The organism is Nostoc sp., assembly GCF_036919555.1.
Taxonomy (GTDB): domain Bacteria; phylum Cyanobacteriota; class Cyanobacteriia; order Cyanobacteriales; family Nostocaceae; genus Nostoc.
The window spans coordinates 1-57671 of record NZ_JBALCS010000033.1 but is presented as its reverse complement, the minus strand read 5'-3'; the positions used below and the strand labels follow the sequence as shown (position 1 = coordinate 57671).

Annotated in this window: 41 protein-coding genes and 1 pseudogene; 17 read left to right on the top strand and 25 right to left on the bottom strand. The window is 42.5% G+C overall.

Annotated features, from left to right (window positions below; genetic code table 11):
- Window positions 1-556: 556 nt before the first annotated feature.
- The 3 genes from V7K36_RS09515 to V7K36_RS09505 form a co-directional block, all read right to left on the bottom strand.
- Complete coding sequence (locus V7K36_RS09515) at window positions 557-1129, bottom strand: TetR/AcrR family transcriptional regulator (RefSeq protein WP_335115154.1); 573 nt, start codon at window positions 1127-1129, stop codon at window positions 557-559.
- A 215-nt stretch (window positions 1130-1344) separates the two neighbouring features.
- Window positions 1345-1926, bottom strand: coding sequence for a TniQ family protein (locus tag V7K36_RS09510; protein ID WP_335115152.1), 582 nt, complete (start codon window positions 1924-1926; stop codon window positions 1345-1347).
- A 26-nt stretch (window positions 1927-1952) separates the two neighbouring features.
- Window positions 1953-2948 carry an ATP-binding protein gene (locus V7K36_RS09505; RefSeq protein WP_335115150.1) on the bottom strand — a complete coding sequence of 332 codons (996 nt, stop codon included), beginning with the start codon at window positions 2946-2948 and terminating at the stop codon, window positions 1953-1955.
- Between the two features lie 32 nt (window positions 2949-2980).
- On the opposite strand from V7K36_RS09505, the pseudogene V7K36_RS09500 reads away from it, so the two are divergent.
- Window positions 2981-3829, top strand: a pseudogene (locus V7K36_RS09500) (TniQ family protein); the annotation flags it as partial.
- 250 nt (window positions 3830-4079) lie between these two features.
- A complete protein-coding gene (locus V7K36_RS09495) occupies window positions 4080-6065 on the top strand; it encodes a P-loop NTPase fold protein (protein ID WP_335115148.1) in 1986 nt (661 codons plus the stop codon).
- A gap of 121 nt (window positions 6066-6186) precedes the next feature.
- On the opposite strand, the gene V7K36_RS09490 is transcribed toward V7K36_RS09495, so the two are convergent.
- From V7K36_RS09490 to V7K36_RS09440, 11 genes are all read right to left on the bottom strand, one after another.
- Complete coding sequence (locus V7K36_RS09490) at window positions 6187-6939, bottom strand: type I restriction endonuclease subunit R, EcoR124 family (RefSeq protein WP_335115210.1); 753 nt, start codon at window positions 6937-6939, stop codon at window positions 6187-6189.
- A gap of 9 nt (window positions 6940-6948) precedes the next feature.
- Window positions 6949-9066 (bottom strand): type I restriction endonuclease subunit R, encoded by a 2118-nt coding sequence (locus V7K36_RS09485; protein ID WP_335115147.1) that lies wholly within the window; start codon window positions 9064-9066, stop codon window positions 6949-6951.
- On the bottom strand, window positions 9063-9449 hold the full coding sequence (locus V7K36_RS09480; RefSeq protein WP_334944500.1) for a type II toxin-antitoxin system VapC family toxin: 387 nt from the start codon (window positions 9447-9449) through the stop codon (window positions 9063-9065). Before V7K36_RS09480 ends, V7K36_RS09485 begins: the two co-directional genes overlap by 4 nt.
- The gene (locus V7K36_RS09475) at window positions 9446-9685 is read right to left on the bottom strand and encodes a DUF2281 domain-containing protein (protein WP_335115145.1); all 240 of its coding nucleotides are present in this window, start codon (window positions 9683-9685) and stop codon (window positions 9446-9448) included. Before V7K36_RS09475 ends, V7K36_RS09480 begins: the two co-directional genes overlap by 4 nt.
- Window positions 9686-9725: 40 nt before the next feature.
- Window positions 9726-10310 (bottom strand): Uma2 family endonuclease, encoded by a 585-nt coding sequence (locus V7K36_RS09470; protein WP_335115143.1) that lies wholly within the window; start codon window positions 10308-10310, stop codon window positions 9726-9728.
- Window positions 10311-10383: 73 nt separating this feature from the next.
- The gene (locus V7K36_RS09465; RefSeq protein ID WP_335115141.1) at window positions 10384-11586 is read right to left on the bottom strand and encodes a restriction endonuclease subunit S; all 1203 of its coding nucleotides are present in this window, start codon (window positions 11584-11586) and stop codon (window positions 10384-10386) included.
- Window positions 11583-12920, bottom strand: coding sequence for a type I restriction-modification system subunit M (locus tag V7K36_RS09460; protein WP_335115139.1), 1338 nt, complete (start codon window positions 12918-12920; stop codon window positions 11583-11585). Before V7K36_RS09460 ends, V7K36_RS09465 begins: the two co-directional genes overlap by 4 nt.
- Entirely contained in the window at window positions 12907-13197 is a 291-nt protein-coding gene (locus V7K36_RS09455) for a type I restriction-modification system subunit M N-terminal domain-containing protein (RefSeq protein ID WP_335115137.1), read from the bottom strand. The genes V7K36_RS09460 and V7K36_RS09455 overlap by 14 nt, the downstream gene beginning before the upstream one ends.
- A gap of 959 nt (window positions 13198-14156) precedes the next feature.
- Window positions 14157-15155 carry an RNA polymerase sigma factor, RpoD/SigA family gene (locus tag V7K36_RS09450; RefSeq protein WP_335115135.1) on the bottom strand — a complete coding sequence of 333 codons (999 nt, stop codon included), beginning with the start codon at window positions 15153-15155 and terminating at the stop codon, window positions 14157-14159.
- 1216 nt (window positions 15156-16371) lie between these two features.
- A complete protein-coding gene (locus tag V7K36_RS09445) occupies window positions 16372-16797 on the bottom strand; it encodes a DUF4363 domain-containing protein (protein ID WP_335115133.1) in 426 nt (141 codons plus the stop codon).
- Window positions 16798-17101: 304 nt separating this feature from the next.
- The gene (locus V7K36_RS09440; RefSeq protein WP_335115131.1) at window positions 17102-21841 is read right to left on the bottom strand and encodes a GAF domain-containing protein; all 4740 of its coding nucleotides are present in this window, start codon (window positions 21839-21841) and stop codon (window positions 17102-17104) included.
- A 264-nt stretch (window positions 21842-22105) separates the two neighbouring features.
- Between V7K36_RS09440 and V7K36_RS09435 the strand changes: the two genes are divergently transcribed.
- From V7K36_RS09435 to V7K36_RS09415, 5 genes are all read left to right on the top strand, one after another.
- Entirely contained in the window at window positions 22106-22429 is a 324-nt protein-coding gene (locus tag V7K36_RS09435; protein ID WP_334944485.1) for a YnfA family protein, read from the top strand.
- A gap of 401 nt (window positions 22430-22830) precedes the next feature.
- Window positions 22831-24228: an ammonium transporter gene (locus V7K36_RS09430; RefSeq protein WP_442948452.1), complete on the top strand. Its 1398-nt coding sequence runs from the start codon at window positions 22831-22833 to the stop codon at window positions 24226-24228.
- 120 nt (window positions 24229-24348) lie between these two features.
- A complete protein-coding gene (locus V7K36_RS09425) occupies window positions 24349-25182 on the top strand; it encodes an SGNH/GDSL hydrolase family protein (RefSeq protein ID WP_335115127.1) in 834 nt (277 codons plus the stop codon).
- A 557-nt stretch (window positions 25183-25739) separates the two neighbouring features.
- Window positions 25740-26948 (top strand): 4-hydroxy-3-methylbut-2-enyl diphosphate reductase, encoded by a 1209-nt coding sequence (locus V7K36_RS09420; RefSeq protein ID WP_335115125.1) that lies wholly within the window; start codon window positions 25740-25742, stop codon window positions 26946-26948.
- Between the two features lie 395 nt (window positions 26949-27343).
- Window positions 27344-28141 (top strand): class I SAM-dependent methyltransferase, encoded by a 798-nt coding sequence (locus tag V7K36_RS09415; protein WP_335115123.1) that lies wholly within the window; start codon window positions 27344-27346, stop codon window positions 28139-28141.
- A 256-nt stretch (window positions 28142-28397) separates the two neighbouring features.
- Here the strand turns inward: V7K36_RS09415 and V7K36_RS09410 are convergent, their stop codons facing one another.
- The 3 genes from V7K36_RS09410 to V7K36_RS09400 form a co-directional block, all read right to left on the bottom strand.
- Window positions 28398-28619: a hypothetical protein gene (locus tag V7K36_RS09410; protein WP_335115121.1), complete on the bottom strand. Its 222-nt coding sequence runs from the start codon at window positions 28617-28619 to the stop codon at window positions 28398-28400.
- A 519-nt stretch (window positions 28620-29138) separates the two neighbouring features.
- Window positions 29139-29810, bottom strand: coding sequence for a response regulator transcription factor (locus tag V7K36_RS09405; protein ID WP_334944555.1), 672 nt, complete (start codon window positions 29808-29810; stop codon window positions 29139-29141).
- 133 nt (window positions 29811-29943) lie between these two features.
- Window positions 29944-31041, bottom strand: a complete 1098-nt coding sequence (locus tag V7K36_RS09400; RefSeq protein ID WP_335115119.1) for a sensor histidine kinase — start codon at window positions 31039-31041, stop codon at window positions 29944-29946.
- Between the two features lie 193 nt (window positions 31042-31234).
- Between V7K36_RS09400 and kdpA the strand changes: the two genes are divergently transcribed.
- The 4 genes from kdpA to V7K36_RS09380 all read left to right on the top strand — a co-directional run bounded on the left by kdpA (window position 31235) and on the right by V7K36_RS09380 (window position 37631).
- On the top strand, window positions 31235-32920 hold the full coding sequence (gene kdpA, locus V7K36_RS09395; RefSeq protein WP_335115117.1) for a potassium-transporting ATPase subunit KdpA: 1686 nt from the start codon (window positions 31235-31237) through the stop codon (window positions 32918-32920).
- A 597-nt stretch (window positions 32921-33517) separates the two neighbouring features.
- Window positions 33518-35623 carry a potassium-transporting ATPase subunit KdpB gene (kdpB, locus tag V7K36_RS09390; protein ID WP_335115208.1) on the top strand — a complete coding sequence of 702 codons (2106 nt, stop codon included), beginning with the start codon at window positions 33518-33520 and terminating at the stop codon, window positions 35621-35623.
- Window positions 35624-35716: 93 nt separating this feature from the next.
- The gene (kdpC, locus tag V7K36_RS09385; protein WP_335115115.1) at window positions 35717-36319 is read left to right on the top strand and encodes a K(+)-transporting ATPase subunit C; all 603 of its coding nucleotides are present in this window, start codon (window positions 35717-35719) and stop codon (window positions 36317-36319) included.
- 157 nt (window positions 36320-36476) lie between these two features.
- On the top strand, window positions 36477-37631 hold the full coding sequence (locus V7K36_RS09380) for a universal stress protein (RefSeq protein ID WP_335115113.1): 1155 nt from the start codon (window positions 36477-36479) through the stop codon (window positions 37629-37631).
- Between the two features lie 4 nt (window positions 37632-37635).
- On the opposite strand, the gene V7K36_RS09375 is transcribed toward V7K36_RS09380, so the two are convergent.
- From V7K36_RS09375 to argC, 3 genes are all read right to left on the bottom strand, one after another.
- A complete protein-coding gene (locus V7K36_RS09375) occupies window positions 37636-39135 on the bottom strand; it encodes a carotenoid oxygenase family protein (protein ID WP_335115111.1) in 1500 nt (499 codons plus the stop codon).
- Window positions 39136-39228: 93 nt separating this feature from the next.
- Window positions 39229-40644, bottom strand: a complete 1416-nt coding sequence (locus V7K36_RS09370; RefSeq protein WP_335115109.1) for a folate/biopterin family MFS transporter — start codon at window positions 40642-40644, stop codon at window positions 39229-39231.
- An 84-nt stretch (window positions 40645-40728) separates the two neighbouring features.
- Window positions 40729-41721, bottom strand: a complete 993-nt coding sequence (argC, locus tag V7K36_RS09365; protein WP_335115106.1) for an N-acetyl-gamma-glutamyl-phosphate reductase — start codon at window positions 41719-41721, stop codon at window positions 40729-40731.
- An 869-nt stretch (window positions 41722-42590) separates the two neighbouring features.
- Between argC and V7K36_RS09360 the strand changes: the two genes are divergently transcribed.
- Window positions 42591-43754 (top strand): choice-of-anchor tandem repeat GloVer-containing protein, encoded by a 1164-nt coding sequence (locus V7K36_RS09360; protein WP_335115104.1) that lies wholly within the window; start codon window positions 42591-42593, stop codon window positions 43752-43754.
- Window positions 43755-43872: 118 nt separating this feature from the next.
- Here the strand turns inward: V7K36_RS09360 and glpK are convergent, their stop codons facing one another.
- Window positions 43873-45387 carry a glycerol kinase GlpK gene (glpK, locus tag V7K36_RS09355; RefSeq protein ID WP_335115102.1) on the bottom strand — a complete coding sequence of 505 codons (1515 nt, stop codon included), beginning with the start codon at window positions 45385-45387 and terminating at the stop codon, window positions 43873-43875.
- 544 nt (window positions 45388-45931) lie between these two features.
- Between glpK and V7K36_RS09350 the strand changes: the two genes are divergently transcribed.
- Window positions 45932-47263: a serpin family protein gene (locus tag V7K36_RS09350; protein ID WP_335115100.1), complete on the top strand. Its 1332-nt coding sequence runs from the start codon at window positions 45932-45934 to the stop codon at window positions 47261-47263.
- A gap of 65 nt (window positions 47264-47328) precedes the next feature.
- On the opposite strand, the gene V7K36_RS09345 is transcribed toward V7K36_RS09350, so the two are convergent.
- The gene (locus V7K36_RS09345) at window positions 47329-48495 is read right to left on the bottom strand and encodes an AI-2E family transporter (RefSeq protein WP_335115098.1); all 1167 of its coding nucleotides are present in this window, start codon (window positions 48493-48495) and stop codon (window positions 47329-47331) included.
- 310 nt (window positions 48496-48805) lie between these two features.
- Between V7K36_RS09345 and V7K36_RS09340 the strand changes: the two genes are divergently transcribed.
- Together V7K36_RS09340 and V7K36_RS09335 are read left to right on the top strand one after the other, a co-directional pair.
- A complete protein-coding gene (locus V7K36_RS09340; RefSeq protein ID WP_335115207.1) occupies window positions 48806-49168 on the top strand; it encodes a hypothetical protein in 363 nt (120 codons plus the stop codon).
- A 286-nt stretch (window positions 49169-49454) separates the two neighbouring features.
- The gene (locus tag V7K36_RS09335; RefSeq protein ID WP_335115096.1) at window positions 49455-50876 is read left to right on the top strand and encodes an LCP family protein; all 1422 of its coding nucleotides are present in this window, start codon (window positions 49455-49457) and stop codon (window positions 50874-50876) included.
- Window positions 50877-51047: 171 nt separating this feature from the next.
- Here V7K36_RS09335 and V7K36_RS09330 read toward each other — a convergent pair whose 3' ends face one another.
- Entirely contained in the window at window positions 51048-52124 is a 1077-nt protein-coding gene (locus V7K36_RS09330; protein WP_335115094.1) for an anthranilate phosphoribosyltransferase family protein, read from the bottom strand.
- A 494-nt stretch (window positions 52125-52618) separates the two neighbouring features.
- Between V7K36_RS09330 and V7K36_RS09325 the strand changes: the two genes are divergently transcribed.
- On the top strand, window positions 52619-53245 hold the full coding sequence (locus tag V7K36_RS09325; protein WP_335115092.1) for a DUF1003 domain-containing protein: 627 nt from the start codon (window positions 52619-52621) through the stop codon (window positions 53243-53245).
- Between the two features lie 112 nt (window positions 53246-53357).
- On the top strand, window positions 53358-54836 hold the full coding sequence (locus V7K36_RS09320) for an alpha-amylase (RefSeq protein WP_334833791.1): 1479 nt from the start codon (window positions 53358-53360) through the stop codon (window positions 54834-54836).
- A 331-nt stretch (window positions 54837-55167) separates the two neighbouring features.
- Here the strand turns inward: V7K36_RS09320 and V7K36_RS09315 are convergent, their stop codons facing one another.
- Window positions 55168-56115 carry a LysR family transcriptional regulator gene (locus V7K36_RS09315; RefSeq protein ID WP_335115090.1) on the bottom strand — a complete coding sequence of 316 codons (948 nt, stop codon included), beginning with the start codon at window positions 56113-56115 and terminating at the stop codon, window positions 55168-55170.
- Between the two features lie 1070 nt (window positions 56116-57185).
- Window positions 57186-57671, bottom strand: a 486-nt coding sequence (locus V7K36_RS34080) for a WGxxGxxG-CTERM domain-containing protein (RefSeq protein WP_442948451.1), incomplete at its 5' end; no start/stop codon positions are given.

Here is a 57671-nt window from a genome sequence, read left to right as displayed (position 1 = left end):
TGATGGTGGAATAGATGAGGAGGTATTTACTGTCTCCATAAAATAACTAGTTATACTAGTTACCAAACACCAATGGGGGTGTGGCGGAATGGTAGACGCTACGGACTTAAAAAACTGAGCCTTGAAGGAGAAATCCCTCAAGTGGAAGCTCTCAAACTCAGGGAAACCTAAATCTGACAACAGACATGGCAATCCTGAGCCAAGCCGAAAAAAGTCGTGAATACTGAGTAGTGAGTAAATTAAAACTCCTAACTCCTGTATAGACGCGATTAATCGTGTCTAACGATTCGGAAGGTGCAGAGACCCGACGGGAGCTACCCTAACGTCAAGTCGAGGGTAAAGGGAGAGTCCAATTCTCAAAACCTGAGTTGGTTATTGCCATCAGGTAGCAGTGAAAACTGCGGGAGAATGAAAATCCGTTGATCTTAAACGGTCGTGTGGGTTCAAGTCCCTCCACCCCCACTAAAAATTTAAAATGCCAAAAGACTCCTATTGTGACTTTACCCATAACTTTGCCGCAACGGCAAGCTTATGCTTCCAATAAAGGATGGCAAGGTTATGGTTCCAAACAAATTTCTTTTCGCGCTGCCCTTAAAGCAGCGCGAACTTGTTTGTCACGAAAACATCCTGGTTTAGCCAATAGCCTTGAAATAGATGCCTCACTAGGATAAATACCTTCAGTGTGAAGTTGCCTAACAGCTTGTTTTACCTCCGCGCAACAGTATTCGATTCGCTTGATGCGAGATTCTTTTATGTATTTAACGTACTCGGCTGAAATCGCTCGGCATAGCTCTGGGAAATGCCTGTAAAGAACTCGCTTAGGATACCCAAGGCGTTTCGCTACTGCTGTCATAGGTAGCGGTTGTTCATTCGCTTGAAGCACATTTTCAAGTAACTGTTGAGTGCGATCGCTATCGAACTTTACTTCAAGCTTTTTTGTACTGCTATCTCTCACTTGGTTTTGAGGCATAGCACGAAATTGACTATAATTCTCCTTAAGAGTCTCTTGATTCAAAAAATCCAGCACAGATACCTGGAGGGTAAAACAGATTTTCAAAATCACCTTCAGTTCTGGCAAGACTTTTCCCATCTGCCACATCCAAACCTTGTTTTTGGGAATTTCGAGCATACGGGCAAAAGCAGCTGTGTTTCCTTCAGTAAATTGGTTTACGTACCTACAGAACGCTTGAGCAACTATTTCTCTTTTCAAAGGTTTTGGTAGGTGAGGGGTATTAGCAAGTAATTCTCCAACAGTCTTGATAACCCATGTTTGCCAAATAATCTCTTCCTTGCTCGGTGGAATTTGATCAGAAGACGGGTAATTAGCAGTAACGCCAAGCCATTCTAAGCAATAAGGGCAATAACCTGGTCTCGAATAAGAAGCTCTCGTTTGCAATGAGGACATTGCTGGTATAAAGACTGATTGTGCCAATGACAAAGTGTAACTGCCTCAAAAAACCAAATTAAGGGTTCGTAAATTACTTTGTCTTTCGAGGAATACCACTCCTCATAACAGTAGGGACACCAAGCTCGTCTAGCACGAAGTAATCTCCTTTGGGGAAAGATATCAGTCCATGTTAATAAAGTGAGAAAGCGCAAATCACTACGTAGAGTCAATGACTCTAGGACTGTGACTAAATCAAGAGCCATCGTACCTATTCCATTGAGTGCCCCAATCAAGCTTCGCATTTTAAACAGATTTGTAGTTTTGTAAGTCTTGGGTATAAAGGACACGAGTTCTCTAGATATTAAAACTTTTGGGGTTACACAATGAGCTTCTGCTAGTCGAGATATATAACCAGTTAAGCTTTCCACTAATGGAGTGCCAATACCAATAGGATCTAAGCGATACAACCGACTGCCATATGGAATAGTAACCTTTCTTAAATCCCAAGATTCGTATGTTTCTAATACACTAGCTAACATCTTGTTGTACTCCGATGGGATCTCTTTTAGGTTTGCGTTTCCCAACTTTTCCTGGCGGACGAGTAGTTTTTGGGGTTTCTTCTGGTAGCGCGATTGGTTTTTTTTCCAAGCCCTAAAAGAGAGCGTAAGTTTTGCACATCTGTTTCTGTTTCAGATAATTGTCGTTCGCCCTCTTGAATTTCCTTGAACATTCTCTGACACTGAGCAACCGACCAAGCACGTTTTTGTAAGTCTTTTAGAGTGACGGTTGTTGCTTCTCGATCCAGAGCATCTTTAAGAGCGCGTGTTAGCCAATTTTTCAGTATGCCAACACATCCTAAAGTACGTTCATAAAAATATTCCCAATGAGTAACTAAATCTGGAGGCTCTGCAAGTGGCATCTGCTGTTGGAAAGTCAACAATACACTTTTAAAAGCCTGTACGTCTTCTGGGGTGTCAGCACAATAACGGCGAAAATGAATATCGACGCTACGGCGTGAGAGTTGACCGCTTAAATTACGGAATGTTAGTAATTCGTATGTTCCTAACAGACAATGCAAGATGCCTGTCATATTTGCCACAGATTTGAGGCAGTCTAATTGATCTTGTAGCTTGTATCCGCTTGCCATCTTGCCAAAATGTTGTGCTTCATCTACAAAAAACACGTCTGGATGACGATGGATGAGAGCATTTTCTAAAGCTCTGCGTAGAGCAGGTGCAACTACTTTCGACTCAACATTAATTTTTCCAAAATTATCGCGAGAGATACCACGCACACCGTAATCAAACTTGTGATCGATTAAGGGTTCCTCTAAGGCGATTAAGGCGCGTGTGTAGTAATCCTTCCAGTTGAAGTTTCTTGATTCTGGGGCTACAGCTTCAACACCAACAACAGGAACACGACCGCGATCACTTTCCAGTTTAGGTAATGCTAGTTCTGTTAATTTTTGCTCAACGCGGAGTCGCAAAGTTGTTTTACCGATACCGCTAGGACCATAAACAAAGATAAATGATGCCCCTGCGGGTTCAGCAATTGTTCGCATGAGAATTTCATAGACTTCTTTTAGCGCAGGCGCATTGTTTAACCTCTCAAAAGCTCATTATGGGAGAAATTGCGCCACTTATTCTCAAAAATGAGGATAAATCTGAGCTATTGGCAAAAAATCTGAGCCACCTATTGGGAAATAGCGACGCTAAACCAGCTATCAACGGAATGCGAGAAATGACAGAAAAGTTAGTCACTGTCTTAGAAGAGTTAACAATGTGTCAGGATTTACGCTTTTTGACCCTTTTAAGCTGGAAAGGAATGATTTATGACAAGGGGTTATTTCGGAACTACCGCGCTTGGTGTCCTTGTTGTTGGCAAGAGTGGAAGCAGGAGAACAAAACTATCTATGAACCATTATTATGGTCATTTAAGGATGTAGAATTTTGTTTGATTCACAAACAGCGATTAATAGAAGAATGTGCTCATTGTGGTTCGCGTTTACCTGTGATGGCTAGGTTTTCACCTGCGGGATTTTGTTCTCGTTGTTACGGATGGTTAGGACAGGAAATTAAATGCGAAGAGGAAATACAGAAATATCGAGTTAATATTCAAGGAATTAGCGAATTAATTGCACTTACTCCCCAATTAGGATATAGTCCCATCCCAATCGAGTTAACCCGAAAATTACAATTGATTTTGTTAGTGTTTGAACAAGCAATTGGAAAGGATGTGAAGTTATTGGGATATTTAGGAGGAATCATGGAATCGTTGAGGATAGCCTCAACAACAAATCAAAGTCAACCTTATCATTTGGTGAAGTTGATTATTCCTGTGTGCGAGAAGGCAAAGATTAGTGTATCCCAGTTGTTTGGATCAGATTTTAAGGAATTGGGCAAGATATTGTTTGGGAATTTTAGTCTGGAATTAAAGTTGTAGAAGTTTAGTATAAATAAAGATTGATATCCATTCCGGTTACATCGGTATTATTCCCTTTTTCACCTAACTTTTCAGGAGTATTTTGCCGCTAGGAAAATTTATTTGTGTTTGGCTTCAGGGAGTGCGTTCGCTTTCCATTACTGAAAATATGGGATAGAATCATCCGACTGATACTAGAAAAAAGTACGTATCTTAACAGCGTGCTTTTTATTGTCAGGCGATCGCTGCCAAGATTAACCACGAAAAAGCATTGACTTTAGTAATTTTGAGCAACATGAAACAGCATAACGCGCAACTCAACAGCCATATCATAGAGTATTTAGATTATTACTGTAATTTGCCTGATGCACCTGGATTCGCTGTTTTGCTTAAAGGTAAATGGGGATCTGGTAAAACATGGTTTATCAAAAGCTATTGCGAGAGCTTAAGGGAGAAAAAGCGGAAATGCTTGTATGTTAGCCTTAATGGTGTAACTAGCTTTTCCGAAATAGAAGAAGCCTTCTTGCAACAACAGATTCCTTTTCTAGCATCTAAGCCAGTAGCAATAGGTATAAATCTTATTACACAAGTTTTAAAGAATAGTTTAAAACTAGATATAAATGATGCTGCAACATTAAATCTTACAACTCCAAATATGAAGCTTACTGAGCTTTTTACAAACCTTGAGCAAAGTATTTTGATATTTGATGATTTAGAGCGATGCAGCATAAATATCGTCAATATACTGGGGTATATTAACAGTTTTGTAGAACACAAAGAATTAAAAGTAATTATCGTTACTGATGAAACGAAGCTAGAAAAAAATTCCGAGTATACAACCATCAAAGAAAAGCTAGTTGGTAAAACTTTTGCAATTTCCCTAGAATTTGATCAGGCACTCGAAAACTTTCTGAAAGGGATAAGTAATCGGGATGCGAGCGAGTTCTTGTCTAACAGTACCTCATTAATCCAAGACTTATACAATCAAGCCCAGTGCGAGAATTTAAGAATTTTAAAACAGGTTGTTTTGGATTTTGAAAGAATTTTTGACGTTTTGCCAGAAAAAGCAAAGAATAAACCAGAGCTTCTTCAGGAGGTTTTAAAGTTCCTTACACCTTTTTCAATTGAAATTAGGAGAGGGAAAATGCTTCCTACAGATATTGGCAGGTTGCTAGAAGCATCTGCAAACATGAGCCTGAAGAGTATAGGGGACAGTAGGGATGGGTTTGCGAATTCCAATGAAGGACAAAATGTTAGCGAAGGGAAAACACTTAAAGAAGTAATTAGTAAGTATCCTTCGTTAAGGTTGTACGATCCATTTCCTAGTGCGGTATGGTGGCAAACTTTTTTTGATAAAGGCAGCTTGGATTTACAAGAACTCAATCAATCACTTGCTAGTAGTATATATTTTCAAGACGAAAATACACCCAAATGGATGAAATTATGGCATTTTCATCATCTTAGTGATGACGAATTTATTATTTTGCTTAATGAAGTTGAAACACAATACTTAAACAGAGACGCGGAATTTTCCGATCTCGGAATTCTAAAGCACGTAACAGGGCTTCTACTCTATTTTTCTGACATCGGGCTATATTCAAAAACTAAAGAAGAAATTTTGACTAGTTCAAAGCTCTTTATTGATTGGCTGAAAAATAATAATCAATCAAAACTGGTATCTTATTCAGTTTATACGGCTGACAGTATGTTTGGGGCATACAAGGGGCTTAGTTTTCAAGGTGCAAAACTTCAAGAATTTCAAGATTTTTGTACATACCTTGAAAAAGCTCAAGAGTTAGCAAGGGTTGAGATTTTGCCTAATCTTGGGAGAGAGCTACTTGCTATCATGCAAAGCGATCAATGGAAATTCCACGACATAATTTCCTTAAATAACTCGCATGACTGGGGCGTGCCAGGACTGAGATATGCTGAAATACCTATATTGAAAGACATAAAAACAACTGAATTTGTAGAAGGCTTACTACAACTCAAATTTCAACATCAGATGACTATTGGTTATGCAATAAAAGAACGATATAAGTTCGATGGCAACAATGAAAAATTACTTGAGGAATTGGATTGGCTAAAATCTGTTCGGAATTTATTACTAGATAAGGTTGCTCGCAGAAAGGGCAAGCCGAGTGGACACTCTATACAAGTACTAATCGAGCTTGATCTGAATGAAGCGATTCAAAAGCTTGAAGCGACATCGCATCGATTACAGCAATCGCAAAACGACACAGCGATAAACAACTAATTGTCAAAAGCAGGTGGTTTGTGAGGGGCGATTGGCGATCGCTTTACTTAGGATTGAGAATAGGAGGGAGATCGCTTTATTTGTTGCTACGCACTGGGGGGCGATCGCTTTGAGAACTGTTTTATTCTTCCTCTCCAAGCTCACCAAGAGCGTCATCAAATTTGTTGATGATGTCGAGTAATTTTGATACAACTCGCGCAAAGATTTTTTTACGCTCTAATAATTTCGGTTTTTCGTTGCAAGCACTCAACACGGTTTCCCTTAACGGTTCTTTCCCAGAAAATTTATAATCAGTAATCATTTGATTAATAGCTTCGACCTTGAGATTTTCCTCTATACAGAGTTGCTGAATTGCTTCAACACGTTCTTGAGTCCAAAAGTCTTGAAAGACGGTTTCGACTTTTTCTTGGGGTTCAAGGGTGGGTAGCCGCTCTTCGATAAATTTCTCCAGCAGATCCCGTTTACTTCGTAATTGGGCTTCTTTGCCAATGAGTTGAAGGATAGAGGCTTTTTGGCTCTGGTACTCTTCTGACGTGACATCTGCTTGCTGATCGCGCTGGAGGTTAGCCAGCAGCTTTAGAATATAGGCGACATTGATTTCGTCTCGCTGGATCAGTTCCAGTTCAAAATCGACTTCCTCAACCAAAGATTCTTTCTCTTCATCGGGTTTGGATCGGGTTCTATCATAGATGTCCAGATATTTGCTTTTATAATCTTCAAAGGTTTGTTCATCCAGATTTAAGTCGGAAAAACTAAATTCAGTGAATGATTTACTAACATTCTGTAAACGGATAAGATTACGAAAGGCTTTAACGAACTCAACTTGCTCGTCTTCACTAATAAGCTTATTGACATCGTTAGGAATAGTGGCGATCGCTCTCAGTTATTGCACACCTTCATTAAAGTTTTCGGTGTAGTATTCGTAGGGTTCAATGAAAATTTCTTCATTAGCGTTGGTGTCGGAAAAGAGGGCAACGGCTTGATCGGTATTATCCTTAAGATTGCGAAAACAAACGATATTTCCCTGAGATTTAAGTTCGCCCAAAATGCGATTAGTGCGGGAGTATGCTTGAATTAATCCGTGATACTTCAGATTTTTGTCAACGTAAAGTGTATTGAGCTTTTTGACATCAAAGCCCGTAAGAAACATATTGACGACTAACAGAATATCAGCGCGTTCCTGATCCTGAAAGTTTTCTCGATCGCGGCCTTTCATCCGCTTGGCGATATCTTTATAGTAGGCATAGAAAGCCTGACTATCTTTGGCGGAATGTTGGGTTTGGTACATTTGGTTATAGTCCGCGATAAATTCATTCAGTTTGTCGCGGCTATGGCTACGGCTGCTCACATCTGTGCTGATATTAAAATCGGGTTCTCCAATTAAGCCGTTTGCGTCTTGGTCTTCTTCGTTATAGCCAGGGGTAAAAATTGTGATCACTCGTAGGTCATGTAATCCCTGTTTTTGTTTGTTTTTGAACGTGTCGTAATAGGTAATTATGGTGTCTACACTGCTGGCGCAGAGCATCGCCGAGAATTTTCTACCGTGAGTTTTACGGTTATGGTTGGCAATAATCCAATCGACAATTAGAGAAATTCGGTCGGGATTTTCAAAGAATTCTCGGTCTAATTTTGGCTCTGTGATGAGAGTGCCGTCTTTGCGTTTGATTTTGCCCCAATACTCGACGGAAAATTTAAGAACGTTTTCATCGGCGATCGCATTGGTAATCACATATTTATGCAGACATTCTTGGAATAGGTCTTTGGTAGTGCGTTTACCGTGTTGATTACTGGCAGCGTTATCGGCAAAGATGGGAGTTCCGGTAAAGCCGAACATTTGGGCTTTGGTGAAGAATTTGACGATATTTTTGTGGGTTTCGCCAAATTGGGAACGGTGGCATTCGTCAAAGATAAACACAATGCGTTTATCTTTCAAGCTCTCCATTGCGAATTCATGGCGTTGGGATTTGATCGCTCGGTTGAGTTTCTGAATAGTGGTGACAATGAGGCGATTATCCCCAGCCATTTGTTCTACCAGTTGTTTGGTGCTATCGGTGGTGTCTACGCAGTCGGGGCTGAAATAATTAAACTCTCTGCTGGTTTGGTAGTCGAGGTCAGCGCGATCGACGACAAACAGCACTTTATGCACTTTGGGGAGTTGGGTGAGGATCTGGGCAGCTTTGAAGCTGGTGAGGGTTTTGCCTGATCCAGTGGTATGCCAGATATAGCCGTTTTTATCGGTATCCTTCACTCGCTCGATAATGGCTTCGACTGCGTAGTATTGATAGGGGCGCAGCACCATTAGCACTTTGTCAGATTCGTGCAGGACAATGTATTTACAGATCATCTTGGAGACGTGGCATTTCTCCAGAAAGCTGTCGGCAAAGTCCTCCAGTTGGGTTATGAGGTTGTTTTCTTGGTCTGCCCAGTAGAAAGTTTGTTTAAATTCTTGTTTACGGTTGTTGGCGTAGTAGCGGGTATTAACTCCGTTGGAGATGACGAAAATTTGGACATATTGAAACAGTCCATTTTCTGCGCCGTAGGAATGGCGTTGGTAGCGGTTGATTTGGTTGAAAGCTTCTTTGAGTTCCAGTCCTCGGCGTTTTAGTTCAATTTGCACGAGGGGCAAGCCGTTAATCAGCAGGGTTACGTCGTAGCGGTTTTTGTAATTGCCTTGCTGGGTGACTTGGTTGGTGACTTGGTATTGGTTTTGACACCAATGTTCGGTGTTGAGGAATTCTAGGTAAAAGGTGGTGCCATCATCGCGCCTGAGTTCCATCTTATCGCGGAGGCGTTTTGCACGGTCAAAGACGTTACCTTTATCGAGGTGGTTGACGATGCTTTTAAACTCTGTGTCGCTGAGTTTGATGTGGTTATGTTTTTCGAGTTGGGTTTTGAGGTTGGCTTTGAAGTCTTCAGCATTGCGAAGGGTGACAGGTTCGTAGCCTAATCCCGTGAGGCGATCGATCAGCTTTTGTTCTAGTTCGGCTTCGCTTTGGGTCATGGGGAATGGGTGGGATTATAAATGTTTAAGCCTTGGATGAAGCGAAAATCTTTAAGGTTTAAGGTATAGAGGCTAATGTTATGGGTTAGGGCAGTGGCAGCAATCAGGGCATCGGGAATTGTGAGTTTATGGCTTAGGGAATATTGCGCCATGAGTTGAATAAATTTCTCTGAAATGGGCTGATCGATAGGGATATTTTGGAGTAGGTCTAGGTGTTGCTGAATACGATTAAGTTCGTTTTTATTAATTGCGCCATAATACAGTTCGGCTCTAGTGATTACGCTAATGGCTAATTGATGAATGCCAATTTGACGTAATTCTTGAATGATGGCGGTATTATTTTTATAGAATTCAATGAGGATATTGGTATCACACAAAATCATTGATTCTCTTCACCCCATGCGTCTTTGCGGATGGTGTCTAGGGTAATGCTTTTCCCTTCCCAAATTCCGGCTAGGGCGAAAAAGTCTTGATCCTGTTGTGGAGGTGTTTCGGGTTGTTGATCTTGTTGTTGGCGATCGGCTTGAAATTCTAGGAATTCTACAAATTCGATCACTTTTTTTTGTTGTTCGGGGGGGAGTTGTTGGATTTTTTGGATTACGGTTTCGAGGGTTAGCATATTGGGCGTTAGGTAATGGGTAGTAGGTAATGCTTTGATTCTATTCCCCATTCCCTGGTTCAAGGGTTAAACCGCGATAGACTTGTTCAATGGGAAAATTGAGGTTAATGCTTTTGAGTTCGATTTTGTCGCCTGCTTTGTAGTTGATAATCAACCAGTCGCCTGCGTCGTTTTTGTGATACAGGTCGATTTCGATGCTGGTGGAACTGACTAGTAGGTAATCGATTAAGGCTGGGTTTTGGCGGTACATTCGGAATTTGCCGCCTCTGTCGTAGGCTTCGGTAGTTTTTGAAAGAACTTCGACGATTAAGCAGGGGTAGGTAATATATTGGGTTGTGGTTTTGTCGCGATCGTCGCAAGTTACACTGGCATCTGGGTAAGTGTAGTTATTTGTACCAACAATGTTAATTCGCAAGTCAGAGTTACCTGTGATGCAATTGCTACCATCTAAGTGGGTATCAATTATAGTCGTAAAACGTACTGCGATCCGACTATGATTGACGCTACCGCCACCCATTGCATAGACTTGACCGTTGATATATTCATGTTTTTCTAACTGCTGTTCTTCCCAAGCAAAGTATTCTTCTGGGGTAAGCTGTGGGGTGTTATCTTTTGCCACAATCATTGTTCGTCACCTCCTAAGTTTGTAGTTGTTTGGGACAGGTGTGGATCTGGGTTGTTGGTTTGATTTTAACAATCTACACAAACAGTTTTTGGAGTAAGCCTTTTTTGAATTGTTCGGTTTGGTCGATTTGGCGGGAGAGGGCTTCGATTTTGCGCTCGATGGCGGCTAGGAAATCAACTATCTTTTGTTGTTCTTTTTTACAAGGAAATTCAAATGAGAAAGAGGAAACAAAATCCCAATCAGATCTAGGCATTTTAGAGCCAAAACTGACATTAGATATTTTATAAAATTCATGTGATTGAACTAAGTAGTATAAGTATTTGCTTGATATACGCTTTCCTCGCAATACCCAAATTTCTGTAGAGCAAACGCCTTCAAACTCAGTAAGCACAAATTTTCTTAGATAAGGTCTAAGCTTGCCAAATAAAACATCATCAGTTCTGAATTTACTTTTGATACTTTGTTGTTCCAGAGAGTCAAATATTTTGATTAATCTTCCTGTGTTTGGTTCAATACTTTCAAGCTCTATACAAGGATAATTATTGTCATCAGTGATTGGATTGTATTTGGAGCTAATTTTAGTAGCCATGTCTCCAAAATTTTTTGTTTCCCAATCAGGAAACTCCGAGCCGATCGCACCCTTAAAACGAATCTCTTGGGAGAAAAATTTTTGCATAACGCCGCGCTTGTAGGTTTGCAGCAGTTCCCGTTTGCGGCGGAGTTGGTTGAGGCGCGTATCCACCGCCCCCAAAAAACTAGCGATCTTCTCTTGTTCTTCCTTTTGAGGAAGAGTTATTTCTAATTCAGCAAAGCTCTCTTGTCCAAGTGTTTTGTTTCTACCTGCTCCTCCTGGTGATGCTAACTCAAGCAAGTACTTACCGCGTCTTCTTAAGAAGAAAAGCAGTACAAATTTTAGATCGACTCTATTTTCTTTTGGTAGGAACATCAAAAAACGATGAGAAGCAATATAACCCTCCTCATCGCTACTGGTTAGAGCAACAGCTTGCTCCCATGCAAAAACAATATTAACAGTGAAAACTTCTGGATGAACCCAATAAACTCTCTTATTTCCTAACGCCTCACCTGTTACAGGATCTTTGTGAAAAATACCTTTTCCATGTGACCTGATACCAATTTGCTTATACTTTTTTTCAAGTTGGACACTAACAGCATTAACATATCGAACTAAAAAATGGTCAGTTCTATCTGTTACCCAATCTTCATGGAACTCAGGAAAGCGAAGTTCAGGAACTCTTTTTTTTTCCTTCTTAATCATAGTGGTGCCTCAATTCCCAGCTCATCACAAAACCCACGAATCAGTCGATCGATTTCTTCCATATCCTGATCAACTTTCCGTAGCTCACGCACCACCGTATCTAGATCAATCTCCTCCTCCTCCTCAAACGTATCCACATAACGGGGAATATTCAAATTAAAATGGTTTTCCTCAATTTGCGCCAACGGTGCGCGATAACTATACTTGTCCTCCTCTAACCTTTGACGATAGGTGGCAATAATTTTGTCAACATCCTCATCCCGCAAATAATTCTGATTCGTCGCCTTCTCAAAATAGGTACTAGCATCAATAAATAAAATATCTTCAGGATTTTCCCGACACTTCTTAAACACTAGAATACAAGTCGGGATAATCGTCCCATAAAAAATATTCGCAGGCAACCCAATCACCGCATCTAACCAATTGCGTTCCTTGATCACATACTGGCGAATGCGCCCCTCTGCCCCGCCGCGAAACAATACCCCGTGGGGCAACACCACCGCCATAATGCCGTTTTCATCCAAGTGATGCAGCATGTGCTGCACAAAGGCAAAATCTGCCTTAGAAGCTGGAGCCAATGACCCATACTGGCTAAAGCGATCATCTGACTCAAATAGCTTATTGGCACTCCACTTGGCTGAAAATGGCGGATTTGCCACCACTGCCTCAAATCGCATACCCTCATGCTGCGGATGCTCCAGTGTATCCTCTTGCCTAAGATCAAAATTCCGATAATGCACCCCATGCAAAATCATGTTCATCCGCGCCAAGTTGTAAGTCGTGCGGTTCATCTCTTGTCCGTAAAAATCCCCGACTGATTCTACCTCCCGCGCTACCCGCAGCAGCAAAGATCCCGAACCACAAGTCGGGTCATAAACCGACTTCAGCCGCTCCTTTCCCGTCGTCACAATCTTCGCCAATACCTTAGAAACCTGCTGCGGCGTGTAAAACTCCCCCGCCTTTTTACCTGCACCACTGGCAAACTGCCCAATCAAATACTCATAGGCATCCCCCAGAACATCGCTCTCGGTGTCTCCCAAGCGAAAATCAATCTTATTGAGATGTACTAAAATCTTGGCAATTAAAGCATTTTTCGCCTTCGGAGTCCGCCCCAACTTCGTCGAATTCAGATCCAGATCCTCAAACAAATGATCAAAATCTTCCTCACTTTCCTTGCCCATAGTGGAGCGTTCAATGTTGTTTAAAACATCCGCCAAATCCCCCAAAATAAAAATTGAACTCTTTTCTAACTCCTCATCATTAATCTCATCCTTATCCGCCTGATTGCCTAATGCCCGTTTAGCTAGAGAACTAAACAACTCAGATGGCTTCAAAAAATAACCCAACTCGGCAATAGATTCCTCGTTTAATGGCCTCTAAATATTCTTGCCCCTCTTCCGACGACTCATCAAGCTCTAGAAAATCAATCTTATCCTCAGCTAAAATTTCATTAGCGTAAAGATACTGACGCTCAGACAGGTATTTATAGAAAATAAACCCCAAGCAATAATCCCGAAACTCATCAGCATTCATTTTGCCCCGAAGCGAGTCGGCAATATTCCAAAGCTGAGTTTCTAGTTTTTTCTTTTGTCCGTTTTGTCCGTTGGTCATTTATCTCTCGTACTGGGCGATCGCTAGCACCGCCAAGAAGTGGTGTCTGAGCAAAGTATAGACTAACACACAAGATGATTCGTTTATACAATGCGTAAGTCCTAAAATTATTAATGCTCTGGAAAAATCCTTCTATGCCACTGGCGGCAAGGCTGGCAAAGATGAGGATGGCTATAGCTATTTCGATCTGATACGCGATCGCGCCATCAATTATATTGTGCTAGATGAGCATGGCAAGTTTATAGTCATTAACCCGCAAGACAAAACGCCGCTAAAGATACTAATCGCTTACCAGGAATCAAAATCTCAACTTTGCGATCGCATTTTTATCCATAGCAAGGCAAAATCCGCAAGTTTGGACTTCTGTTGATAAGAATGAAAACTAAATGACTTTTGGTGCTTCAGCGTCAGTTTTTCTCAAGGAGACTCACTTTCACTACAGATAGGTAGCCGAAAATTTCTATCTCATACCAGCATGAACCGCTTCTGCTCCATTCTAAAAAAATCCGGCGCTTTCCTGCTTTCCATGCTTGATTGGACTCACGGCAAGCTTATCCTGCCATTTGGACTAGCGGCAAAGTTATGGTTCCAAACTGTCAATTTCATCCAAAATTAGCTGACGCAAGAATAAGGGTTATAGTGTTGTTGACGGCAAAGTTATGGTTCCAGTAGCGGCAAAGTTATGGGTAAAGTCACACCTATAGAAGGCGTGGGCGGGTTGTATCTAATCATAGATGAACTCGCCCATAGAATTGTTTACTGGCTCTGATGGTTAGTTCTAGTAATGTTAACCGTGGCTGTGGGGTGTGAAGCGATCGCTTCACACCCCACAGAACAACAGCGTCAGTTCACCATCACCCTAAAGGATCTGACTGTTCAATCTGTGTTTTTATAGGTTGCGTAGACGCTCTTAGCGGCTTGTCGCAAACATCGCTCATATCTGAATCTCTCTATCAAAATTAACTAGCTAGATAGCTGTGTATCTTATCCTTATGTCTTCGTAGAGTACCCAAAGCTTTTTGTTCTATCTGTCGCACTCGTTCTCGACTAATACCCATACGTTGACCAATCTCCACTAAAGAAAGTTCATTTCCATCTGTTAAACCAAAACGTAAAATTAATATTTCTCGTTGCTGGGGAGTTAATTTTGACAATAAGTTTTGAATATTTTGTTCGAGAAACTTTTGGTCAGCATATAATTCTGGAGAGAGTCCATCATCCTCCAACATATCTTGTAATTCTGTATCTTTTTCTGAGCCAACTCGCAATTCTAGAGAGACAGGTTGACGTGCTAAGAGTAAATAATCTCGAATTTGTTTGGGATCTAAAGATAGTTCTTCGGCGATATCAACTGCGGTAGGAGTACGACCTAATCTTTGAGTTAGTTCGCGTTGAATACGCTTGATTTTATTCAGTTTTTCTGTAACATGAATAGGCAAGCGGATAGTGCGTCCTTTTTCGGCGATCGCTCGTGTAATTGCTTGACGAATCCACCAATAGCCATAAGTTGAAAACTTGTACCCTTTAGTAGGGTCAAATTTCTCAACTCCTCGCTCTAAACCTAAACTTCCTTCTTGAATTAAGTCGAGAAAATCTAGGTTATGTCTTTGATATTTTTTAGCAATTGACACCACAAGTCGCAGGTTAGCCTGAATCATTTTCTGCTTGGCTTGATGTCCCTGATGTAGCTGTTGCAGCAGTGATTTTTCACCGATATTTATATTTTCAACCCATTCTTCTTGTGTCGGTTGACGTTTTAATTGAATAGCTAATTTTTCTTTCGCAGCAAGTAAAGCCATCATCTGTTGAACTTGCTTGGCGAAATTAATCTCTTGCTCATAAGTTAATAAAGGTATACGTCCAATCTCGCTAAGATAAGTACGCACTGTATCAGCAGTATATAAAGGTTTTTCATTTTTCTTATTTACTTCTACAGACTGATGAGATAGATTATTCATAGTTATTTGAACCTTCAGAAAAACTTGTTGATTTAGAGGTAAAGAAATTTTAATCCGAGAGAATTACGGTGAAATTCAGAAATTAAATTAGAACGAAATTCTTAATTTTGATAATTAAGGTGCTAAGGTTAATTGTGATTGGAATCGGTTTTTAACTTGACTTTAAAAGGTAAAAATCAAGAATTTGGCAAGATTTTTCTGGTTGTTGTCACATATAATTATTTTGCCAAAACTAATATTTATTTTTAAGTTAAAAGCTTGATGTGACAGGAGCTTGTCAAAGAATTGAAAAAGTTATGTCTGTCCAAATTCCAGTAGATTTCAAGGAAGGTGAAGTATACAACCTAAGTCTCAAAACCAGAGATAAAGCCTGTTTTGCTTCAGAATTCTCCTGTAAGTAGCCAGACATGATGTAGACTATGACGCATAAAAGTACTTTTTCCTTCCTTCTGTCTCTTTACAGTTTTATCCTAAGTCAAGTCGCGTTCTGGGAATCTAAGTAACGTGGATTAAATAAAATGCAAAACTTCATCCTATCTCATGATCCCTCTCCTTTATAAGGAGAGGGATTGAGGGTGAAGTAAGCCAGGGACATAAATTGTATGTTATTTAATTCTTATTCCTAAGCAAAAAAAATCACCCCCTGCGTGTGTTGCTATGGTGTACATACAACCGACATTCCGCACTTCAAGATGTAATACATCAATATTCAAGAATATTTCCTAATAATGCTCAATTATTAAGTATTAATACTGACAATTATTGGAGATTTGTGATTGCTATTTAACCACCATTAGCCAGATGTTGGAAATCCTCGTATATTACACGATGAAGTGCCGAATGTGGGATACAAGTTATTGAATTACCCAAAACAAAAATCTCACCCTCTCCTGACGGACATCCCTCTACGAACTCACGGAGAGGGACAGGTTTTGCGTAGCATAACTAGGGTGAGGTTTTCTTGAGCTATTCGAGAAACAGTAGACTACGCAAAACTCCGAGGTTAGCTGCAATACCAGTTAACAATGTTACAGCAAGCGGTAAAGCCAAAATAATGCCAGAGTCCGGTGGTACTTGCCAAATGAACGTATTTATCCAAATTCTTCAGTGGAAATTATAGCAGTTTGCAACTTGATGAGGTACAGAAGTATTCATCTCAAAGTCAGATTTAAAGCTTGTTTTTTTTACTGTCTTTTGACTCCTGCTGATATGTTAATTAACCTTTAGAAACAGTGGCGATATTTGTGTCAAGTGTTTGTAATCCCTTAAGAGCTTTCGCTTTATCTTTTGCTTTCAGCGCACCCTTCACCTGAGTCGCAGCATCTTCGATCACATTATAGGTTTTTGAAGATTTAGTTTTGACACCATCCTCAACCTTAGACCAAGAGTTTTCAAACTTATCAAATTCCTGTTGAGCTTTGCCAAAGTTTCCGGCTGACACCGCAGTTTTTGTATTTGAAACTACACTGACCAAAGTAGCAAAACCTCCCTGCGTAGCAACAGGAGTTTTGGATACTGTTGTTGCCGCAGTGGTTTCAGTGGTAGCAGGAGTCTGGGTAGCAGATTCTTGAGCGCTGTTGCATCCTACCAATGTCAGTAAGCCAATTACAGTAACGGGGATGATGTAGATTAAGCGTTTCATAATACCTCTGGAATAATAAATCGTCAAGTACTGACGGTATCAGCTACTAGATTAGCAAACCTGTGGTCTAAAACGATATTTGTAAAGTCTAATTTATCTTAAAATAAAGGGTTTAAATCTCGCGTAGAAAGCCTAAACCTCACCCCAGCCCTCTCCTTACTAAGGAGAGCGAGCAGGAATCTTGTTTTTCCTATGGTGTATTTGCAAAACTAAGATGCTCCCGAAGAAAATCTTTCTTTTCGGCTATTGTTTGCGTGAGTCCTGGAATTGTTAAGCTCTATGATTTTTGATTGGTAATAAGGTGTTATTTATTACTATTATTTCTGATTAAAAAGCCTTGAAGGCGGTTGACAAATTCTTCTAACTCTGAAATTAAGTTGGTAGTACCCCTACGTTCTTGATAGTAAGCCAATTGTTCTAGTTTGTTACATGCTAGGTACATAGCTGTAGCTCCAATGTTGATACTAGCACCTTTAAGTTGATGAGTTTCTCGCGCAATTTGTTCAAAGTCATCAGATGCGATCGCTGCTTTAATTATTTCTAAACGAGGTTTCATATCTTCAAAGCATACTTGCAATAGATTTAATTCAAATTCTCGATCATTTCCCGATATTTGATGTAAGTGTTCCCAATCAATTGCTAGGTCAGTGGAAACTGTCTGTTCATATACAACTGCCTCTTGTTGTGAAATGATCACGCCTGTCCAATGCTCTAGAGTCGCAGCCAATTTTTCTTTAAACACTGGCTTACTCAGATAGTCGTCCATTCCGGCATTGAGACACATTTCTTCGTCTTGTTTCATTGCATTAGCCGTCATCGCAATCACCACAGGACGACGACGCAGGGCAAAGCTGCTTTCTTGCCAACGATGAATTTCTTTTGTGGTTTCTAAACCGTCGAGAATTGGCATTTGGCAATCCATGAGAATCAAATCGTAAGGAATTTTTTTTAATAGCTGCAAAACTTCCTTTCCGTTAGCAACGACATCGGCTTTGTAGCCCAAATTCTGGAGTTGCTTCAAGGCTACTTTCTGATTCACCAAATTATCTTCAGCTAAGAGAATTCTTAACTTGAATTTAGTAGAGGGGTTAGGAGAAGAGGAAGTCAGAATCCCTGAAGTTTCTGTACTCTGAATTTCTTCAGTCGCCTTTAGCTTCCAGTCTTTAGCTCCTTGTTCTGATTCCGGCTGAGTTTCTAAAATAGTTATGATGGTATCGAGGAGTCGTGATGGCTTAATGGGTTTGACCAAATAAGCAGCAAATCCGATTTTGAGCGCCTGCTGCACTTCATCCCGTTGATTACTAAAGGTGAGCATAATCAAAGGTATCTTAGCAATTGCCGAATTAGCTTTAATTTGTTCGCCTATTGTCATGCCATTTATTTGAGGTATTTGCATATCAACCAAGGCGACATGATATGATTTCCCCTGCTCACCAGTTTCCTGAATAGCTTTGAGGGCAGCAGCAACACTGTCAGCGTAATCTACCTGCATTCCCCAATGAGTAGCTTGATGATTGATAATTTTGTAATTAGTAGTGTTATTATCCACCACTAACAAGCGGCGATCGCTCAAAAGTCCGCGATCTTCGCCCTTGCTGTTGGCGTAGCATGTCGCAGACAAGCCATCGTTTTTTGGCAAAACAGGCTCAACTTGCTTTGTAAAAAGTACCTCAAACCAAAATTTAGATCCTTTCCCCATCTGACTTTCTATCCCAATCATTCCTCCCATCAAAGTTACCAGTTGTTTACAGATGGCTAATCCCAAACCGGTACCACCATACTTGCGAGTTGTAGAAGCATCCACTTGGGTAAATGGCGTAAACAGTTTGCGTTGGTCTTCAGGGCTAATGCCAAGACCGGTATCTGTGATGTCAAAATGGATAGTGGCTGTAGTAGAGGAAAGCGATGGCTCCGCTAACGCCAAGGGCGAACGCAATTCGGCTTGCACTAAAACTTCACCAGCGCTGGTGAACTTGATCGCGTTGCTGATTAAGTTCATCAGAATTTGCCGCAGCCTACCAGCATCTCCTTTGAGGTGGGTGGGGACGTTGTGATCAATTAGTACGGCAATTTCTAATCCCTTTTTATGGGCTGAGGGGGCTAATAATTCTACCACTTCTTCCACACAAGTGGATAGGTCAAAATCTAGAGTTTCGAGAGCCATCTGTCCAGCCTCTAGTTTGGAAAGATCCAAAATCTCGTTGATTAAACTTAAAAGGTCGTCTCCACTACTACGAATTGTTTCAATAAAATCTCGCTGTTCTGCATCTAAGGAAGTATCTAACACTAAACCTGTCATTCCCAAGACAGCATTCATCGGAGTGCGAATTTCATGACTCATATTCGCCAAAAAGGCACTTTTCGTCTGAGAAGCTAATTCCGCTTGGCGACGGGCAATTTCAAGTTCTTGTCGCTGACGAATTTCTACTGCTAATAGTTGGGCTTGAGCTAAGGCAATACCTACTTGGTCGGCTATTTCCCGCAAAAGACGAGTTTCAAAGCTAGACCAGTGGTGGGAATCGTCAGACTGATGAACTACGAGCAAACCGCGAAGTTCGTCTTTGACCAGAATGGGCACAACCAAATTGACTTTCACCCCAAACTGTTGCATTAATTCCAGATGGCTTTGTTCAACTTTCGGCAAATCTAAGTTAGCCAGCCCGAAAATCTGTCCTTGACGGTACTGCTGTAGATAATATTGTTGTAGATATTCCGCTTGTAAGTAGTGGGTAGTGATGTTTTGCTCTTTGATTACTGGTAACCCTGAAACTACTGCTTCAATAACAGTGGGTGCAGACTCATCTGGGAAAATCTGATAGATCAAAACTCGGTCAGTTTTGAGAATCTTTTGGATCTCCTGGACAGTGATTTGGAGAATTTCTTCGATTTGCAAAGATTGGCGAATCTTGAGAGTGATTTCGGTAAATAATTGCGATCGCAAGTTTTGGCGTTGTATTTCCTCTTCAGCCTGCTTACGCTGAATAAACTGCCCCACTTGCTCACCAATCGAATTCATCGTTTTTACCAAATCTTGGTCAGGCGGCTGGATTTCCCGGTTGAAGCAGGTAATGACACCGATAATTTTGTTACCACTGCGGATCGGAAAACCAAAAGCTGCACGTAGTTCTACTTGAGCGCTGATTTTGAAGCGGGAGAAACTGAGTTCTTTAACGACATCAGTGATCCAAATAGGTTCAGAACTAGCCCAAACCTGGCCGGGTAGTCCAATTCCTGGTGGAAATGTGGTTTGCCGATTCAGTGCTTCAAATTCTTGCACCTCAAGGGATGCTTTATGCCACATATCGAGAAAACGCAACACATTTGCTTGCTTATCTACCATCCAAATTTCACCCAAATCCCATCCCAAACTCTCGCAGATTCCTTGCAGGATTTGGCCAGTAGCTTCGCCCGTCGTGGTGGACTCCGCTAAAACGCGGGTTGCAGCATATTGTGCAGTCAGATGCTGTTGTGTACGTTTGCGTAAGCGAAGCTCTTCGGAGACATCGGTGATGTCAATGCCAGTGCTAATAATGTATTCCACTGATCCTTCATAGTCTTTTAAGAAGGTATTCGACCAGGCAATCAGTCGGCGACTGCCATCCTTCATTACCCAATAGTTATTGTACTCATTCAGGATTTGACCAGAACGCAACTGCTCAAAAACTGCTTTGAACGACTCCACCTCTTCAGGAATTAGCAACAAGTTCCAGCAATACCTACCCCTTACCTCATCGAAGGAGTAACCCGTTATTTGCTCACAAGCTTGATTGAAGCGAACAATTTGCCCTTGAGAATCAAAAACTATTACCAACGCGCCGACTGTATCAAGGACTACTGAGATAAAGTTGCGTTCTTGATTTAAGGCTTCTTCTGTCTTCTTCCGCTCAATGACCTCACGATAGATGAAGTAGTAGACTACAGAAAGAACGATAAAACTTAGGCAGATAGCGATCGCAAGTGTCAGAATTGTTTTGCGATCGCCATTTACTGCGTGTGACTGCTGTTGAAGCCACTCCCTTTCCTCATTTTCCATCTCATTGATGACTTTGCGGATATCATCCATGAGATTTTGTTGATCATTTCTCACTAGTACTTGCAACGCCGCATCTAATCCCTTGTTTTCGCGCAAGTCAATAGTCTGTTTTAGTTCACTAAGTTTAGCGGTGATCAGAGATTCAAGCGTTGCAATCTGCTTTTGTTGATTCGGTTGATCTGCTGTTAAACTCTTCAGCTTGGCAATTTCTTGATTGACGTTTGCAACTGCTGATTGATAAGGTTTTAGATAAATTTTTTCTCCACTAAGGATGTAACTACTTTGTCTAGTTTCGGCATCCTTAATCTGGGACAGTACTTCATCTAGACTTTTGATTTTTTTATAAGTATTTTTTACTATACTGCGATTATTAGTAGATACTCTTATATTTTCATAAGAAACCACACCAATCACAACTAAAATTACCGACGCCAAACCAAAACCTGCGACAATCTTTTTGAAAAATTGCTTGCGTTCCCCCTGCGTCTGTTTGCCTTTCTTGGTAACAAGTACCAAACTTGCTAAATTTCGGCGCAATTCCAGTTGTTTGATAACTTGACGACCTAATATTCGTAATGCCTCCACTTGTTCTGGAGTAAGTTCCCGTGGGATGTAGTCAATCACACATAGGGTTCCTAGCGCGTATCCCTCAGGGTTAATCAGAGGTACACCAGCATAAAACCGAATATTTGGGTCAGATGTTACCAGTGGGTTTGTAGCGAACCGTTCGTCATCTGTTGCATCAGGCACAACAAAAACATCAGGCTGTAAAATAGCATGGGCACAGAATGCGAAATCTCGGTGTGTTTCTAGGGCATCCAAGCCGACTTTTGACTTGAACCACTGACGGTTTGTATCAACTAAGCTAATTAAGGCAATAGGAGTCTGACAAATATATGAGGCTAAACGGGTGAGGTCGTCAAAAGCGGCTTCAGATGGCGTGTCAAGAATCTTATACTCCAAAAGCGTCTGGATTCTCTGTGCTTCGTTATCAGGTAATGGTGCTTTCATCTTCAGCCTTATCTATATTCTGGGAACTGGGGATTGGGGAGCAGTAAATAACCAATGCCCTTCAGGAGTGCTGTTAGCGGATAGCTAGGGTTTAGCCCGTGCTGAGTTAGGAATCTTATTTCTTCACTCAGAACTCACAACTCGGAACTGTTTTGTCCAATGCCCAATGCCCAGTTCAACAAACTTACTTCAATTAATGACAATAGTTTAGTTAAAAGCGTTAGCGTAATTTTACTGAGTTCGACTTATTAATTAATCGGTCAAATGATTAAATCCCTGCTGTATTTTTTGTGGGCTGGTTTATTTGAAATCGGGGGCGGCTACCTGATCTGGTTGTGGTTGCGCGAAGGTAAGCCGTTCTGGTGGGGCATATTGGGGGGAATTGCTTTAGTTTTCTATGGGGTGATTGCAACTCTCCAATCGGCAAATTTTGGCAGAGTGTATGCGGCTTACGGTGGCGTATTCATTGCAATGGCAATGCTTTGGGGTTGGAAGGTAGACGGGGTAACTCCAGACCGCTACGATCTAATAGGAGCTTGTTTAGCTTTCCTGAGTGTTTTAATTATCATGTTTGCACCCAGAAATTAAGTAAATTTTCTATATTAAGTAAGTCGAAGTTGGCAAGAAAACTTCAATGCCTGTAAACAAATATAAATTAATGTCGGGTGTGTTAGACGAGAGTATGGCATCATCTATAATTCCAGATTTGGTATTTCTTGTGAATGCGTAAGTTCTAATAACTAAAAATTTGGAATTTTGTAGGGCTTCAATAAAATGGTATTCTTCAAAAAAAGATGCGATGATTCGCTTAATACACCCTTATTTAAATTTTTGCAACTACTATCAGGATTATATTTTTGTTAACATTTCCAAAAAATTCAGGTTAAGTATCTTTCAAGACAAAAATGTGTCAATAAAAGTAATCAAATGTAGTTAAGAATACAAATCGTTAATCTTAGGAAGAAAAAGAAGTGTTGAAGAAAGTTGTGATGATTGGGGCGATCACCCTACTGTTTTTGGGAGTACCACTGATGGGCAATGCTTTCGCCCAAACACCAGTCGCTGCTGTGTCTACTGCTGATACTGGAGATACGGCATTTATGCTGATTTCAGCAGCACTGGTGCTACTAATGACACCAGGATTGGCGTTTTTCTATGGTGGATTTGTGCGATCGCGCAACATCCTAAACACATTGATGATGAGCTTTGTGTTGATGGCGATCGTGGGAGTTACCTGGATTTTGTGGGGCTATAGTCTTGCCTTTGCGCCAGGTTTACCGTTTATCGGTGGATTGCAATGGTTGGGGTTGAATGGTGTCGGTTTAGAGATAACCGATTATCTCAAAGGCTCAAATCCGGCGGAAGTCGTCTCCTATGCTGGAACGATACCCCACCAAACCTTCATGATCTACCAAGCCATGTTTGCCATTATCACCCCAGCCTTAATTTCTGGGGCGATCGTAGAGCGGATAAGTTTTCGTGCCTATTCGTTGTTTGTCCTACTGTGGTCAACCTTTGTTTACGCTCCCCTTGCTCATATGGTATGGGCGAAAGGTGGATTTTTAGGTTTGTATGGTGGTTTGGGTGCCCTTGACTTTGCCGGTGGCACAGTAGTTCATATTAGTTCCGGCGTTTCAGCCCTGGTAGCTGCGATCGTTATTGGGCCTCGGAAAACCCATCCTGATCGTCTTAGCCCGCCCCACAACGTTCCGTTTATTTTGCTAGGTGCTAGCTTGCTGTGGTTTGGTTGGTTCGGTTTCAACGCTGGGAGTGCTTTATCTGTTGCTGGTGGAACTTCTGGTAACTTAGTCACAAATGTGGCAACAACAGCCTTTGTTGCCACCAATGCGGCGGCGGCAGCGGCGGCTTTAATGTGGCTAATCTTGGAAGGGGTTTTACGGGGTAAACCAACCGCCGTGGGAGCAGCTACCGGAGCCGTTGCTGGTTTGGTGGGCATCACTCCCGCCGCCGGATTTGTCACACCGCTATCAGCAATTTTAATTGGTTTCATCACCGCCTTTGTTTGTTTCTATGCTGTGAGTTTCAAGCACAAGCTAGAAATTGACGATGCTTTAGATACCTATCCCGTGCATGGCGTTGGTGGTACAGTGGGGGCAATTTTAACAGCCATCTTTGCGACGACTCAAGTCAACGGCGGAGGTAAGGAAGGAGTACTACGTGGAAATTTTGGTGAATTGGGAATTGAACTAGCAGCAATTGCCGTTGCCTATGCGATCGCAGGTGTTGGTACGTGGATTATTCTTAAGGTTATCGATGCTACAGTCGGGCTGCGAGTCAAAGAGGAAGCTGAATTGCAAGGTTTGGATATCAACGAACACGGTGAAGAAGGTTACAATTCCGAGTTTGGTGATCGTCCTACTCAGTAGGGAGTTAGAAGAGACGCGATTAATCGCGTCTCTTAACTCCCCACTCCCCATTTAAGATTGTGTTATTTGCGATCGCTAGCGTTAAAATTTGATTCAAATAATTGGTAAATTTGGCTAGTCGTGTTTACTTCTTTTAAAACCTTTCCTATCTGGGCATTTTTCTCGCTGTTAACCAACGGCATCCTAATGTTGGCGGTCATTCTGCTAATTTGGCAACAGCAGAGATTAGCCGCTTTTTTTGGGATAATAACATCCCAGGAGCAAATCAACTTGAACAGCGATCGCCAAATTGCTACCCCTGATTTGGGTCGCCGTCACCAACTCACTTACCAAGAGTGGGTAGACATCCTCAAGCAAGAAGCCAAGGTCGCAGCTGACCAACGTCCTCCACATTTAACTATACTGGCGGGAGATTCTCTGAGTTTGTGGTTTCCCCCTGAGTTATTACCCGAAGGTAAAAATTGGCTCAATCAAGGAATTTCTGGCGAAACCAGCAATGGACTTTTGAAAAGATTGAATATATTTGATCGCACCCAGCCAGAGGTGATTTTTGTAATGATTGGCATTAATGACCTAATTAGGGGGATGAGCGACAGGGTAATTTTAGATCATCAGCGCCAAATTATCAGTTACCTACGAAAAGTCCATCCCACAGCGCAAATTGTTGTCCAATCGATTTTGCCACATGGCGCAGAGGAAGCAACTTGGAAAGGACGAGAAAAACTGCTGGTTGTTGCCAATAGTCGCATTAGCGAGTTGAATCAGCAACTGCAAATCATATCTACCAAAAAAGGTGTCAAATATCTCGATTTATATCCCCTGTTTACCAACAAGCAAGGTAATCTCCGCCGCGAATTTACTACTGATGGCTTACACTTAAGTCCTGAAGGCTATATAGTTTGGCGTTCTGCATTGCAGATTTATAGCGACATCGAATTAAAATCCCAACGTTAACGTCCTTCGGCGGAAAAAGGGTAAAGTACAAAAAGAAGTGACACTCTCCTTTGCTACGCAACGGAGATTCTTGGTTGAACGAGTCCACTTAACCTAGACCCCTTGCGGTATCTAAGCCAGAGGTGGTTCTCTCCTCAAGCGTTAACTTTCGGTATGCCCTACCGTAGTTGGATGACTCCAAAATTTGTTTTATGTATGTAAAAGGCTGGTCGTCTAGTCTCCATGAAAATTTTACCTATTCCTGGAAAGGAGCTAGAACTATGGAATAGAACCCCATATTTCAATTGTCTTGGCGAAGCCTCTCCCTTTGGGAGAAGGTACAGCGTAGAGCCGTTAGGCAACATCGGGTTTTTATACAGGTTGATTACCCTACCTGTTGAAACTATATTAACATCAAAGCACCCTTGCACAGTGCATGCAGCTAGCTTTCAACCCAAGCGCCTCAAGTACAGAAAAAGCAACTGCGTTGCTTTTTCTCAGGGGTTTTCAGCATTTTTATTATAAATCGCGTCTGGGTGCGAGAAAATAAAAAATAGTGGTTTAAGTAGACAAATCTAATGGATACAAAAGCTTTTAAGCGCAGCCTCCAACATTCAGAAAATTACAATCGCAAAGGCTTTGGTCATCAAGCAGAAGTTGCTACCCAGTTGCAATCTGAGTACCAGAGTAACTTGATTCAGGAAATTCGCGATCGCAATTACACCCTACAACGCGGTGATGTGACGATCCGACTAGCACAAGCCTTTGGCTTTTGCTGGGGTGTAGAACGGGCTGTGGCAATGGCCTACGAAACCCGTCAGCACTTCCCCACAGAACATATTTGGATTACTAACGAGATTATCCACAACCCTTCTGTAAATCAGCGGATGCAGGAGATGGAAGTAGAATTCATCCCCATTCAAGCAAATCAAAAAGACTTTTCTGTTGTTGGAACTGGTGATGTAGTCATATTACCTGCTTTTGGCGCTAGCGTTCAAGAAATGCAGATACTTCACGATAAAGGCTGCAAAATTGTTGATACAACTTGCCCTTGGGTATCTAAAGTTTGGAATACAGTAGAAAAGCACAAAAAAGTCGATTATACTTCCATAATTCACGGTAAATATAAGCACGAAGAAACAGTCGCTACAAGTTCATTTGCTGGCAAGTATTTAATAGTGTTGAATTTGCCAGAGGCAGAATATGTTGCTGACTATATTATCAATGGTGGGAACCGTGAAGAGTTTCTAACAAAGTTTGCTAAAGCTTGTTCAGCAGGATTTGACCCCGATCAAGATTTAGAAAGAGTTGGCATTGCAAATCAAACTACAATGCTTAAAGGCGAAACTGAGCAAATTGGTAAGCTTTTTGAGCATACTATGTTGCAGAAGTATAACCCTACCGAGTTAAATCAGCATTTCCAAAGCTTCAATACTATCTGTGACGCCACCCAAGAACGGCAAGATGCAATGTTGGAGTTAGTGCAACATAATTTAGATTTGATGGTAGTAATTGGTGGGTTTAATTCATCGAATACTACTCAATTGCAACAAATTGCTTTTGAGCGGGGAATTCCTTCTTATCATATTGATACTGTTGAACGCCTTAAATCAGGATATTCCATTGAACATCGGCAATTAAATGGGCAGTTAATAACTACAGAAAACTGGTTGCCAGATGGAGAAATTGTTGTGGGAATTACTTCTGGTGCTTCCACGCCAGATAAGGTGGTAGAAGATGTGATTGAGAAAATTTTTGCTGTCAAAGCAATAGCAACACTGGTTTAAAAGTTCTCAGATGGACTTGGAAATAAAAAAACATCCAACTACTTTTTGTGGGGTGGGCATCTTGCCCGCCCGCAATTAAAGATGGGCAAGATGCCCACCCGACAAGATTGGATAATTTATTTATTATAAATTCCTCAGTTATCGATTTCACTTTTGGCGAAACACCACACCAATATCAGTAACTATAGCGGTTCTCCAATGGAAGCAATACACTTTGACCTCTCTCCAAACCTCTCTCCTAAAAGGAGAGAGGCTTTGAATTTTACTCCCCAACGCTACAAGGGTTGGGGCTGTTCTTGTTAGGTCTGTATTGCGCTCAATTGAGAAGCGCTATAGTGTTCACTAGTTACTGATGACTGTTCAGTGTTTGAAGAATTTGTGAGAAACTTAAACAAATGGCTGTTTATCAGCAAATTGGCAAAGGCTATGATTTGACTCGTCGCGCTGACCCTGACATTGCTGTCCAATTAGCTAAACACCTTCAGGTGAAATTAGATTCTTCATATCTAGATGTGGCGTGTGGCACAGGAAATTACACCCTGGCTTTAACAAAACACGGTGGTGCTTGGCATGGAGTAGACCAGTCAAAACAGATGATTGATGCTGCTATAAATAAGAGTAATGTTGTAGCTTGGCAAGTTGCAGAAGCTGAGAAGTTACCTTATGCTGATGGAAGTTTCTCTGGCGTGTTATGCACGCTAGCAATTCATCATTTTGCTGCACTAAGTCCGGTTTTTCGAGAGATTTATCGTGTCTTGGCAGCTGGTCGTTTTGTACTATTTACTGCCACACCGGAGCAAATGAGCAAATATTGGTTAGTCAAATATTTTCCAGAGGCTATACATAAATCTGCTGAACAGATGCCAACTTTAGAAAAGCTGAGATATGCTCTCAATGATGTCGGTTTTAATTCAGTAAATATCGAACCTTATTCTATTTCCGAAAACTTACAAGACCTATTTTTATATAGTGGAAAACATCGTCCTGAAATATATTTAGACGAGAATGTACGTTCTGGAATTTCTACGTTTGCTTTGCTAGCTTCTGCCGATGAAATCGCCACAGGGTGTCAAAGGCTAGCAGCAGATATTAACACAGGACGGATCACCGAGATTGTCAATAAGTATGAAAATAATCAAGGAGATTACTTGTTTGTAATCGCCGATAAAGTAGAAAAATCAGCTAAAGCGTGAAAGATTAAGCAAAAATATTCTTATCCAATCAGCGCCTCGTACTCATCATGTGAACCAATCCAGATCCAGTAATAATCCTCACTTTTGTTAAAGTGCTAGTGCCCGATATTCACCACTAATCCTGACTGACCACAAATCATTTCCTACTTTTTTTAAATGCAAAAACGGATAAAATTGATTATTAATCCAAAGCCGATATGCCTTTCTAGCTTGTTCTTTAACTTCAGATGAAAGTGCAGAATATGAGCGCCAAAAATCAGAGGTTGTTAAAGACTTCATCTAATAGTTTCACAGGATTAGCATCAATATCTGATTTGGCACGCTGGATTAACTGATCCAATCGACCAGATTTTGCATCTGCTTCAATTTGCCTGTCCCAGGCATCATTGAGATATTCTTGGAGCCAGTTCGATAGATCCCGCATTTCACCTTCAGACAGTTGCATAATAGCAGCTTCGATTTCTGGGAGTGAGTTCATCCGCTTATCCTAAATCCAGCGTTGGGGTCACTTGTGGGGTGGGCTTCTAGCCATTGGTGTCAACTTAAGCTAGAAATAGCTTAACTATTAGCTTCGTCACCCGCCTTGAACTAAAGTTCTCTGGCTTTTAGCTAAAGTCTACTGAAGTAGACTAAAGATTTTTACGGATATTTAGTAATCTTTAGATTACTTTTGCTATAAGCAAGGAACTTTAGTTCCTTGCGGGACATAACTCAATACGCTTGGGTTAAGGATAATTGTAGGTTGGGTTGAAGGTCGTGAAACCCAAGAAAGCACGACAAATGTTGGGTTTCGTTCCTCAACCCAACCTACACAGTTTAAGGTTTTTGGCGCTAACCCAAGCGTATTGGGACATAACTTTTACGTTAAGTTGACACCGATGGCTTCTAGCCTGCCCCACAAGATTAGATAATTTATTTGTTGGAGTTCCCTAAACACAAACTACTGCTGCGATCGCACTGCTCTCTATTTCGATTTTTTCAAGTTTGAATGTTCATTCTAATTTATTAATAATTCTGGTGCTACCAATCCTTTTTGGATAGCTAAAACTGCGGCTTGAGTGCGATCGCGTACTTCTAGTTTCTGCAAAATAGCATGGACATGAACCCGCACTGTACCAGGAGCAATGTAGAGAATTTCAGCAATTTCTTGATTGCTTTTGCCAGTTGCTACCAATGCCAAAATTTCTTGCTCCCGCTTCGTTAAGGGATTTTCTAAGGATTCCTCTTTTGTGGGCAACACCGCCAGAGAATTGACATCAAAAGCCGCTCTAATTTCTGTTGTTGCTGTTTGATCCCACCAAGAAGCCCCGGCTGCAACCGATCGCACTGCCAATATTAGAGACTCAGCTGGAATACCTTTGAGACAGTAACCTTGCGCCCCTGTGGCAATTAACCGTGAAATCAAGGGTTTTTCCGAACGAGACGTTAAAACGAGAATTGGTAAATTTGGGTGCTGCTGCTTGATTTGGCGACAAGCCTCAATCCCGCCAATTCCCGGTAAACCTATATCCAGCAAGACCAAATCCAGGGGATAGCGATTTGCTAATTCTACAGCTTGTTCCCCATCTTCTGCCTCTGCGACAATCTCCAAACTGCTTTCTTGTTGCAACCGCATCCGTAGACCAAGCCGAAATAATTCATCATCTTCAACGAGCAAGATTTTTGTCATTAGTAATTGGGCATTGGGCATTTGTCATTGGTCATTTGTCATTGGTCATTGGTCATTGGTCATTGGTTAGTAGTTAATCTCCCTCACTCCTGAGTCTCTAATCAGCACTCAGCACTCAGTACTCAGCACTCTCTCAACTCCTTGGTGGTGGATAAGCTGGGAGTCGGAAACCAAATAGTGCGCCTCGTGGTGAGCGATTTTCTGCCCAAATTGTACCCCCATGAGCTACTATAATTTGCCTGGTCAAATAAAGCCCCAGTCCAGATCCTGAGACGTGGCGATCGCTATGTCCTTGATAAAACCTTTCAAATAAGTGGGGTAACTCTTCTTCGGTAATACCGGAACCAGTATCGAGTATTTTTACTACTTGCTCGCTAGAATAACCTTCAAATACTACTTCCACTTTACCGCCACGGGGGGTATGATTAATGCCATTGCTTAGGAGATTGGTGAAGACTCGCCCAAGTTGCAAAGAATCGCCATTTACCCAGAGAAAGCTCCGAAAATCTGATTCGCCATAGTGCAGAGAAATATAAACCTGACGTGTTCTCGCTAGTTCAGTCAGGGTAGCTATAATTTCCTCCGCCACTGTCACCAAGTTAACAGGTGATATCTCTAGTTTTAACCCTTCGGCATCATTGCGGTACACATCTAAAAGAGTTTGGACTAATTGCAGTGTACTCCGATGACTACGAGCCATTGTTTGGAGGACTTTTGCTTGCATTGGCGTGATTTCACCAAATTGCTCATTTTGAAAATATTTCAGCGTTTCAATTGCTCCTAATAGGGGTGTTTTCAAATCATGCGTTAGGGTAGAAACAAAATCTTCACGCATGGTAGCTAATTGTTCTTGGGAGAGTAATTGTGCTTGCGTATAAGCGATCGCTTCTTGATTGCGGTGGTTGCGATCGCTTAACCAACCCGTTACCACCAACGCAAATACTGCAATCAACCTATTTGCTAACGTTGGCAGATGAATTATTTCTCGTCCAGGTACAAACAAATTTAACAATGTTAATCCTGTAGCTGCAAGAGTAATCCCCAAAACTGCTCCCCGATTCAATCGAGAATCTGCTAACAAAATCGTCCCTATATAGAGGTAGCCAAATACGTACTCAGGGGGTGTCAAATATTCCAGCACTATCACGATACCAAAGGCGATCGCGATTAGCCCATATGTCTCGCCACGCTCACTTATAGCTTCTTTCATAGTCAATAATCGACTTAACATCGTCATTTAGGATTAAGCTAAAAAATCGTTATTCTACAATCTTTACAACTATTTAATTCACCAATTATGATCTATCGGTAATCTATAACAACTATCTGGAAAATAGTAATAACTAAAAATATTCAGGAGTGCTGTTAGCGGAGCGTTTAGCCCGTGCTGAGTAAAAAGTAGTATTTAATTGAGCGCGAAATATATGGGACAAGGTTTTTTGCAAATTGGCTTAACGCTGTGTATCGTCATAGCAATCACTCCGGTATTCGGTAGATACATAGCGCGTGTCTTTTTGGGAGAAAGAACACTGCTTGATTTTTTAATGAACCCCATAGAGCGAAGTATGTTCGTACTAGCGGGTGTTCGGAGAAAAGATCAGATGACGGGTTGGCAATATATCCGGGCTGTACTGTATAGCAACTTCCTTATGGGTATTTCAGTGTATTTGCTGATCTATTTTCAGAAACTCCTGCCCTGGAATCCAAACGGCTTCGGTGCGCCTATATGGGATGTATTGCTGCACACAACCATTTCGTTTGTGACGAATACTGACCAGCAACACTATGCTGGTGAGACAACCTTAAGTTATTTTAGCCAGGTAGCGGCTTTAGGCTTTTTGATGTTCACCTCCGCAGCCACAGGATTAGCCGTGGGAATTGCCTTTATTCGCGGGTTGACGGGTAGAAGAGTGGGCAATTTTTACGTCGATCTCGTCCGTGGGATTACGCGAATATTGCTGCCGATTTCGATTATTGGAGCGATCGCCTTGCTTGTATCAGGTGTACCACAAACATTAGCTGGGACTATGGATGTAAGAACCTTAGACGGTGGGACACAATATCTTGCCAGAGGCCCAGTGGCATCATTTGAAATGATCAAACTTTTGGGGGAAAACGGTGGTGGCTTTTTTGGCGTCAACTCAGCCCATCCCTTTGAAAATCCCAATGGCGCTTCTAACTTGATAGAAATGATCGCCATGATTTCTATACCAGCAGCCTTGATTTACACCTACGGTATATTTGCCAACAACATCAAACAAGCTTGGCTACTTTTTTGGATGGTGTTTGTGATTTTTGTCGTTCTGGTGGGGATAACAGCCGTGGGAGAACTGCAAGGGAATCCCCTGGTTAATAACACCTTTGGATTAGAACAGCCCAATTTAGAGGGGAAAGAAGTTCGATTTGGCTGGGCACAAACTGCATTTTGGGCAGTGATGACTACTGCTACTATGTCTGGGGCTGTGAACGGGATGCACGATTCTTTGATGCCGCAAGGAATATTTTCGACTCTCTTCAACTTGTTTATCCGCGTGATCTGGGGTGGCCAGGGAACTGGAACAGCTTACTTATTTATTTACTTAATTCTCACAGTGTTCCTAACTGGACTAATGGCAGGACGCACCCCAGAGTTTTTAGGACGCAAAATTGAAAAGCGGGAAATCATCCTCGCCGGTGTGGTGCTGTTGATTCACCCAATTCTAGTTTTGATTCCCAGTGCGATCGCCTTGGCTTATCCCATCTCCCTGTCTGGAATTAGCAACGCTGGCTATCACGGCATTTCTCAAGTAGTTTATGAATATGCCTCAGCAGCAGCAAATAATGGTTCCGGTTTAGAGGGGTTGAGGGATAACACCCTCTGGTGGAACTTGAGTACTTTAGTTAGCTTAATCGGAGGACGCTACATTCCGATGATTGCCATCCTGCTGTTAGCTGATGGGATGTCTCGCAAACAACAAGTACAAGAAACCCCTGGTACCTTGAGAACTGATTCTCTGGTATTTATTAGTATCACGGCTGGAGTCACACTGGTTTTGGGAGTGTTAGCTTTCATCCCCGTTCTGGCTTTAGGCCCCATAGCTGAGGGTTTGAAACTAGCATCTGGCAGTTAGAAGTAGAGACGCGATTAATCGCGTCTGTTATGAGTTATGACTTTGGAAGTGAACTACTCAGACTTGTCTACGGCTGAAGTCTGAGCTTCCCAATTCATCGGGAAGAGCCTCAAAAACTCCGTAGTTTTTTTGGTCTGACATCCACTCCAAGGCTAGGAGTCCTGGTTACCAAGACCCAAATCTTTATCTTGCGACATATACCTATTAGCTTGGTTTTCGCTTGTGGCATTGATGGTCAAGACATCACCTATCTTACCAGAAAATCTTGGGGATTCGTCATACATCCAGAAGAGAGTTTTTACACAGTAAAAACTCTCTTCTGGATGTAATCCTTATCACCCGCTCACAATCCCCATCTTAGGATTACCTTGAAGATGGGAACTTCCGCGATCCGTTAAGAGAATACCAAAAAATAAATAAATTATCCGGTTTCGTAGTTTCGTAGAGTATGTTAGCAATAGCGTAACGCCCCATTCGATGAAGGTGAGTTAGTAACGCACCCTACAGGTTGGATCTGTTTTTTATTGTAAGTTCTTAATAACTCCAAACTCCTGTACAGACGTGATTAATCGCGTCTCCTACTTCTTAACTTTATTTATAAATCAAGTGGCAACTAACTTCAAAGCTAGACGCCCAAATTCTCGTTCTGGCGATCGCCGCCAAGCACGTAAAAAGGCCAGGGCAAGTCATAAGTGGCTGTACTTCAGGGCAATTAAAGATGCTTTTGTCAAGCTAAATCCTAAGTATGTAATCAAAAACCCAGTGATGTTTGTGGTTTGGGTAGCGACAATCATCATCCTATTGCTCACAATTGATCCCGATCTATTTGGCCCAGCCCTGCAAAAGAACCCGCAACTGTTCAACGGCTTGTTGTCGGGGATTTTATTCTTGACAGTTTGGTTTGCTAATTTTGCCGAAGCACTAGCAGAAGGGCGGGGGAAAGCCCAAGCTAATGCCTTGCGATCAAAGAAATCAGAGGCGATCGCTAAAAAACTTGCCGCCGATGGCACAATTATTGAAGTTTCATCCACCAGCCTCAAACAGGGCGATACCATCTACGTCGTTGCTGGCGATATCATCCCCGCCGATGGCGAAGTAATCATGGGTGTCGCCTCAGTAGATGAATCAGCAATTACTGGAGAATCTGCACCAGTATTAAAAGAATCAGGCTCCGACGTTGCTAGTTCGGTCACTGGTGGAACGCGGATTATCTCAGATGAACTAATTATCCGGATCACATCCGACCCAGGCAAAGGTTTCATTGACCGGATGATTGCTTCCTTAGAAGGGGCAGAACGCAGCAAAACACCCAATGAAATTACCCTAACAGTATTGCTGACAGTTCTCAGCTTAATGTTTTTGTTTGTCGTGGTAACTCTGCCTGCACTTGCCTACTATGTCAACAGTCCAGTCAGCATCCCAATTTTGATTGCCCTGTTAGTGGCGTTAATTCCGACAACCATTGGCGGCTTACTAAGTACCATTGGCATTGCTGGGATGAATCAAGTTGCCCAACTGAACGTCATTGCCACTTCTGGACGAGCAGTTGAAACCTGTGGTGATGTCAACACTTTAGTTCTCGATAAAACAGGTACAATTACCCTCGGCAACCGTTTGGCGGAAGAGTTTATTCCAATCAACGGTCATTCAATGTCGGAAATTGCTAATGTTGCCTGGGCGGCTAGTGTTTTTGATAATACACCAGAAGGTAAATCCATTGTCCGACTGGCAGAAATGTTAGTAGCACGGTTTGATTTTGATTCCAGTCAGGCAGAAGCAGTCGATTTTTCCGCCACAACACTCATGAGTGGCACTAACTTACCTGGTGGATATGAGGCCAGAAAGGGAGCAGTCGGAGCCATTAAAGGATTTGTCCGTTCTCGCAACGGACGCGAAACCCCAGAATTGGATGCTGCCTACGAACAAGTTTCTCGCCTGGGAGGTACACCCCTAGCAGTCAGCCTAGATAACGAAATCTATGGGATTGTTTATCTTAAAGATATTGTGAAACCTGGTATCCGCGATCGCTTTCAGCAACTGCGACGGATGGGAGTGCGTAGTATCATGTTGACTGGAGACAACCGAATTACAACTTCTGTCATTGCCAAAGAAGTTGGGGTGGATGACTTCATTGCCGAAGCCACACCAGAAGACAAAATCAGCTTCATTAAAGGCGAACAAGCAGCAGGCAAACTGGTTGCGATGACAGGAGATGGGACTAACGATGCTCCAGCGTTAGCCCAAGCTAACGTCGGGGTGGCAATGAATACAGGGACGCAAGCTGCAAAAGAAGCCGCCAACATAGTCGATTTGGACTCCGATCCCACAAAGTTGATCGATATCATTAGCATTGGCAAACAATTGTTAATTACTCGCGGGGCATTGACGACATTTTCCATCGCTAATGATATTGCGAAATACTTTGCAATTATCCCAGTGATATTTGTCGCTGTTAACCTGCAAAGCCTAAATATTATGAATTTGACCAGCCCTAAGTCTGCTGTACTATCGGCGCTGATTTATAATGCTTTAATTATTCCCGCTTTAATTCCCTTGGCATTGAAAGGTGTGCGGTTTAGACCCCTGACACCTAATCAGCTAGTCCAACGCAATATCTTAATTTATGGCTTAGGTGGGGTGATTGCGCCGTTTATCGCCATTAAGTTGATCGATATACTAATTACAGTTGTGGGCTTGGCTTAAGGACGCTGCCAAACGAGCGCATCTTGACCAAATTGACCCATTCACCACATAAAAAATTAAAAATAAAATATTAGCAGCAATTGGAAAATTTTTATGGCTATGATTCGAGAAACCATCAGAGCAATTTTCATAACTCTGATGCTTTGGTTGTTGACTGCAATCATCTATCCTCTGATAATCCTTGTAGTGGGTCAAGCTTTTTTCCCTTATCAAGCTAACGGCAGCATCAGGCCGGGTCAAAATGGTGAACCAATTGGTTCAGCTTTGATTGGTCAAGTGTTCACATCTGAGCGATATTTCCATTCTCGTCCCAGTACTGTTAGATATAGCCAAGGCAAAAAAGCCAAGCCAACTGGCATATCTGGAGCTAGCAATCTCGCTGCAAGCAATCCAGAACTACTAAAACGGATTCTAGAACAGGCAAATCAATTGCGAGATGAAAATCTTCAACCGATTGCTGATATAATTTATACGTCTGGTTCTGGTTTAGATCCGCATATTTCCTTGAAAGCAGCACGGCAGCAATTGACGCGGGTTGCTAGTGCGCGGGGAGTAAAAGAAGATGAAATCCTACCTTTAATTAATAAGTTTACTGATGGCAGATTTTTAGGGATTTTTGGTGAGCCAGGAGTCAATGTTCTCCGATTGAATTATGCTCTTGACGTGCAAGATTTTTCTCGTCAGCCAAATCAATAAATGGGGAGTGGGGAGTGGGGAGTTTAGAATAAATAGATAACTTTAGATAACTTTTTCGTTACTCTCTGCGCCTCTGCATAAACCATAAGATTCTTATTTTAAAATATTCGTGCAAGAGACACCATGAAAATATCTATTCCCTACTCCCCATTTTCAAATGTCAGATAATAGTAATACTGGTTCGACTGGCATTCCTTTAAATTCTGCAAGTTACTCGCTTTATCCGGCACGACGGCGGGGCAAGCATAAAATTTTTATTGGCATGGCTCCTGGAGTAGGCAAAACCTACCGGATGCTGGAAGAGGCACATTCACTCAAACATGAAGGGATTCATGTCGTCATTGGGCTTTTGGAAACCCACGGGCGCAAGGAAACAGCTGAGAAGGCACAGGGACTGGAGATTTTACCCCGCAAGGAATATCTTCGGGATGCGTTGATGCTAACCGATATGGATACAGATGCTATTTTAAAAAGATCGCCCCAATTAGTCTTAATCGATGAACTTGCCCATACCAACGTCCCTGGTTCCCCACGCGAAAAACGCTACGAAGATGTAGAAGTAGTTTTGGCAGCAAGTATTGATGTCTACTCCACAATGAATGTACAACATTTGGAAAGTCTCAATGACCTAGTAGCACGGATTACTGGGGTTGTAGTCCGTGAGCGAGTTCCTGACAGGATTGTGGATGAAGCAGATGAAGTTGTGTTAATAGATGTCACACCGGAAACTCTGCAAGAACGGTTATTAGAAGGGAAGATTTACGCACCCGAAAAAATCCAACAATCCCTCGATAATTTTTTCCAACGCCGTAACCTGATTGCTTTGCGGGAGTTGGCTTTGCGGGAAGTCGCAGACAACGTGGAAGGAAATGCCATCGCTACTACCCCCAACGGGCAATTTTGTAATATTCACGAGCGGGTTTTGGTTTGTGTATCCACTTATCCCAACTCAGTGCAGCTGTTACGTCGAGGTGCGAGGCTGGCTAACTACATGAACGCGCCGCTTTATAGTTTGTTTGTGGCCAATGCAGAGCGCTTTCTCACGAAGGAGGAAAGCTTACACATCTACACTTGTGAGAAACTCTGTAAAGAATTTGAAGGTACTTTTCTTCATGTTACCAACAGTAATATAGCCAATGCGATCGCTGAAGTCGCTGAAAAATATCGGATTACTCAAATTGTAATTGGAGAGAGTCAGCGATCGCGCTGGCAAATGCTCCTCAAAGGATCTTTGACGCAAAAATTGGTACGCTTGCTCAAAAATATCGATTTGCATATCATTTCCAGCGAAAAAATAGTTTCACCCAAATAGGGGATCAAATTTCTCCAAAAACCTCAGAAGTAAAGCTCCCATGCAGACCATAGGGGATATGATGCTTGAGATGTAGCCGCGCGATAGTTCCTTTAGAGAAATCACTAGCATCCAAAATTACCAAATCTGAACGGTGAGCAGCAGCATCATAAACCAAAGCTAATACCCAACCATCATCTTCTTTTTCAGAACCTGGGCGCGGAACAAAAATCGGTTCACCTACAAAACCACGGGGTGCAGCACTCCAAAATTGTCTTTCAAGAGACTGTAAATCAATTTTCAGCAATGCTTGTAAGGGAGCATTACCAGTCTCTCCATGAGCCGCAGCTATATATAAATATCGATAAGAGCGTCCCACATTCGCCGGATGTATGCTGGGAAATTCACAACAACGGCCATCAATCAATTCCCGCCTGACTGTCCCATCTTTGAGATTCAGATAAAATCGCCAGAGTTGCCCAGATGAAGACGCCTCAAAATCAACTTGTCGAAAATCGCTTTTTGGTTCAACTTTTGATAAATCTTGGTAGCAAATGGAGTCAATCAAAACTTCCTCTCCTACCTCAAAAGCATTAACGTGGTGGAAGACGAAACCCGACTGAGTTTCCAGAATTTTTATCTTTTCTTGCCCTTCTTTGGGGAAGCGGGGAATAATTAGAATTTGAGTTGGCTGATTTGGCTGAAATTTGATACATTCTCCTGCCGCACGTATTCCTAAGGCGAAAGGTATGGGATTAAAGGTGACAGGATTTTGAAAGAAGATGCAGTAATTGTGAGTAATCACAAAATCGTGAATGAAAGAGAAACCTGGAACCTTATGAGTCTGCTGTCTAATAATTTCACCTGCTGGGTTTAGCTCAAAAATAGTAATTGTGGTAGATAATCCCGGCTTAATCGAGAAATTTACCAGGCAAGGTGCGCCCCCATCTTGGTAACAATTATTTTCCAGGCGGGGATGGGCAGCGAAAGCTCCACCTGCTGACAAAACACCATTAAAATATTCATTACCCAAGGTTTCAAGAGTGTAGGGATCGAGGCGATGTGCTTCAGACCCTTCCCACAGTGCTAGCAGTTTACCACCCCAATAGATAACATTTGTATTGGCGATATTTTTGAGTTTGAAGTCAAAGATATTAGCTAGCCAACCGCCGGGTTTTTGAGTACCAAAAGTACCGCGATAGAGAATTTTTCCCGCCTTTTGCTCTGCCAAATAGCCTGTTGTGCGGACAAAGCGGTTGCGAAAATGGGCACGACCATTAGTAAAGGTGATTTTGCTAATCATCCCATCCCCATCAAATGGGTGATGAAGAGATTGCCCATTTATATCCAGCAAACCGGGGCCATTTCTAAACAGCGTACCTTGTAATTCTCTGGGAATTTCTCCTTCTATATCATCAATCCAATAATCAAACTCTTGGGTGAGAGATTTATATCCTCCTTGCCAGTCTGCACGAGTGTAGGATTTTTGTGTAATTGGGCTTTCTTGACTTTTAAAAATCTGCACTTTGTTTTTTATTGTTACTTTGGACGAAAATATGTTGCCGCTAAAAAGAATTTCTTTGCGACTTTGCTACGCCAGTGCGTGAGATTTATTAGACTATTCCACTATTTTCGACTCTGCTTCTCTTAGTACCAACTCAGACATCAAATCAGGCAAAAACGGTTGTTCCCCAGCTTTTGATGTCTCAGTTTGCTCTTCAGCAGCAGGTAGCCAGTTGATAAATGGTAGGGGTAACAGCGTACTGAGGTTAGTAATTAGCACCAATAGCCAAAGTGAGTCAAAGTTCGTTGCGGTTATCCCCAGCCAATAGGTGATTAATGCCCCGAATGCATGGGAAACTGTTCCTGCTGAATTAAATATTGACATTAACAAGGCAAATAAGGTTGCTTCCACACCAGAGGGACAAAGCCTTGCTGCTAGAACCATCACTTGCATAAAGGCAATTTTCCCCATCACAGAGAGAATAAGACTATCACCCAAACTAAACCAGTGGTCATCTATACCTAAGAGCCTGTTTGTGTGAGTCACTAACAATAGCATCGTCATTCCTAAAACTGACGAAAGGACGGTACTCCAAGCAAAAATCACGCGAAAAGGGATGCTTTTGAGGAAACGTTGAAAAATCCAAACACCTGCTAAAGAAGCGAAACTTGTTACCAAGTGTACTCGCCCCAAAAATTCTGGTTGAAAGTGGAGTTCGTTGGTAGAGAAGTAGAAAAAGGCTGAGTCCGCATTTGGGGTAGCTTGCCAGATGAAGATAAACGCCGTTGGTAGCCAAATTGATTTTTGGCTAATGGCTTGGCGTAGCTGCACCAGTTGATGTTTGATTGGTAAAGAGTTGGTGTGATTACTATCTTTAGCATCTTTGTTAACAGGGGACTCAGCAATTAACCAAGCTACGCCTGAAACGATCAGAGGGAATAAGGCGGTAATTGCAAAGACGGTACGGGTAGTAAAATATTGGAGCAGCAGACCGCTAAAGTATGCTGTTATTAAACCTCCGATCGCAGAAGCACCCCAACATAGAGATTGTAATGAACCGGCTTTCGCTTGCGATTCGCCTCTAGCTCGTTCCACAACCAACGAGTCAACTATGACATCACTCATGGCCACAGACAGAGAACTAAGAGCGATCGCTAAGGTCGCTGCCCAGCTAGTATGAACTATTGTGGCCAGACTTACCCAAGAAGCAGTTCCCAGTATCCCGGATAAAATCAAGTAAGGACGCCGACGATAGCCAAATATCGGCAAGCCATCAGAGATAAAGCCAAACACCGGCTTAATCATCCAAGGTAGGAAGACAATTCCCAATAGCGCCGACACCTGGACTGGACTTAGCAGCAGTTCATCTTTCAGGAAAAAGCTAACGGCTAGACGCGATAACCCTAAAATTCCTTGGACAAAGTAAACGGTGAGAATTGCAATTAATTCTGCATTAGGTTCATTACCCAAGAAGATTTTTTGTGTTAATGAGTCTTTGACCTTGGACAAGCCAGATGATTGAAGCACCATTCGATAAAGATTTTTGAACTTTTCTTTACTTTTCTATCATATCGATTCTGAGGATGTGGGTTTTCTGTAAGCTTTTTGCTTTTATTACAATCCCAACTCTTCTGGAAAATCCAGCATGATGTTTAGGTTTTGGATTGCGGCTCCTGATGCGCCTTTGCCCAAGTTGTCCAGACGAGCAACTAGCAACACTTCTTTGGTAGTGTCATTGGCGAATACAAAAACCTGAACAATATTGGTGCCGTTGATTGCGTAGGCGTAGCCCGTCGTAGACATCGCATCCAGAAATATTCCGTCTCGCAGCAGAGTAGAATCTTGGTATGGAGCAACCTGCACAAATTTTTCATTTTGGTAGTAGTTAGCGATCGCTTGATAAATCACCTCACCTGATGGTGGATTATCTAAAACCCCTAGCGGCAAAGGTATCTGCACCAGCATCCCCTGCTCAAAATCTCCCACTGCCGGTACGAACAGAGGCACTGATGCTAACCCCGAATACTGATGCATTTCCTTAACGTGTTTATGCCCAAACTGCAACCCATAGACGCCATAAGGGTAGAGCGACTCTGCCTCAGCTTGCTGCTCGTGGAACGTATGGTACTGTTTGATCAGATTCTTTCCGCCACCAGAGTAACCTGACACTGCATTAACGGTGATCGGAAAGTTGCTCTTCAGAAGTCCCTTGGCAATCAACGGACGGATACAGGCTAAAAATCCTGTCGGATAACAGCCTGGATTGCTGACAAATTGGGCGCTGGCGATTTTCTCTCGCTGTCCTGGATTTAGTTCAGGGAAGCCATATACCCAGCCTTTAGCTGTGCGATGGGCACTACTAGCATCAAGGATCTTCACCGTACTACTACTGACTAAGCTAACAGCTTCGCGGGCTGCGTCATCAGGCAGGCAGAGAATCACAACATCGACAGCATTGATTAGTTTGGTTCGCTCAGTTGCATCCCGACGTTTAGATGCCTCAATGCTAACTAACTCGATATCATCGCGTTGGTTGAGGCGTGAGTAAATTTGTAAGCCTGTGGTTCCCGATTCCCCATCAATGAAAATCTTCGGTTTAGTAGTCATGAGCTTCTTATATGTGAGTGATATTTTGACTGATTAATACTTACTTGACCTCTGATAAATGAATTATAAAAGTCAATAGACATCTCCAAAAATAGAGTTAGTCTAGCTTTTGCCCTGAGCGTTTGATAATTTCGGCTATTTTTTCATCAATATCCTTATGCAGCAAGGGTTTTACAAATTACGTGCCTTTGCCCTGGTATTCTGGCTTAGTACAACATTTCATTAATTCGTAGCCAATTCTCTGCGTGCCTCTGCGCTTTCTTCTACGTTCCTTTGCGTTTAAATTTCAACCCTCAATTCGCCAGGATTTTACGCAAAGCTGTACTTAGTTTTTTTCAAAAATCGAATCACATTACCATCGCAGAGGTAAAAATTTAATTAAATTTTTTTGTGTTGCTCACGACATCTAAAAAACAATGAGTATGTTATCTTACTGAACGAGGTCATAAATGATCTAACTTTCAGCAATTAACCTAAGTGTGAATACAGGCATTGCGGTGTAGGCAGCCAGAGGATTTCTGAATTCTTCCTGACCAAGACTATACCAAAATTCCTGGTGAGTTCTCACTAAAAACTAGCTTACAGCTATTTTCAGGTAAATAGACCACGCAGTAAGGGTACAGCAATGCTGTGCCCCTACGACAGATGTGGTTCAAAGGCGAGTGCGTTTTTGTCAGGAGAAGGGTAGGGGGAGCATCTCAGTTTTGCAAATATACCAAGATTCTTGCTCCCTCTCCTTACCAAGGAGAGGGTTGGGGTGAGGTTTTACAAGGCTTTTTACACTCATTGAGATGCTCCCCAAGGATAGGCTCTTCGATTTATTTCGGGTTCGTGCCTGAGCAAATTTTTGTAGGAGTTAAGTGAACAAGATGAATCTGTGCAAACAACGTCAAAACAAGAATAGAGTATTAATTTTAACTTCCCTGGCTGTGTTGGCGTCTCCATTAGTATTGCCCTTGCAACAAGCATTTGCAGGAACATTAACGACCGTTGTAAATTTCAACGGTACTAATGGAGCGACCCCAAAAGCAGGCGTGTTTGCAGGGAGCGATGGCAATCTTTATGGAACCACTTCCGCAGGTGGTTCGCAAAGTAAAGGAACAGCATTCAAATTAACTGGTTCTACTTTGAGTACTCTGACCACACTAGTTAACTTCACTGGAACCAATGGAACTAACCCAGTTGCGAGATTATTCCAGGCAAGTGATGGCAATCTATATGGTGCAACCTTTACAGGCGGTACAAATAACCTCGGTACGTTGTTTCAGTTGAAAAAAACAACTTTTACAACCCTGACAAATCTTTGGAATTTCAATGGCACTAATGGAGCCAATCCAGCAGGTAGATTGATTTCAGGTAGCGATGGCAACTTGTGGGGGATAACTTCTGCCGGTGGGGTCAACAGTAAAGGAACTATATTCAAGATTCCTCTGACTGGTGGTGTTTCCACTATCCTAGTTAACTTCAACGGTATTAATGGCGCAACTCCATTGGCAAGGTTGCAATTAGCTAGTGACGGAAACTACTATGGCACAGCCTCAGCAGGTGGAGCAACTAATAAAGGTGTGGCATTCAAGTTAACTCCCGCAGGACTAATAACTTCATATAGCTTTAGTGGTGCTAATGGGCAAAGTCCCCAGGCTGGATTAATTGAATCTAGTGGATTTATCTATGGCACGACTTCTGTTGGTGGAGCCAGTAATAAAGGAGCTATATTCAAGGTTCCGCTCGGTGGCGGTACACTGGTTTTAGTTGCCAGTTTCAATGGCAGCAATGGGGCTAACCCCACAGCTGCACTCACAAAAGGAAAGGACGGTAACTACTATGGTACAACCTCTACAGGTGGTGCAAATAATAAAGGAGGCATCTATCGGTTGGCTGGAGGAACCATCACTTTGTTATTTAGTTTTAATGGCACGAATGGGGCAACTCCGCAGTCCACGTTAATTCAACTTGCTAATGGTGCATTTTACGGTACCGCCTCTACTGGTGGCGCTTCTGGACAGGGGACGGTGTTTAAATTTATACCATAGCATCAAAGACGATCTACCTGCAAAATAAATAGTAGAACGTAGATTTTTCCACTTTCAGATAGTCACGCTTACTGACTATTTGAAAGTGGAAACGCTTCAACTGGTTTTTGGTGAAGGGCTACTCCTCCCAAGCGAGAGTGCGTTTCACTGCCTTTTGCCAAGTCGCAAAGTTGGACAAGGGGAAATTGTTCTTCGGCTCAAACACACGTTCAATTTCTCGTTCCTGCACCAGTGCTTCATAGCTCTGCCAAAATCCTCCAGCTAAACCTGCTGCAAATGCTGCACCCTGAACGGTCGTATCGCGCATTATCGGACGTTCAACTGGAATACCTAGCACATCAGCCTGGAACTGCATCAAAAAATTATTCTCGCAAGCCCCACCATCTACGGTTAATCGCCCAACTGGAGTACTGTTAGATGCATTAATTGCTTGCACCACCTCCAGAACTTGATAAGCGATCGCTTCCAGCACGGCGCGAACTAGATGCTCTGGTTGTACACTGGCGGTAATGCCGAAAAAGGCTCCCCTAGCGCTCATATCCCAGTAGGGAGCGCCCAGTCCACTAAATGCAGGCACAAAATAGACTCCGCCATTATCTCTTACCTGATTGGCCATCGCTTCAGTTTCAGCAGCAGTTTTAATCAGCTTCAGGCGATCGCGCAACCATTGAATACAAGCACCACTAGTAAACATACTGCCTTCAAGGGCATAGCCTACATCTAAAGTCCCCCTTGAATTTGCTTGAGTCCATGCCACTGTCGAAATTAGTTGATGCGGCGAGCGCACAATTTGATTACCTGTGTGAGCTACCAAAAAGCTACCAGTACCGTAAGTACATTTGATCAAACCAGGGCGATCGCAGCCATGACCGAATAGAGCAGCTTGTTGATCTCCCAAGATGGCAGTGATCGGAATTTCAGCACCCAACAAAGTAGCATCAGTAACTCCAAATACCCCTAAACTAGGCTGAATCTGGGGCAAAATCTGAGCCGGAATTTGAAACATCTCCAGTAAAATCTCATCCCACTCACAGGTGTTGAGATTCATCAACATTGTCCGGCTGGCGTTGCTGTGGTCAGTAGCATGGACTTTCCCACCTGTGAGGTTCCACAGCACCCAGGTATCAATTGTTCCTGCCAAGACATTGTTCAGATCAATATCAGTAAAATTGTCTAATAGCCACCTGAGCTTGGTAGCAGAAAAATAGGCATCGATAATTAAGCCGGTGCGATCGTAAATTTCTTGAGCGTAGCCTTGCTGTTGTAACTGATGGCAAAGGGGAGCAGTGCGGCGATCTTGCCAGACGATCGCTTGATGGAGTGGTTTACCAGTAGTTTTGTCCCAAATCAAGCAGGTTTCACGCTGTACAGTTAGTCCCAAGGCGGCGATCGCTGATGGAGGAATCTGGGCATTCCCAATTGCGGTTTGCATCACCCAACAGGTATCTTGCCAGATTTGTTGAGGGTCATGCTCTAACCATCCAGGCTGAGGATAATACTGAGTTAGTTCTTTGTATGCCTGTCCAATAATCTTGCCGTCTGCGTTAAACACAAAGGCGCGGTTGCCTGTCGTACCTAAGTCCAGCGCTAAGATGTAGCCCGATGATCGAGTTGTGTTGTCAAGTGTGTCCATAGCCGATTTGAGATGCTGCGATTGCGATTTTAGCAATACACGTTACAGCAGTTTTTATGTATTTGAACCACATCTGTCGTAGGGGCACAGCAATGCTGTGCCCTTACTCCGTGATTTGTTTTCCTGAAAATAGCTGTAAATCAGATATACATTATTTTGTGTACATTTTGAATTGAGCGATCGCCTAGCGTCTATGCAGAACAAGAAAGACGTTTAGAAACTGCGCGCTAGTTTGTTGAGAACCGCTACATCTATAAAAAACCTAACAGACATGGTTATTTTGCAATTGCGTAGCTTACAATACGTTTATTAGGAAAACTCCTAGAAATCAAAATTTTTCATAACTCGTCTGCGTAGCCGCCTCAATTAGGAATTAGCAACTCTCACAAGTTGTTTTTACTTCCTCTGAGCTACCAACTCGCTGTTACAGTTTCTGTAACAGTCCTATTTTTCTATTGGAGCAAATGCAATAGTTAATCATTGACACAGTATCTGCGTCAACCCTGAACACAGATCGGGAATCTTTGGCAAGTGAGGTGGTATAATGAATCCGCAGAAATATAGTAGTGTGAGAGAAAATTTCATGCAAAGACGCTATGGTGTGAGTCTGGGCAGACGTTATGCTCTGGCAGCTGCAAGTGTTGTTCTATTGAGTGTATTAGGGTGTTCTCAGCTCGATAGTAATAAAAGTGCCCTTGCTCAATCTAGTTTACCTCAGCCAGAAACTCCATTGCAAAAAAAAACACTCAAGACTGATGCAAAAATCGTTGAGTCTAGCAATAAGTTTGGCTTCAAACTGTTTTCAGAAGTTCTGAAAGGTGATCAGGGTAAGGAGAATGTTTTTATCTCGCCTTTGAGTGTGGCGATCGCTCTAGCTATGACCTACAATGGCGCGAGCGGTACGACTCAACTAGCGATGGCAAAAACCCTGGAATTACAGGGGGTAAATCTACCAGAAATCAACTCTTCTTACGCGGCGACATTAAAGCAGCTTTTAGACAATGCGGATGCAAAAGTGCAACTGAATATTGCTAACTCACTTTGGGCAAATAAAAATGTTAGCTTTCAGCCAGACTTCCTCCAGAGAACACAGTATTTCTATAAAGCCAAGGTCAGCAATTTAAACTTTCAAGATGCCGCCGCACCTAGTATTATCAATAACTGGGTAAAAGAGAATACTAATGGCAAAATCACTGAGATAGTTAAAACAATTAAACCAAGTGATGTGTTGTTTCTGATTAATGCCATATATTTTAAAGGAAAATGGAGTCAGGAATTTGACAAGAATCAAACCGCTCAATACCCCTTTTACATTACATCTGGCAGGCAAAAACTAGAGCCGATGATGTCAGAGAACGGTGACTATAGATACTATGAAAGTAAGCAATTTCAGGCAGTTAGTTTACCTTACGGCAAAGATGGTAAATTCAGCTTTTATATTTTCCTGCCGAAACAGAACTCTAACCTCAATGCCTTCTATCAGAACTTGAATGTTGAAAACTGGGAAAAATGGATGACTCAGTTCAGCCAACAAAAAGGGTTTATTCGCTTACCCCGCTTTAAAACAGAGTATGATATTAGACTCAATGATGCCTTAAAAACTTTAGGTATGGAGGAGGCTTTCAGCGACAAAGCCAATTTTTCCGGCATGGGTAAAAATTTTCAGATTAGCGGAGTTGAGCATAAAACTTTTGTCGAAGTGAACGAAGAAGGCACGGAAGCGGCTGCGGTTACTTCACTTATTGTAGGAGCAACAGCTTTTGAACAAGAACCAGTACCATTCCGAATGATTGTTGACCGTCCATTCTTCTGTGCCATTAGGGATAATCAAACGGGAAGCGTTTTATTTATGGGTTCGATCATTGACCCACAGTAAAAAATCCAAAATTCCTTCATTTTGAATTTTGAATTTTCAGAGAAGTCTGAATTTCAAATTTAATTTTAGGGTAATGTGGCTTCAGAAATACTTAAAGTCTTGTTAGCGTCAGCTTTCGGGGACTCGTTTGTTGCAACGGGTGCAGTTATCTCCCCAGTGGCGCTGTCGTTTGTCTGGCTACCAGGACGCAGGGCACTTAAAGCAGTCTTAATCACAACAGCTGTGGGTACTGCCACAATTACACCCAACAGTCCGCCAATTCTTGCCCCTGTCAAGACTGAAATCAAAATCCAAACTGGATTTAAACCAGTAAAACTGCCTAAAATTCGGGGGGCAATTAAGTTTTCGAGAATTTGCTGTACAATTACTGCTGCTATCAAGACTCTCACACCCATTGAGAAATCTTGCAACGCTACCAATAGTGTAGTCAGGGCGATGCCTACAGAACCACCAAAGGGGACGAGAGCCATCAGTCCAATAGTTAGGCCGAATAGCAGCCCAAATGGTACTTTCAGCCACAAAAAGATCGGAATGAGGGCTGAGGCCATACAGGTAGATAAAATCAGTTGGGTGATGAAGAAATTTTGGAAGCTCAGGCGGACTGTTTTGGAGAAAGGATCTCGAAATTTAGCAGGTAGCCATTCCACTAAACTTTGCCAGAGTTCAGCCCCATGCTGTAAAAGATAGAAAGTCAAAACTATCGTCAAGAGAATATCTAGCAGACTAGTGACTGTGATCACAGCCAGATTTAAAACTTGTCCAGCGATCGCTTGCAATTGTCCCTTGACGCGATCGTTGATTTGCACTACCAGAGCATCAAGGTTGATTGGTAAGCTAAAAGTCTCAGCTTTTTCGTTTAATATCATTAACTGAGAGCGTCCAGAGTCGATCAACTCTGGCAAACGAGCCACCAGTTGTTGAGCTTGGGTAAGTGCCAGGGGAAAAAGTGTAACACCCAACGCCAATAAAATCGATAAAGCCAAGAGAAATACTAGGATAGCAACTTGCTCTCGCCTAGCACCATGATGCTCCATCCAGCTCACGGGGTAATTGAGCAGAAATGCTAGCACTGAGGCTGCGACTAAAATGACTATGAGAGAATGGAAATAATCAAAAAATACCGAAAGTGCCCAACCATTGAGAACTAGCATCGGAGCGAATAGCGCGATCGCCCCGATTCGCGCTATTGGTGTGAATGTTTGCCACCAGTCGAGTAGCTTGCGTGTCTGCATTTTGAAATGATTGCGGGATAGAACTAAATTAAATCTTTCCTTACAGCTTATTATCTCTAACTATATGAATCTCATTCATCCTTCTAGTTTAGGAGTTAGACTAACCCTAATGGATAATTTTGAATCGAAACAGAATGGGGAATGGGGAATGGGGAAGGTGGGGTCCCCTCTGGGGATAAGGGGTAATGGGGAGTGGCGAGATGAGGGGGACAAGGGGATAAGGGGACAAGGGGACAAGGGGATAAAGAAAGTGTTTTCCCAATGCCCGATGCCCAATGCCCAATGCCCAATTCCTAATCCCCCATGCCCAATGCCCAATGCCCCAAGCCCAATCCCCAAAACACAGTTGCTTTTATATTTGATTCCGATCATCGGCTTTTTTCCGTCCTTGTGGACTCTCTATCGGGGCCAGGGTAGTCGGGAACAACTTGCTATTAGTCGTCTGTCTATCACTTTGGCGCTTACTTGGCTGTTGGCATATCTATTATTAGCTACCGGAGCAGCAACTTCAGATTTTTTGATGCTACGGCTATTTATCCTCAATAGCTTTTTCACATCAGGTTACTTTTTAGTGAGTGTCTGGCTGATTTTGCGACTGATGCAGGGCAAATCTGGGCGTTTAGCAGGGTTTAGTACTTTAGCAGAACGATTGCTTGGCAAGTATTTATCTTAATTTTTTCGAGTAGTAATTTGCCAGTATTTTTACTTATTTTCTCAAAATAACAGTTGATTTATCCATAATATCTAGTCAAATCCAGTTTATTATTGCCATACTTCAGTAAAACATCTCCAGGTTGCCCCAAAATAAAGATAAATGCTGCTATAAGTGTTGTGGTTGACACTAGATTAAAAAAGTTAACACTGATAATTAAGAGTTAGCTATTATGGGTTGATTTGCCAGCATATTTTTAGTCTGCAAATTTACCGAATTTGATTAGTCAGTAAGTGTGAGGAAGTCTGTGACCATTCAAAGAAGTTCGGCGGAAGAAAACCAGTCGGGAAAAGCCTCAAAGCCCAGTAACAAAATTTCCCAGAACTCGAAATCGGGGCGTTGGCTGTGGTTTTGGGTAGGTATGAGTGGTATTGCGATGGTGTCAGCAACCGCAGGGGCGCTTTTGGCGGTGTCTTTGACCAGTACGCCTTTGCAACAAGCCCAGCTAAGTCCAAAGGATGAGGCGGTCTTTGATGGCGATCGCATTTCTGGAGGTGTGCTGCGATTTTCAGAATTAACTCGCCCGGTGAATCTCTTAGTTTTGGGGATGAGCGTACTTCCCCCTGATATCCAAAACCCTCCCCCAGAAACCAAAAACCTCAAATACCAGCCCCAGCTAAACTCCTTTGAAGGTCTTTCGGATGTGATGCTCTTGCTAAAATTTGATCCGGAGACGAAAAAAATAACTATGCTCTCCATTCCCAGAGATACCCGCACAGAAATAGAGGGGTATGGGGTAAAAAAAATTAATGCTGCCAATGTTGACGGTGGGCCAGCTTTGACTGCCAAAACCGTCAGTAATCTCTTAGGTGGGGCGGGAATTGATCGCTATGTCCGAATTAACGTTCTGGGAGTTGCCAAGCTGATCGATGTTTTGGGTGGCGTTACAGTCTACGTCCCCAAAAATATGAAGTACCAAGATGATTCTCAGCATTTGTACATCAATTTGAAGGCGGGTAAGCAGCATCTCAACGGTGATCAGACACTGCAATTGCTGCGTTTTCGCCATGACGAACTCGGTGATATTGGTCGGATTCAACGGCAGCAAATGGTCATGCGTGCTTTGATGGATCAAACACTCAACCCAGGTACTGTTACTCAATTACCTAAAGTTCTGGATGTAGTGAAAGACCACATTGATACCAATTTGACAGTTGAGGAGTTAGTGGCGCTAATGGGTTTTGGGGTGCGGACAAATCGCTCTAATATGCAAATGTTAATGCTGCCAGGTCGCTTTAGCGAGAAAAGCGAGTTTGATGCTAGCTATTGGTTGCCCAATAAAAATGGTATTGCGAAACTGATGGCTCAACACTTTGGTTTGGAGTCAGAACAGGAACAGCTGGCGACTACGACTGACCCCCGCTCTTTGCGTGTAGCAATTCAAGATAGCACAGGTGGCGATCGCTCTAACCTCCGACCATTAATTAGAGCCTTGGAAAAATCTGGATATAGCAACATCTATGTAGCTAAGGCATGGGGGGAACCTCTAGAGGTAACTCACATTGTCGCCCAACAAGGGGATGGTGACAGTGCCGAATCAATTCGCAACACTTTGGGATTTGGAGAAGTGCGTGTAGAAAGTACTGGCAATCTTGGCTCAGATATCAGTATCCAAGTAGGTCAGGATTGGTTGCAACAAAAATCTATTTTGGAGAAGTCTAGTAAATAATTCGTAATGACGCTCTCTACGAGACGCTCTTGCTAGCTTGCTTCTTCGTAGGAGTACGCGGACTCGCTTTTCCCGTCGTTATTAACGTAATTCGTAATTAATTACGAATTATGTTGACACTCTGAAAGTACTGAACTGTTTACACTGGTACAAATTCTGTTGACAGCGAATTTAATTTTGAATTTTGAATTTTGAATTTTGAATTGTTAATAACTGGCTGAGTTCTTGGAGTTTAGCTGCTACCGCACCATTGGTTAATAACTCTTCTGCTTTAGCTAAACCCTCTGGCATATCTGGAGAAATACCACTCCGCCATAGATAAAATCCGCCATTCCACAAGGCTGTTTGCATTAATTCACCTGGTTTACCTGCTAAAACCTTCTGAATATCCGCCACCAGTTCTTCAGTAGTTCCAAGGGGTACGTTCTTGGTAGTAAAGCCATAATCACGCGGTACGAGGTGCAATCGTTCTACCTCTTGGGATGCTACGGATGAAGATAAGCTGATGATCGCAGTGCGATCGCGCGGTAAGTCGCAACTACCTTCTAATCCTTTGACTAGTGTAAATTTCGTTACTCCCCGCAGCCGCAGAGCTATCTGAAACATCCCTTCTGTCGGCGGATGAACAAACCCAGCAATCACGTGAGCATCCCCAGCATAAGGACACCAAATTAGCTCCATTGTGGCCAAGGGTGGACGTTTGCCGAGTTGGTCGCGGTACTCCCAAATACTCTTAGTTAAGGGAAAATGCTGAGGTTGATAAATAAAGCCGATTCCCGTTTGCTCAAATACTTGCTGGGTTTTTGCTAGTGGTAGCCTAGTCCAATCGACTCCTAAACCTTGCCAAATATCTATTAGGGGTAAGCCGTACTTAGTTGGTAAGCGATCGCCACCGTGCATTACCACTGGTTGTCCAACTGCGGCGAGTAGTAAAGCTGTTACCGGACTAATTGGTGCTGTGCGGGTTCTGCCATCATAAGGTATACCAAAAGCGATCGCTGGTCGCCCAGAGACGATTGGTTGCAGTTTTGGCCCCAGTTCCTCATAGGCATCCAACATTCCCGCTAACTCTTCCCCCGTAGGACGCTTGATTCGATGAGCAATCAGAAACGCTCCGATTTGGGCTGGTGTAGCTTCACCCAGCAGGATCATTTTTGTAGCGGTGGCTGCTTGGGCGCGAGTTAAATTCTCGGCTGTGTGGTTTCCGCTACCTACTTTTTGCAGTAATTCCCTAAATACATTGCTCATTTGTCCTTTGTCCTTTCTGAAAATAACTAATGACACTTAAAGTAAACTAAAAAGTTTTCCCAAAGAGGGATGCCTGCGGTGGGCATAGGTGTCAACTTAACGTGAAATGGGCGGTTAGAAACCGCGTCTACACAAACAAAACCCACCTCCGTGGGTTCCAGACAAGGGGATTTTGCCCCTTGTTTCCTTAGTCCGCCTCCGCGGACTTCGTTTGTGTAGCCGCGAATTCCATTCGCTTGGGCTTAAGTTGACACCAATGTGCGGTGGGCTACGCCTACGCTAATCAAGTTTACGTAGTTTAAAGTGCTATCTACTACTTACTATCTAATTACTTGTTATACTGCTCTGAAAGGGTTCAAAAAATGAAATGATCAAAGTAGTACACCAGAAGTTAATCACCGTGTAATCAAATTTTCAGCCTCTTGAGATCCATTTACCGACAGCATCAGAAGATAAGCAATAATCGAGTAACATCTAGATTCAGGAGTTGCTGCATGACACAAAAAACAAACGACACAGCTAACAAACACTTAAGTTCAGGTGCTAACAAACTCAAAGAGAAAGCTTCTCGAAATCATGTGCTCACGGCTCCATTACCAGACCCGATTGCAAAAAATATTGAAGCGATTACTTCACTTCATACCCAGGAAATTCGAGATATTCCCGCCCACCAGCGGATACTAGAAGCGATCACTACATTCTTTGGGCGATCGATATTTCTGTATAGTTTGCTAGTTATACTGGCTATCTGGATTTTTAGCAGTTTTTTTGATCGCTTTTTGCCATTCAACCTGCCCTTGTTTAGCTGGTCAGGTCAAGGCTTAGACGCAGCTGCATTAGTGATTTCAACCGGAGTGCTGGTGCGACAAACTCGCCAAGAAAACTTTGCCGAACAGCGGGCGCAACTGATGCTACAGCTTAACCTGCTCTCCGAGCAAAAAATTGCCAAGATTATTGCTCTATTAGAAGAACTCCGTAGCGATTTGCCTGATGTGATAAATCGGCATGATTCGGAAGCTCAATTGATGCAGCAAGCTGCTGACCCGATCGCGGTATTGGAAGCACTCCAGAAAAACCTAGCTGAAGAGCTGTCATCCACAGAAGAAAACAATATGAGTTGATCGCAGTTTTTAGTAGACTTTTGTTTCTATTTAAAAATATCAAACAAAACTTCAAGTATAGTTTTTATGTCGACAATCAAAATTCATCGTATATTTGACTAGAGGGATACAGATGGCTCAACTGAATGGTGTAATGATGCAGTACTTCCATTGGTATATCCCTCCAGATGGCAATCTTTGGAATGAGTTTAAAGAGAAAGTCAAAGAGTTAGCTGATGCAGGTGTTACATCTGTTTGGTTACCCCCAGCTTACAAAGGAACAGGGGGTGGGTACGATGTCGGCTACGGGGTCTACGATATATATGATCTAGGCGAGTTTGACCAGAAAGGCTCGGTTCGGACAAAATATGGCACAAAAGACGAGTATATTGCTGCTGTCAAGGCTGCAAAAGATGCTGGTATTCGAGTGTACGCTGATGTTGTCCTCAACCACAAGTTAGGTGCAGACCAAGAAGAAGAGGTGGAAGCAACGCCCTATAGTCCAGACGATCGCAACCACGCGATCGGTGAAATGCAAAAGATTAAAGTGTGGACTCACTTTACCTTCCCAGGTCGCCAGGGCAAATACTCCGATATGGAATGGCACTGGTGGCACTTCGACGCAGTTGATTACAACATTTACAACGAAGGTGAGAACGCAGTTTATCTGTTCAAAGATAAACATTTTGACGACAACGTTGACCTGGAAAAAGGCGCTTTCGACTATCTCATGGGATGCGATCTGGATATGGAGAGTCCAGAAGTTCGTGAGGAGTTGAATCGCTGGGGTGAGTGGTTTGTAGAAACCACTAATATAGATGGCTTTCGTTTTGATGCCGTTAAACACGTGAGAGCTGGCTTTTTCCCAGAATGGCTGCAACACTGTCGCCAAAAGGCTGGTCGCGATCTCTTTGCCGTCGGTGAGTATTGGTCTTATGAAATTGAAGCGCTGCACAATTTCATTAACGTCACTGGTGGTGATGTGATGTTGTTCGATGCACCATTGCACTATAACTTTAGTGCTGCCAGCACCCAAGGCAATGACTACGACATGCGGCAGATATTTGATAACACCTTAGTGCAACAGCAACCTGCTTTAGCCGTCACCTTAGTTGACAATCATGATTCTCAACCCTTGCAGTCGTTGGAGTCTGTAGTAGAAGCCTGGTTTAAACCGTTGGCTTATGCGTTAATCCTACTGCGAAGTGAGGGTTATCCCTGTATTTTCTATGCGGATTACTATGGTGCTAATTACAAGGATAAGGGCCCAGATGGCAATGAGTATGAGATTTGGCTCGATAGTCATCAATGGATAATTGATAAATTTTTGCACGCTCGTCAAACTTATGCCTACGGCGACCAGTACGATTACTTCGACCACCCTAATACAATCGGCTGGACACGCAAAGGAGATCAAGAACATCCTGGCGGTATGGCGGTTGTTCTGAGTAATGGGGGAGAGGGGACTAAGTGGATGGAAGTTGGGCAACCCAACAGCACTTACATTGACATCACTGAACATATTAGTGAACCCGTCACAACGAATGATGAGGGCTGGGCTGATTTTCGATGCGGTGCTGGTTCCGTTTCTGTGTGGGTTCCACAGTCGTAGTCGGGGTTTTAGTAGCATTCATCCAGAAAGTTACCCGCTTTCTTAACTTACCTAAAAGAGAACTTAGGCAGTACTTTCTGGATCAGCCATAACACAACCCTTTTCTTCCCTTACAAAGGAATTGGATATTGCCTAAATTGCCTCATTTTGGGCAATGTTTAATAACTACTCTTCACAATCATCAGGGTTTTGAGCGTTTCTATGATGGGGCATCAGCTTCTGTTTTAGGCAATGAATAACTCTCTCAAAGTAACAGACCATTAGCAACAATGGCGTACCCGCCCGCTTTATAGCGATCGCTGTTCTCTTAAAAACTTTTTGGTTTACTGACTTAAGAGGCCGATCGCTGCTGATCAATTTGTAATGGGATATTTTCGCGCACGAGTTGCCAAAAGTGCTTGATAGGGGGAATTTGCAGCCGGTCTTGAGTTGTTACCATCACTACGCGACGAGTTAAACTGGAACCATCTGCTAAACCACTAGTATTATTGCTGGCTAGGGTGCGAATTGCCAAGGTAGGGTCAAGACGAGCTTCTACTAATGCTGATTGAGGTAGCAAAGCTATCAGTTGTCCTTGACGCACGACCCCCCGGAAGGCGTCTAGGGTATTTACCTCTAAAGCCGCCTGGAGTTTAGCTTCCATTCGCTCAAATCTATCTTGTATTAAGCGCTGCATCCCATAACCATCTTTAAAAACCACTTGAGGATAACGAATTAGCTCTGACCAAGGGACGCATTCATATTGGGCTAGTGGATGATTGGCTGCGGTTAGAACTTCTATAGGTTCATCATAAAGTACTTCTACCACCATTTCTCTGCCAGTGGTTAAAAAGCGATTATTCATCACAATTGCTAAATCCACCAATCCATCTTTGAGGACTTTCAGGGCGCGATCGCTTCCCAATGAAGTTACCCGCAATTGCACATCTGGATAATCATGACAAAATTTTTGCAACACTGGAGGTAAGTAAGATCCACAAAGGGAGTGAATCGCGGCAATGCAAAGTTCTGGCTGCTTTCCGGCGATTAAATCGGCTAATTCTTCTGTAGCTGTCTGCCATTCTTGGCAAATTTTGCGGACACGGGGTAGTAAGCATTCACCTCCTAGCGTCAACTTGGCGTGACTTGTTCTGTGAAACAGTTCTACACCCAAATCTGCTTCTAATGCCTGGATTTGGCGACTAATTGTTGATTGGGTAACACCACATTTTCGCGCTGCTTGTTGAAAGCTGCCGATTTGGGCGATCGCTAGAAAGGCTTGCAACTGCTCTAGGCGCATTTTTATGTAGCCTGAATTACATTTATCTGTTTTATTAAGTTAACGGTTTTTTATCCAGAATTTAGTATATTTTGTTACAGTAATTTTTCTATGATTTACATTTAAGCAAATCAGGTTTTACCGGCTTTATCGTCAATTATTCACTTGAAACGGACTTTTTCGGAAAATATCGCCAAAAAAGACTTGACTATTTTATGCTGAAATACAGCGTTTTTCAGCTAAATGAGGTGCACAGGTAGAGGTACAACAATGTTGTGCCCCTACAATAATCTGTACCTCACCCTTGTTGCAATCTGCTGTATATAAATTTTTAGATAATATTTTTAAATTGTAGGGATATAACTGAGAGAACAATATGTCAAGATAATTAATAATTCATAATTACAATCAGTGATAGCTTCTGTTCTCTCCACTGTTTTGTTGACCAGTAAATTTTTGATGAGCGTATGTATTGCTGTACAGTGTCTTTAATTATGAATTGATAATTAATAATATCTAACCCTTGTGTTTTCTCTGAGTGATATTCAGCCATTGTTTTGGCTGGGAGTTTAGCAAGGGTATCTTTAGAGTAGCCTACCCAAATATAGGAATCCGGTTTGATTTATGAAAAGATACGTAGGGTGTGTTAGCGACAGCGTAACGCACCAAACCCTTGATAATGGTGCGTTACGAACTTCGTTCTAACACACCCTACAATCCCTAATTTTGTTCAAAAATCAAGTAGTAATCCTATATAAGCGTAACCGTTTACGGAGGGTAGATCATTAGCCCAAATCCTAAAACTCTTGTTTAGGAAGGGTTTGGGGTGATTTATGATATGTGGTAATAGTACCTAAAATGTCTAAAACACAATTAGCAGACCAGTGTAGCACTTTTTACTATTCAAAATTAACCGAAAAAAATCAAATCTAGACTTGTTTTCGTACTGTTGTCGTATGATTTCATATCTAACCTTTTTTTGATCCCCCCATGAACGGTTACATAATAAGCCAACCCCAAGAGCTTTTTTGTCAGTATAAATTGAAGTTGGCACAAATGACGGCTGTAGGACTCTTAGAGTGTTGTGAATACTATCTAGAGCCAGGAGAACGTGTTACTTCATCAGGATCGCTATAAGCCCGGACTTTTTGACGATTACGAGCCAGACCTGCTAAACCGGCTAAACCAAGCAAACCTAGCCAACCCCAATCGAAACCGCGATCGCTAGTTCTTTGGGAAGCTGCGATGCCTGTATTTCTGTTAGTATCTGTAGTTCCACTGCCTGTGGAATCAGTACCTGTAGTTCCACTGCCTGTGGAATCAGTACCTGTAGTTCCACTGCCTGTAGTTCCACCGCCTGTGGAATCAGTGCCTGTAGTTCCACTGCCTGTAGTTCCACCGCCTGTGGAATCAGTGCCTGTAGTTCCACTGCCTGTCGAATCAGTGCCACTGCCAGTACCTGTACCTGTAGTGCCACTGCCTGTACCTGTAGTGCCACTGCCTGTACCTGTAGTGCCACTGCCTGTACCTGTAGTGCCACTGCCTGTACCTGTAGTGCCACTGCCTGTACCTGTAGT

Excerpts from the sequence above, each read along its gene's own strand:
- V7K36_RS09420 (WP_335115125.1), top strand. The coding sequence starts at position 25,740 with ATGGATACAAAAGCTTTTAAGCGCAGCCTCCAACATTCAGAAAATTAC.
- V7K36_RS09455 (WP_335115137.1), bottom strand. The coding sequence starts at position 13,197 with ATGACCAACGGACAAAACGGACAAAAGAAAAAACTAGAAACTCAGCTT.
- V7K36_RS09440 (WP_335115131.1), bottom strand. The coding sequence starts at position 21,841 with ATGAAAGCACCATTACCTGATAACGAAGCACAGAGAATCCAGACGCTT.
- kdpA (WP_335115117.1), top strand. The coding sequence starts at position 31,235 with ATGGGACAAGGTTTTTTGCAAATTGGCTTAACGCTGTGTATCGTCATA.
- V7K36_RS09450 (WP_335115135.1), bottom strand. The coding sequence starts at position 15,155 with ATGAATAATCTATCTCATCAGTCTGTAGAAGTAAATAAGAAAAATGAA.
- V7K36_RS09445 (WP_335115133.1), bottom strand. The coding sequence starts at position 16,797 with ATGAAACGCTTAATCTACATCATCCCCGTTACTGTAATTGGCTTACTG.
- V7K36_RS09515 (WP_335115154.1), bottom strand. The coding sequence starts at position 1,129 with ATGCTCGAAATTCCCAAAAACAAGGTTTGGATGTGGCAGATGGGAAAA.
- glpK (WP_335115102.1), bottom strand. The coding sequence starts at position 45,387 with ATGGACACACTTGACAACACAACTCGATCATCGGGCTACATCTTAGCG.
- argC (WP_335115106.1), bottom strand. The coding sequence starts at position 41,721 with ATGACTACTAAACCGAAGATTTTCATTGATGGGGAATCGGGAACCACA.
- V7K36_RS09480 (WP_334944500.1), bottom strand. The coding sequence starts at position 9,449 with ATGATTTTGTGTGATACCAATATCCTCATTGAATTCTATAAAAATAAT.
- V7K36_RS09315 (WP_335115090.1), bottom strand. The coding sequence starts at position 56,115 with ATGCGCCTAGAGCAGTTGCAAGCCTTTCTAGCGATCGCCCAAATCGGC.
- V7K36_RS09410 (WP_335115121.1), bottom strand. The coding sequence starts at position 28,619 with ATGAACTCACTCCCAGAAATCGAAGCTGCTATTATGCAACTGTCTGAA.
- V7K36_RS09370 (WP_335115109.1), bottom strand. The coding sequence starts at position 40,644 with ATGGTGCTTCAATCATCTGGCTTGTCCAAGGTCAAAGACTCATTAACA.
- V7K36_RS09350 (WP_335115100.1), top strand. The coding sequence starts at position 45,932 with ATGAATCCGCAGAAATATAGTAGTGTGAGAGAAAATTTCATGCAAAGA.
- V7K36_RS09510 (WP_335115152.1), bottom strand. The coding sequence starts at position 1,926 with ATGTTAGCTAGTGTATTAGAAACATACGAATCTTGGGATTTAAGAAAG.
- V7K36_RS09340 (WP_335115207.1), top strand. The coding sequence starts at position 48,806 with ATGCCCAATGCCCCAAGCCCAATCCCCAAAACACAGTTGCTTTTATAT.
- V7K36_RS09475 (WP_335115145.1), bottom strand. The coding sequence starts at position 9,685 with ATGCTAACCCTCGAAACCGTAATCCAAAAAATCCAACAACTCCCCCCC.
- V7K36_RS09470 (WP_335115143.1), bottom strand. The coding sequence starts at position 10,310 with ATGATTGTGGCAAAAGATAACACCCCACAGCTTACCCCAGAAGAATAC.
- V7K36_RS09345 (WP_335115098.1), bottom strand. The coding sequence starts at position 48,495 with ATGCAGACACGCAAGCTACTCGACTGGTGGCAAACATTCACACCAATA.
- V7K36_RS09330 (WP_335115094.1), bottom strand. The coding sequence starts at position 52,124 with ATGAGCAATGTATTTAGGGAATTACTGCAAAAAGTAGGTAGCGGAAAC.
- V7K36_RS09325 (WP_335115092.1), top strand. The coding sequence starts at position 52,619 with ATGACACAAAAAACAAACGACACAGCTAACAAACACTTAAGTTCAGGT.
- V7K36_RS09415 (WP_335115123.1), top strand. The coding sequence starts at position 27,344 with ATGGCTGTTTATCAGCAAATTGGCAAAGGCTATGATTTGACTCGTCGC.
- V7K36_RS09430 (WP_442948452.1), top strand. The coding sequence starts at position 22,831 with ATGATTGGGGCGATCACCCTACTGTTTTTGGGAGTACCACTGATGGGC.
- V7K36_RS09405 (WP_334944555.1), bottom strand. The coding sequence starts at position 29,810 with ATGACAAAAATCTTGCTCGTTGAAGATGATGAATTATTTCGGCTTGGT.
- V7K36_RS09320 (WP_334833791.1), top strand. The coding sequence starts at position 53,358 with ATGGCTCAACTGAATGGTGTAATGATGCAGTACTTCCATTGGTATATC.
- V7K36_RS09435 (WP_334944485.1), top strand. The coding sequence starts at position 22,106 with ATGATTAAATCCCTGCTGTATTTTTTGTGGGCTGGTTTATTTGAAATC.
- V7K36_RS09465 (WP_335115141.1), bottom strand. The coding sequence starts at position 11,586 with ATGATTAAGAAGGAAAAAAAAAGAGTTCCTGAACTTCGCTTTCCTGAG.
- V7K36_RS09485 (WP_335115147.1), bottom strand. The coding sequence starts at position 9,066 with ATGACCCAAAGCGAAGCCGAACTAGAACAAAAGCTGATCGATCGCCTC.
- V7K36_RS09360 (WP_335115104.1), top strand. The coding sequence starts at position 42,591 with ATGAATCTGTGCAAACAACGTCAAAACAAGAATAGAGTATTAATTTTA.
- V7K36_RS09400 (WP_335115119.1), bottom strand. The coding sequence starts at position 31,041 with ATGTTAAGTCGATTATTGACTATGAAAGAAGCTATAAGTGAGCGTGGC.
- kdpC (WP_335115115.1), top strand. The coding sequence starts at position 35,717 with ATGGCTATGATTCGAGAAACCATCAGAGCAATTTTCATAACTCTGATG.
- V7K36_RS09380 (WP_335115113.1), top strand. The coding sequence starts at position 36,477 with ATGTCAGATAATAGTAATACTGGTTCGACTGGCATTCCTTTAAATTCT.
- V7K36_RS09505 (WP_335115150.1), bottom strand. The coding sequence starts at position 2,948 with ATGCGAACAATTGCTGAACCCGCAGGGGCATCATTTATCTTTGTTTAT.